The organism is Burkholderia pseudomultivorans (assembly GCF_001718415.1).
Lineage (GTDB): Bacteria > Pseudomonadota > Gammaproteobacteria > Burkholderiales > Burkholderiaceae > Burkholderia > Burkholderia pseudomultivorans_A.
This window is the reverse complement of record NZ_CP013377.1, coordinates 230687-286124: the sequence shown is the minus strand read 5'-3', so window position 1 is coordinate 286124 and position 55438 is coordinate 230687. Positions and strand designations below refer to the sequence as shown.

The 55438-nt window shown below is 69.0% G+C and carries 58 protein-coding genes (1 of these 58 only partly in view); 31 read left to right on the top strand and 27 right to left on the bottom strand.

Annotation, left to right across the window (positions count from 1 at the left end; translation table 11 throughout):
- Positions 1-76 carry the final stretch of a LysR family transcriptional regulator gene (locus WS57_RS01255; RefSeq protein ID WP_059519245.1) on the top strand. The gene continues 845 nt to the left of window position 1, outside the view, so only the last 76 of its 921 coding nucleotides appear in the window; its start codon lies off the left edge, out of view; the stop codon is at positions 74-76.
- Between the two features lie 11 nt (positions 77-87).
- Here the strand turns inward: WS57_RS01255 and WS57_RS01250 are convergent, their stop codons facing one another.
- Entirely contained in the window at positions 88-1410 is a 1323-nt protein-coding gene (locus tag WS57_RS01250) for an MFS transporter (protein WP_060334133.1), read from the bottom strand.
- A gap of 59 nt (positions 1411-1469) precedes the next feature.
- Positions 1470-2657, bottom strand: a complete 1188-nt coding sequence (locus WS57_RS01245) for a M20 aminoacylase family protein (protein WP_059605488.1) — start codon at positions 2655-2657, stop codon at positions 1470-1472.
- 219 nt (positions 2658-2876) lie between these two features.
- Between WS57_RS01245 and WS57_RS01240 the strand changes: the two genes are divergently transcribed.
- From WS57_RS01240 to zwf, 4 genes are all read left to right on the top strand, one after another.
- Entirely contained in the window at positions 2877-3515 is a 639-nt protein-coding gene (locus tag WS57_RS01240; protein ID WP_069243637.1) for a TetR/AcrR family transcriptional regulator, read from the top strand.
- Positions 3516-3559: 44 nt separating this feature from the next.
- Positions 3560-4543 (top strand): MDR family oxidoreductase, encoded by a 984-nt coding sequence (locus tag WS57_RS01235; RefSeq protein ID WP_069243636.1) that lies wholly within the window; start codon positions 3560-3562, stop codon positions 4541-4543.
- Between the two features lie 97 nt (positions 4544-4640).
- Entirely contained in the window at positions 4641-5219 is a 579-nt protein-coding gene (locus WS57_RS01230; RefSeq protein WP_059519234.1) for a peroxidase-related enzyme, read from the top strand.
- Between the two features lie 390 nt (positions 5220-5609).
- On the top strand, positions 5610-7085 hold the full coding sequence (gene zwf, locus WS57_RS01225) for a glucose-6-phosphate dehydrogenase (protein ID WP_059519232.1): 1476 nt from the start codon (positions 5610-5612) through the stop codon (positions 7083-7085).
- 80 nt (positions 7086-7165) lie between these two features.
- On the opposite strand, the gene WS57_RS01220 is transcribed toward zwf, so the two are convergent.
- The gene (locus tag WS57_RS01220) at positions 7166-8101 is read right to left on the bottom strand and encodes a LysR family transcriptional regulator (protein ID WP_040130915.1); all 936 of its coding nucleotides are present in this window, start codon (positions 8099-8101) and stop codon (positions 7166-7168) included.
- Positions 8102-8242: 141 nt separating this feature from the next.
- On the opposite strand from WS57_RS01220, the gene dkgB reads away from it, so the two are divergent.
- The 4 genes from dkgB (at position 8243) to WS57_RS01200 (ending at position 12841) form a co-directional block, all read left to right on the top strand.
- On the top strand, positions 8243-9049 hold the full coding sequence (dkgB, locus tag WS57_RS01215) for a 2,5-didehydrogluconate reductase DkgB (RefSeq protein WP_009690853.1): 807 nt from the start codon (positions 8243-8245) through the stop codon (positions 9047-9049).
- A gap of 69 nt (positions 9050-9118) precedes the next feature.
- Positions 9119-10234: an alkene reductase gene (locus WS57_RS01210; RefSeq protein WP_059519228.1), complete on the top strand. Its 1116-nt coding sequence runs from the start codon at positions 9119-9121 to the stop codon at positions 10232-10234.
- A 147-nt stretch (positions 10235-10381) separates the two neighbouring features.
- Complete coding sequence (locus WS57_RS01205) at positions 10382-10900, top strand: DUF3455 domain-containing protein (protein ID WP_059519226.1); 519 nt, start codon at positions 10382-10384, stop codon at positions 10898-10900.
- Positions 10901-11452: 552 nt separating this feature from the next.
- Complete coding sequence (locus WS57_RS01200; protein WP_009690856.1) at positions 11453-12841, top strand: NCS2 family permease; 1389 nt, start codon at positions 11453-11455, stop codon at positions 12839-12841.
- Here the strand turns inward: WS57_RS01200 and WS57_RS36735 are convergent.
- Positions 12817-13152 (bottom strand): hypothetical protein, encoded by a 336-nt coding sequence (locus tag WS57_RS36735; protein ID WP_155755098.1) that lies wholly within the window; start codon positions 13150-13152, stop codon positions 12817-12819. The genes WS57_RS01200 and WS57_RS36735 overlap by 25 nt on opposite strands.
- Here WS57_RS36735 and WS57_RS01195 point away from each other — a divergent pair.
- The 3 genes from WS57_RS01195 (at position 13142) to WS57_RS01185 (ending at position 16434) form a co-directional block, all read left to right on the top strand.
- On the top strand, positions 13142-14062 hold the full coding sequence (locus tag WS57_RS01195) for a LysR substrate-binding domain-containing protein (protein ID WP_009690857.1): 921 nt from the start codon (positions 13142-13144) through the stop codon (positions 14060-14062). The genes WS57_RS36735 and WS57_RS01195 overlap by 11 nt on opposite strands.
- A 227-nt stretch (positions 14063-14289) precedes the next feature.
- Entirely contained in the window at positions 14290-15072 is a 783-nt protein-coding gene (locus WS57_RS01190) for an ABC transporter substrate-binding protein (RefSeq protein WP_009690858.1), read from the top strand.
- 246 nt (positions 15073-15318) lie between these two features.
- The gene (locus tag WS57_RS01185) at positions 15319-16434 is read left to right on the top strand and encodes a succinylglutamate desuccinylase/aspartoacylase family protein (RefSeq protein WP_009690859.1); all 1116 of its coding nucleotides are present in this window, start codon (positions 15319-15321) and stop codon (positions 16432-16434) included.
- A 163-nt stretch (positions 16435-16597) separates the two neighbouring features.
- Here the strand turns inward: WS57_RS01185 and WS57_RS01180 are convergent, their stop codons facing one another.
- Complete coding sequence (locus WS57_RS01180; RefSeq protein WP_040130901.1) at positions 16598-17401, bottom strand: MetQ/NlpA family ABC transporter substrate-binding protein; 804 nt, start codon at positions 17399-17401, stop codon at positions 16598-16600.
- Between the two features lie 306 nt (positions 17402-17707).
- On the opposite strand from WS57_RS01180, the gene WS57_RS01175 reads away from it, so the two are divergent.
- The 9 genes from WS57_RS01175 (at position 17708) to WS57_RS01135 (ending at position 26732) form a co-directional block, all read left to right on the top strand.
- A complete protein-coding gene (locus WS57_RS01175; protein WP_009693324.1) occupies positions 17708-18871 on the top strand; it encodes a porin in 1164 nt (387 codons plus the stop codon).
- Between the two features lie 210 nt (positions 18872-19081).
- Complete coding sequence (locus tag WS57_RS01170) at positions 19082-19342, top strand: DUF2866 domain-containing protein (protein WP_040132008.1); 261 nt, start codon at positions 19082-19084, stop codon at positions 19340-19342.
- A 124-nt stretch (positions 19343-19466) separates the two neighbouring features.
- Complete coding sequence (locus tag WS57_RS01165) at positions 19467-19850, top strand: DUF6232 family protein (protein WP_040130900.1); 384 nt, start codon at positions 19467-19469, stop codon at positions 19848-19850.
- A gap of 81 nt (positions 19851-19931) precedes the next feature.
- The gene (locus WS57_RS01160) at positions 19932-20159 is read left to right on the top strand and encodes a hypothetical protein (protein WP_059519221.1); all 228 of its coding nucleotides are present in this window, start codon (positions 19932-19934) and stop codon (positions 20157-20159) included.
- A 241-nt stretch (positions 20160-20400) separates the two neighbouring features.
- On the top strand, positions 20401-22668 hold the full coding sequence (locus WS57_RS01155) for a TonB-dependent hemoglobin/transferrin/lactoferrin family receptor (RefSeq protein ID WP_059519219.1): 2268 nt from the start codon (positions 20401-20403) through the stop codon (positions 22666-22668).
- A gap of 49 nt (positions 22669-22717) precedes the next feature.
- The gene (locus WS57_RS01150) at positions 22718-23809 is read left to right on the top strand and encodes a hemin-degrading factor (RefSeq protein WP_059519217.1); all 1092 of its coding nucleotides are present in this window, start codon (positions 22718-22720) and stop codon (positions 23807-23809) included.
- The gene (locus WS57_RS01145) at positions 23806-24714 is read left to right on the top strand and encodes a heme/hemin ABC transporter substrate-binding protein (RefSeq protein WP_069243635.1); all 909 of its coding nucleotides are present in this window, start codon (positions 23806-23808) and stop codon (positions 24712-24714) included. Before WS57_RS01150 ends, WS57_RS01145 begins: the two co-directional genes overlap by 4 nt.
- Positions 24715-24729: 15 nt before the next feature.
- Positions 24730-25818, top strand: coding sequence for a FecCD family ABC transporter permease (locus WS57_RS01140; RefSeq protein WP_059604992.1), 1089 nt, complete (start codon positions 24730-24732; stop codon positions 25816-25818).
- A gap of 74 nt (positions 25819-25892) precedes the next feature.
- A complete protein-coding gene (locus WS57_RS01135; RefSeq protein WP_059604989.1) occupies positions 25893-26732 on the top strand; it encodes a heme ABC transporter ATP-binding protein in 840 nt (279 codons plus the stop codon).
- Between the two features lie 67 nt (positions 26733-26799).
- On the opposite strand, the gene WS57_RS01130 is transcribed toward WS57_RS01135, so the two are convergent.
- The 3 genes from WS57_RS01130 to WS57_RS01120 form a co-directional block, all read right to left on the bottom strand.
- Positions 26800-27411 carry a trimeric intracellular cation channel family protein gene (locus tag WS57_RS01130; protein ID WP_069243634.1) on the bottom strand — a complete coding sequence of 204 codons (612 nt, stop codon included), beginning with the start codon at positions 27409-27411 and terminating at the stop codon, positions 26800-26802.
- Between the two features lie 8 nt (positions 27412-27419).
- Positions 27420-29537, bottom strand: coding sequence for a penicillin-binding protein 1A (locus tag WS57_RS01125; RefSeq protein ID WP_069243633.1), 2118 nt, complete (start codon positions 29535-29537; stop codon positions 27420-27422).
- A 207-nt stretch (positions 29538-29744) separates the two neighbouring features.
- The gene (locus WS57_RS01120; protein WP_069243632.1) at positions 29745-31181 is read right to left on the bottom strand and encodes an aldehyde dehydrogenase family protein; all 1437 of its coding nucleotides are present in this window, start codon (positions 31179-31181) and stop codon (positions 29745-29747) included.
- A 118-nt stretch (positions 31182-31299) separates the two neighbouring features.
- On the opposite strand from WS57_RS01120, the gene WS57_RS01115 reads away from it, so the two are divergent.
- The gene (locus WS57_RS01115) at positions 31300-32226 is read left to right on the top strand and encodes a LysR family transcriptional regulator (RefSeq protein WP_059519206.1); all 927 of its coding nucleotides are present in this window, start codon (positions 31300-31302) and stop codon (positions 32224-32226) included.
- A gap of 139 nt (positions 32227-32365) precedes the next feature.
- Here the strand turns inward: WS57_RS01115 and WS57_RS01110 are convergent, their stop codons facing one another.
- The 5 genes from WS57_RS01110 to WS57_RS01095 form a co-directional block, all read right to left on the bottom strand.
- Entirely contained in the window at positions 32366-33202 is an 837-nt protein-coding gene (locus WS57_RS01110) for a bifunctional allantoicase/(S)-ureidoglycine aminohydrolase (protein WP_009693238.1), read from the bottom strand.
- Between the two features lie 853 nt (positions 33203-34055).
- Positions 34056-34487 carry a hypothetical protein gene (locus WS57_RS01105; protein ID WP_040130890.1) on the bottom strand — a complete coding sequence of 144 codons (432 nt, stop codon included), beginning with the start codon at positions 34485-34487 and terminating at the stop codon, positions 34056-34058.
- A 369-nt stretch (positions 34488-34856) separates the two neighbouring features.
- Positions 34857-35516, bottom strand: a complete 660-nt coding sequence (locus tag WS57_RS01100; protein ID WP_069243631.1) for a methyltransferase family protein — start codon at positions 35514-35516, stop codon at positions 34857-34859.
- An 83-nt stretch (positions 35517-35599) separates the two neighbouring features.
- Entirely contained in the window at positions 35600-35764 is a 165-nt protein-coding gene (locus tag WS57_RS37515) for a hypothetical protein (RefSeq protein ID WP_167361712.1), read from the bottom strand.
- Positions 35765-36013: 249 nt separating this feature from the next.
- Positions 36014-36433 (bottom strand): HIT family protein, encoded by a 420-nt coding sequence (locus WS57_RS01095; RefSeq protein ID WP_059604975.1) that lies wholly within the window; start codon positions 36431-36433, stop codon positions 36014-36016.
- Positions 36434-36612: 179 nt separating this feature from the next.
- Between WS57_RS01095 and WS57_RS01090 the strand changes: the two genes are divergently transcribed.
- Positions 36613-38028, top strand: a complete 1416-nt coding sequence (locus WS57_RS01090; protein ID WP_069243630.1) for a serine hydrolase domain-containing protein — start codon at positions 36613-36615, stop codon at positions 38026-38028.
- Positions 38029-38129: 101 nt separating this feature from the next.
- Here WS57_RS01090 and WS57_RS01085 read toward each other — a convergent pair whose 3' ends face one another.
- The 7 genes from WS57_RS01085 to WS57_RS36730 all read right to left on the bottom strand — a co-directional run bounded on the left by WS57_RS01085 (position 38130) and on the right by WS57_RS36730 (position 43529).
- Positions 38130-38753: a glutathione S-transferase family protein gene (locus WS57_RS01085; RefSeq protein WP_009687284.1), complete on the bottom strand. Its 624-nt coding sequence runs from the start codon at positions 38751-38753 to the stop codon at positions 38130-38132.
- A gap of 125 nt (positions 38754-38878) precedes the next feature.
- Positions 38879-40327 (bottom strand): TIGR01777 family oxidoreductase, encoded by a 1449-nt coding sequence (locus WS57_RS01080; RefSeq protein WP_009687285.1) that lies wholly within the window; start codon positions 40325-40327, stop codon positions 38879-38881.
- Positions 40324-40860, bottom strand: a complete 537-nt coding sequence (locus WS57_RS01075) for a hypothetical protein (RefSeq protein ID WP_081337570.1) — start codon at positions 40858-40860, stop codon at positions 40324-40326. The genes WS57_RS01080 and WS57_RS01075 overlap by 4 nt, the downstream gene beginning before the upstream one ends.
- A 54-nt stretch (positions 40861-40914) precedes the next feature.
- The gene (locus WS57_RS01070; protein ID WP_009687287.1) at positions 40915-41385 is read right to left on the bottom strand and encodes a DUF2269 family protein; all 471 of its coding nucleotides are present in this window, start codon (positions 41383-41385) and stop codon (positions 40915-40917) included.
- A complete protein-coding gene (locus tag WS57_RS01065; protein ID WP_059604966.1) occupies positions 41382-42641 on the bottom strand; it encodes an SDR family oxidoreductase in 1260 nt (419 codons plus the stop codon). Before WS57_RS01065 ends, WS57_RS01070 begins: the two co-directional genes overlap by 4 nt.
- Positions 42642-42772: 131 nt before the next feature.
- Positions 42773-43306: a GbsR/MarR family transcriptional regulator gene (locus tag WS57_RS01060; protein WP_009694556.1), complete on the bottom strand. Its 534-nt coding sequence runs from the start codon at positions 43304-43306 to the stop codon at positions 42773-42775.
- Between the two features lie 19 nt (positions 43307-43325).
- Positions 43326-43529 carry a hypothetical protein gene (locus WS57_RS36730; RefSeq protein WP_155774247.1) on the bottom strand — a complete coding sequence of 68 codons (204 nt, stop codon included), beginning with the start codon at positions 43527-43529 and terminating at the stop codon, positions 43326-43328.
- On the opposite strand from WS57_RS36730, the gene fabV reads away from it, so the two are divergent.
- Positions 43522-44724 carry an enoyl-ACP reductase FabV gene (gene fabV / locus WS57_RS01055; protein ID WP_059482117.1) on the top strand — a complete coding sequence of 401 codons (1203 nt, stop codon included), beginning with the start codon at positions 43522-43524 and terminating at the stop codon, positions 44722-44724. The genes WS57_RS36730 and fabV overlap by 8 nt on opposite strands.
- Positions 44725-44814: 90 nt before the next feature.
- On the opposite strand, the gene WS57_RS01050 is transcribed toward fabV, so the two are convergent.
- Positions 44815-45519 (bottom strand): SDR family oxidoreductase, encoded by a 705-nt coding sequence (locus WS57_RS01050; RefSeq protein ID WP_069243628.1) that lies wholly within the window; start codon positions 45517-45519, stop codon positions 44815-44817.
- A gap of 335 nt (positions 45520-45854) precedes the next feature.
- Here WS57_RS01050 and WS57_RS01045 point away from each other — a divergent pair, with 335 nt between their 5' ends.
- Positions 45855-46439, top strand: coding sequence for a TetR/AcrR family transcriptional regulator (locus WS57_RS01045; protein WP_059604961.1), 585 nt, complete (start codon positions 45855-45857; stop codon positions 46437-46439).
- Positions 46440-46468: 29 nt separating this feature from the next.
- On the opposite strand, the gene WS57_RS01040 is transcribed toward WS57_RS01045, so the two are convergent.
- Positions 46469-47047 (bottom strand): hypothetical protein, encoded by a 579-nt coding sequence (locus WS57_RS01040; protein WP_059604958.1) that lies wholly within the window; start codon positions 47045-47047, stop codon positions 46469-46471.
- 65 nt (positions 47048-47112) lie between these two features.
- Entirely contained in the window at positions 47113-47643 is a 531-nt protein-coding gene (locus tag WS57_RS01035) for a GNAT family N-acetyltransferase (protein WP_059519188.1), read from the bottom strand.
- Between the two features lie 211 nt (positions 47644-47854).
- On the opposite strand from WS57_RS01035, the gene WS57_RS01030 reads away from it, so the two are divergent.
- From WS57_RS01030 to WS57_RS01015, 4 genes are all read left to right on the top strand, one after another.
- Entirely contained in the window at positions 47855-48223 is a 369-nt protein-coding gene (locus WS57_RS01030; protein WP_009694957.1) for an ArsR/SmtB family transcription factor, read from the top strand.
- The gene (locus WS57_RS01025) at positions 48195-48680 is read left to right on the top strand and encodes an SRPBCC family protein (RefSeq protein WP_009694958.1); all 486 of its coding nucleotides are present in this window, start codon (positions 48195-48197) and stop codon (positions 48678-48680) included. The genes WS57_RS01030 and WS57_RS01025 overlap by 29 nt, the downstream gene beginning before the upstream one ends.
- A gap of 122 nt (positions 48681-48802) precedes the next feature.
- A complete protein-coding gene (locus WS57_RS01020; RefSeq protein ID WP_069244321.1) occupies positions 48803-49321 on the top strand; it encodes an SRPBCC family protein in 519 nt (172 codons plus the stop codon).
- Between the two features lie 198 nt (positions 49322-49519).
- Positions 49520-50158: a 2-hydroxychromene-2-carboxylate isomerase gene (locus WS57_RS01015; RefSeq protein WP_059605016.1), complete on the top strand. Its 639-nt coding sequence runs from the start codon at positions 49520-49522 to the stop codon at positions 50156-50158.
- Between the two features lie 74 nt (positions 50159-50232).
- Here WS57_RS01015 and WS57_RS36725 read toward each other — a convergent pair whose 3' ends face one another.
- On the bottom strand, positions 50233-50637 hold the full coding sequence (locus WS57_RS36725) for a hypothetical protein (RefSeq protein ID WP_167361711.1): 405 nt from the start codon (positions 50635-50637) through the stop codon (positions 50233-50235).
- Here WS57_RS36725 and WS57_RS01010 point away from each other — a divergent pair.
- A complete protein-coding gene (locus tag WS57_RS01010) occupies positions 50600-51292 on the top strand; it encodes a phosphatase PAP2 family protein (protein WP_069243627.1) in 693 nt (230 codons plus the stop codon). The genes WS57_RS36725 and WS57_RS01010 overlap by 38 nt on opposite strands.
- Before the next feature lie 100 nt (positions 51293-51392).
- On the opposite strand, the gene WS57_RS01005 is transcribed toward WS57_RS01010, so the two are convergent.
- Together WS57_RS01005 and WS57_RS01000 are read right to left on the bottom strand one after the other, a co-directional pair.
- Positions 51393-52052 carry a glutathione S-transferase family protein gene (locus WS57_RS01005; RefSeq protein WP_060334249.1) on the bottom strand — a complete coding sequence of 220 codons (660 nt, stop codon included), beginning with the start codon at positions 52050-52052 and terminating at the stop codon, positions 51393-51395.
- Between the two features lie 119 nt (positions 52053-52171).
- Entirely contained in the window at positions 52172-53242 is a 1071-nt protein-coding gene (locus WS57_RS01000) for a rhodanese-like domain-containing protein (protein ID WP_009694963.1), read from the bottom strand.
- A 187-nt stretch (positions 53243-53429) separates the two neighbouring features.
- Here WS57_RS01000 and WS57_RS00995 point away from each other — a divergent pair, with 187 nt between their 5' ends.
- A complete protein-coding gene (locus WS57_RS00995; protein WP_230945604.1) occupies positions 53430-54332 on the top strand; it encodes an HTH-type transcriptional regulator ArgP in 903 nt (300 codons plus the stop codon).
- 85 nt (positions 54333-54417) lie between these two features.
- On the opposite strand, the gene ltaE is transcribed toward WS57_RS00995, so the two are convergent.
- Positions 54418-55431, bottom strand: a complete 1014-nt coding sequence (gene ltaE / locus WS57_RS00990) for a low-specificity L-threonine aldolase (RefSeq protein WP_069243626.1) — start codon at positions 55429-55431, stop codon at positions 54418-54420.
- Positions 55432-55438: the final 7 nt, after the last annotated feature.

The following is a 55438-nucleotide window of genomic DNA, read 5'->3' as shown; positions in this document are numbered from 1 at the left end:
CGTGCCGCTCACGCCGGCCGCGCAGGAACTCGCGACGATGCTCGCGTCGTATCTGCGGATGGTGCGCGGCAGGTAGGCCGCGCCCCGTCAGTCCATCCTGTCGCCGGCCGTCTCGCGCAGCATCGCGACCGCGATCAGCGACAGGATCACGCACGCGGCCACATAGCCGGCCGGCGCGAGCTTGCTGCCGGTCGCCCGCACGAGCCAGGTCGCGACGAGCTGCGCGGTGCCGCCGAAGATCGTCACCGCGAGCGCATACGCGATCGAGATGCCGGTCGCGCGCACATGGCGCGGCAGCGACTCGCACATCAGCGCCATTTCCGATGCGGAGCCAAGCGAATAGAACAGCAGCATCAGCGCAGTCAGCGGCAGGATCGCCGACAGCGACGGATGATGGTTCATCAGCCAGAACGCGGGGAACAGCAGCACGACCAGCACGCCGCGCCCGATGAAGATCGGCAGGCGACGACTGCCGATCCGGTCCGACAGCCAGCCGAACAGCGGGCACGTGACCAGCATCACGCAGCCTGACGCGACGCCGACGAACATCGACAGCTTCATCGGCAGGCCGAGCGTGTGGATCGCGTAGGTCGGCATGTAGAACGTCAGGATATAGGTCGACACCGTGCCGCCCATCACCGTGAGCATCAGCAGCAGCACCGTGCGCGCGTGCCGCGAGAACAGCTCGTGCAGCACGCCGCGCTCGATCCCGTGATGGCTGTCGCCGGGCGCATCATCGGCCAGGCGCCGGCGCAGGTACATGCCGACCGGCGCGATCAGCACGCCCGCGAAGAACGGCAGCCGCCAGCCCCAGCTTTCGAGCGCATCGCGGGTCAGCGTGTTCGACAGCAGCGCCGCGAAACCCGAGCCCATCAGCGCCGCGCCGCCCTGCGTCGCGAGCTGCCAGCTCGCGCGGAACGCGCGCCGCGACCCGCCGCCGTGCTCGATCAGCGTCGACGTCGCCGCGCCGAATTCGCCGCCCTGCGAGAAGCCCTGCATCAGCCGCGCGCAGACGACGATCAGCGGCGCCGCCACGCCGATCTGCGCATAGGTCGGCGCGATCGCGATCAGCCCCGTGCCGAGCGCCATCAGCATGATCGTCAGGTTCAGCGCGGCCTTGCGGCCCTTGCGGTCCGCATACACGCCGAGCACGACACTGCCGAGCGGCCGCGTGAAGAAGCCCGCCGCGAACGTCGCGACCGACAGCAGCAGCGACGTGGTCGGATCGCTCGACGGGAAGAACAGCCGGCCGATCAGCACCGCGAAAAAGCCGTATACGGTGAAATCGAAGAATTCCAGCCAGTTGCCGATCACGGCCGCCGCGATCGCGCCGCGCCGCGTGACGGCCGGCGCGCCGCTCGCAGCGGGCGCGGCCGGCGCCGGGTGCAGCGCGAGATGGTCTTTCTGCATCGTTCCCTCTCCTGTCGATGCGGCCGCAAGCGCCGGCCGCCAGCATGCCTTCGCCGCGGTCACTGCCCCAGGTAGCGCTCCACGAGGCGCGTCCAGAACGCCGCGCCGATCGGCAGGTTGCGATCGTTGAAGTCGTACTTCGGGTTGTGCACCATGCAGCCGTCCTCGCCTTCGCCGTTGCCGAGCCGCACGAACGAGCCGGGCCGCTGCTGCAGCATGAACGCGAAATCCTCGCTGCCCATCAGCAGATCGGCCTGCTCGACGACGTGCGCATCGCCGACCAGTTCGCGCGCGACCTGTGCGGCGAAATCCGTTTCGGCATCCGTATTGACGACGACCGGATAGCCTTCGATGTATTCGACCTGCGCGGTCGCGCCGTAGCTCGCCGCCTGCGTCTCGGCCAGCGCGACGATCCGGCGCTTCAGCAGCGCGCGCACCTCGGGGCTGAACGAACGCACGCTGAGTTCGAGACGCGCGCCGTTCGGAATCACGTTGTTCGCGGTGCCCGCATGCATCGAGCCGACCGTCACGACCGCCGGCTGCGCGGGATCGACGTTGCGCGCGACGATCGTCTGCAGCGCCATCACGATGCTCGCCGCGACGACGACCGGATCGACGGTCAGGTGCGGCCGCGCCGCGTGGCCGCCGACGCCTTCGATAGTGATGATCGCCTTGTCGCCGGCCGACATGAACGGGCCGCGCCGCATCAGGAACACGCCCGGCGCCGCGCCCGGATGGTTGTGCATGCCGAACACCGCATCACACGGGAAGCGCTCGAACAGGCCGTCGTCGATCATCTTCTTCGCGCCGCTGTCGACGCCGTGCTCTTCCGCCGGCTGGAAATACAGGTGCACGGTGCCGGAGAAGTTGCGCGTCTTCGCGAGATGCTGCGCGGCGCCGAGCAGCATCGTCGTGTGGCCGTCGTGACCGCATGCGTGCATCTTGCCGTGCGTGCCGCTCGCATACGGCAGGCCGGTCGCCTCGACGATCGGCAGCGCATCCATGTCGGCGCGGATGCCGATGCTGCGCGGGCCGTCGCCGACGCGCAGCGTGCCGACCACGCCCGTCCGGCCGACCCCGCGCGTCACCTGCCAGCCCCATTGCTCGAGCTTGTCGGCGACGAGCGCGGCCGTCTCGTGTTCCTCGTAGGCCAGTTCGGGGTGGTGGTGGATATGGTGGCGGATCTCGCGCAGTCCGCCGGCGGCGGGCATCAGATCCTCGATTTCGGTGAATCGGGCGTTGGTCATCAACGGGCTCCAGCTGATTGTCAGCGCATGCGCCCGGGCGCATGCGGGAAAGCGAGCCACTATATCGAGCCGATATCGATTCAATAAGATGCGGAATTTTTCACCGCGATAAAGCTTTTTAATCAGGGTTTTTACCGGTCCCGGCTGCCCGATCGAGGCCGCCGACGCACAGCGCAGCGCGGTGGTTGATTTTCGAGACGAACGGTCTATTATTCGCGCATGGACCTTCGAACCGACCCGCCCCGCCGTCGCGGCAGGCCTCCCAGGAAGCACGAGGACCTTGTCGCCACGCGCGACATGCTTCTGCGCACGGGCCTCGCGGTGCTGACCGAAAAAGGCTTCTCGGCCACCGGGCTCGACGAAATCCTCGGGCGCGCCGGCGTGCCCAAGGGCTCGTTCTATCACTACTTCGACAGCAAGGAGGTGTTCGGCCTCGAACTGATCGACCGCTACGCCGAGTTTTTCGCGCGCAAGCTGGACCGTCATTTCGGCAACACGGCGCTGTCGCCGCTGCAGCGCGTGCGCGCGTTCGTCGACGATGCGCGCGACGGGATGGCCCGCTACGACTATCGGCGCGGCTGCCTGATCGGCAACCTCGGCCAGGAAATGGGCGCACTGCCCGAGAGTTTCCGCGCGCGGCTGCGCGCGACGTTCGAAGACTGGCAGCGCCGCCTCACCGCTTGCCTCGTCGCCGCGCAACAGGCCGGCGAGCTGGCCGACTCGGCCGTCCCGGCCGAACTGGCGGCGTTCTTCTGGATCGGCTGGGAAGGCGCGGTGCTGCGCGCGAAGCTGGAGCGCAGCGATATGCCGCTCGCGTTGTTCGCGCAGTTTTTCCTCGATGGACTGCCCGGCCGCTGAGTTTTTTGCCAATAACCAGACGATCGGTCTGGAAAGGAGAACCCATGTTCCACGGCATCGTGATCGACAAGGACGAAACCGGCCAGCACGCGCGGCTGCAAACGCTGGACGACGCGCAGTTGCCCGCCGGCAACGTGACGGTGCGGGTGCAGTACTCGACGCTGAACTACAAGGACGGCCTCGCGATCACCGGCAAGGCGCCGGTGGTCCGCAAGTTTCCGATGGTGCCGGGCATCGATTTCGTCGGCGAAGTCGAGGACAGCACGCACCCGGACTACCGTCCCGGCGACCGGGTCGTGCTCAACGGCTGGGGCGTCGGCGAAACGCACTGGGGCGGCCTCGCGCAGAAGGCGCGCGTCGACGGCGACTGGCTGGTGCCGCTGCCGTCCGCGTTCTCGCCGCAACAGGCGATGGCCATCGGCACCGCAGGCTACACCGCGATGCTGTGCGTGATGGGGCTGGAACGCCATGGCGTGCGCCCCGGCGACGGCGAGATCGTGGTGACGGGCGCGGCCGGCGGCGTGGGCAGCGTCGCGATCGCCGTCCTCGCGCGGCTCGGCTACCGCGTCGTCGCGGTGACCGGCCGTCCGGACGATGCCGACTACCTGACGCAGCTCGGTGCGGCGGAGATCCTCGATCGATCGCAGTTCAGCGCGCCCGGCAAGCCGCTCGGCAAGGAACGCTGGGCCGGCGCGGTCGACGTCGCGGGCAGCCACGTGCTCGCGAACGTCTGCGCGAGCACGCGATACCGCGGCGTCGTGACGGCCTGCGGCCTCGCGGCCGGCATGGACTTCCCCGCGACGGTCGCGCCGTTCATCCTGCGCGGCGTCACGCTGGTCGGGATCGACAGCGTCATGTGCCCGCGCGAAGACCGGCTGGCCGCATGGGGACGGCTCGCCTCCGATCTCGACGTCGATAAACTGGGCGCCATCGGCCATCAGGCGGCCCTGGGCGATGCCGTCGCGCTGGCCGACGAACTGATGAGCGGCAAGGTGCGCGGCCGCATCGTCGTGGACGTCAACGCGTAAGCGCCGGTACAACGGCAATCCGTCGTCCACGTTGCTTTCATCCGGCCCGGCGGCTCGTGCGTCGGGACCGTCCACGCCATTTCATCGAGGAGACCCCATGACCGCTGCAGACACCGCCCCCATCAGCCGCTTCCCCGTGCCGACGCTCGAGGAACTGCCCGAGGACATTCGCGCGCGCATCGCCGCCGTGCAGGAAAAGTCGGGCTTCATCCCGAACGTGTTCCTGACGCTCGCGCATCGCCCGGACGAGTTTCGCGCGTTCATGGCGTACCACGACGCGCTGATGGACAAGCCGGGCAACCTCAGCAAGGCGGAACGGGAAATGATCGTCGTCGCCACCAGCAGCGTGAACCAGTGCCAGTACTGCGTGATCGCGCACGGCGCGATCCTGCGCGTGCGCGCGAAGAACCCGCTGATCGCCGACCAGATCGCCAGCAACTACCGCAAGGCCGACATCACCGCCCGGCAGAAGGCGATGCTGGACTTCGCGATGAAGGTGTCGCAGGCCGCGCAGCAAGTCGGCGAAGCGGACTTCGACACGCTCAAGTCGCACGGCTTCAGCGAAGAAGACGTATGGGACATCGCGGCGATCTCGGCATTCTTCGGCATGTCCAACCGGATCGCGAACGTGACGAACATGCGGCCCAACGCGGAGTTCTACGCGATGGGACGTTGAGCGCGCGGGCGGCGCGGGCATGCGGAAGAAACGCGACGCTCGCGCTCGCCCGGGCGGCCGAAGCCGCCGGTATCCGGTCCGTTCGGTCCGCTCGGCCCGTTTAGCGCGGACCGCGAAACAGCCGGGCCGGCCCTCCTGCCGGGGCGCGCAAGCCGGCCGCGGCATCCCGGCAGCCGGCTCTGGCAGCATCGCGCAACACCCGCCGCGCATCCCGATCGTGCGGCAACAGGCTTCGGCGATGCCGCTTCCGTTACACGTTGAAAGGGCGAACGCGTACACGATCCATCAAAAGCGTGCACTATTAGCGTTTTCACGTACCGGTGCGCGGCCTGTCGGCGCCCGGTGCTTCGACGTTCGTTCCACGCTCACCGTTTCAGACGCGACCCATCCATGACGAATCAGCCTACCCAGACCGAGGCCGACCGGCCTGTCGACATGATCATCTTCGGCGGCGGCGGCGACCTGGCCGCCCGCAAGCTGCTGCCCGCGCTGTACATGGCGCATCTGCACCAGAACCTGCCGCCCGACACACGCATCATCGCCGTCGGCCGCCGCGACTGGGGCATCGACGGTTATCGCAAGTTCATGGACGAGCAGTCGCGCCCGTTCATCGACGAGAAGGCGTTCGACGCCGCGGCATGGAGCCGCTTCCTCGACCTGTTCAAGTACGTGCTGATCGACGTGAACGTGCCGGACGACTACCAGCGGCTCGCCGAAGCCGCGCGCGGCGACGCGATCCGCGTGTTCTACCTGTCGACGTCGCCGGAACTGTTCACGACCATCTGCGACAACCTGTCGGCCGCGCACCTCGTCGACGCGCGCTCGCGCGTCGTGCTCGAAAAGCCGCTGGGCCACGATCTGGCGTCCGCGAAGGCGATCAACGACGCGGTCGGCAGGCACTTCGAGGAATCGCAGATCTACCGGATCGACCACTACCTCGGCAAGGAAACCGTGCAGAACCTGATGGTGCTGCGCTTCGGCAACCCGATCTTCGGGCCGCTGTGGCAGGCGCCGAGCATCCGCAGCGTGCAGATCACGGTCGCGGAGACGGTCGGCGTCGGCAGCCGCGCAGGCTTCTACGACCACACCGGCGCGCTGCGCGACATGGTGCAGAACCACCTGCTGCAACTGCTGTGCATCGTCGCGATGGAGCCGCCCGTGTCGCTCGATCCGGACGCCGTGCGCGACGAGAAACTGAAGGTGCTGCGCTCGCTGCGGCCGATGGCGGTGGCCGACGTCGCACGCGACACGGTGCGCGGCCAGTACACGGCCGGCGCGGTCGACGGCCAGCCGGTCAAGGGCTATCTCGAGGAGGACAACGTGCCGGCCGACAGCCGCGCGGAAACCTTCGTCGCGCTGCGTGCACACATCAACAACTGGCGCTGGGCGAACGTGCCGTTCTTCCTGCGCACCGGCAAGCGGCTGCAGCGCCGCCAGTCGGAAATCGTGATCGAGTTCGCGGACATGCCGTTCTCGATCATCCCGACCGGCCCGCGCCACTACAGCAACCGTCTCGTGATCCAGCTCCAGCCGGAAGAATCGATTCAGCTGCAGATGCTCGCGAAGGAGCCGGGCAGCGGGATGAACATGGTGCCCGTGAGCCTGAACCTCGACCTGCAGCAGGCGATTCCGGAGCGGCGCGCGGAAGCGTACGAGCGGCTGCTGATCGACGTGATCCGCGGCCGTCTCACGCACTTCATGCGCCGCGACGAACTGGAAGCCGCATGGTCGTGGGTCGAGCCGATCCTCGACGGCTGGAAGCAGCTCGGCGATCGGCCGCGTCTCTACACGGCCGGCACGTTCGGCCCGGCCGCGTCGTCCGCGCTGCTCGCGCGCGACAACATGTCGTGGTCCGAGGAAGCGTGACGGGCGCGCATCGCCCGATGTGACCGCCGCGCAGCGCCGGCGCCGACGCACGGTGCGCCGGCGGCGCGCGGGGCCGGCCGCTACAGCGTCCCCATCCACACCGCCTTGCGCCGCGTCGGCGCATCGGCGCCGCTGCCGAGCGCATCGATCAGGTAGTCGACGAACGACGCGATCCGCGACGAAATCGCCGTGTTCCGGTAATACACCGCATGAATCGGCTGCTGCACGTCGAGCGTCTGGCGCGCGAGCACCGGCACGAGCCGGCCCGCGTCGCGATCCTGCGCGGTCATGAAATCCGACAGGCACACGATGCCTACCCCTTCCAGCGCGAGCTGCCTGAGCGTCTCGCCGCTCGACGAGCGCACGTCGGGCTCGATGCGGTGCGGCTCGTCATCGGCGCCGAGCAGCGGCCACACGTTCAGCGACTCCGGCTGCGTGAAGCCGAGCAGCGTGTGCCGGTCGAGATCCTCGACCTTGCGCGGCTGACCGTGCGCGTCGAGATACGCCGGGCTCGCCAGGATCCGCACCCGGCTGCTGCCGATGCGCCGGCTGTGCAGCGTCGAATCCTTCAGCCGGCCGATCCGGATCGCGACGTCGGTGCGCCGCTCCAGCAGATCGATGATCCCTTCGTTGCTGTTCAGCTCCAGCTCGACCTTCGGAAACCGTTCGCGATAGCCGCGCACGAGCGGCACGATCACGTGCAGCATGAACGGCGTCGCGGCGTCGACGCGCAGCCGCCCCGACGGCATGTCGCGGCGCGCGAGCATCTGCTCCTCCGCGGTCTCGACCGACGCGATGATCGCGCGCGCGTCCTGCAGGAACGCGCGGCCCTCCTCGGTCAGTTCGAGCCGGCGCGTGGTCCGGCGCAGCAGCGTGGTCTTCAGCTTTTCCTCGAGCCGCGCGAGCGTGCGGCTCGTCGCCGACACGGTGAGGTCGAGCTGCTGCGCGGCAGCGGTGATCGAACCGGAGTCGACCACGGCGGCAAAGGCCTGGAGTTCGTCGAGCGTAATCTTCATTGTTGATCTGAAATCAAGACTATTTGGTTTATAGGCGAGTTTTTCAGCAAAAGTAAAGCGCCTACACTGCGCATCGATATCCGTTTCCGCCGCCGGCCTCACCGGGCGGATCGAAACCGCGCCATTTTCCAGGAGCACACGATGAGCAAGATTCCCGCATTCGGCCTCGGCACCTTCCGCCTGAAGGGCCAGGTCGTGATCGACTCGGTCCGCAACGGCCTCGAACTCGGCTACCGCGCGATCGACACCGCGCAGATCTACGGCAACGAAGCCGAGGTCGGCGCCGCGATCGCCGCGTCGGGCGTGCCGCGCGACGAGCTGTTCGTCACGACGAAGATCTGGGTCGACAACCATGCGCCCGACAAGCTCGTGCCGAGCCTCGAGGAAAGCCTTCGCAAGCTGCGCACCGACTACGTCGACCTGACGCTGATCCACTGGCCGGCGCCCGAGCATGGCGTCGCGCCGGAAACCTTCATGACCGCGCTCGCCGATGCACGGGCGAAGGGGCTGACGCGCCGGATCGGCATCTCGAACTTCAACATCGAACTGACGAAGCGGGCGATCGCCGCGGTCGGCAAGGATGCGATCGCGACGAACCAGATCGAGTTGAGCCCGTACCTGCAGAACCGCAAGCTGGTCGAGTTCCTGAACGGCGCAGGCATCCACGTGACGTCGTACATGACGCTCGCGTACGGCAAGGTGCTCGGCGATCCGGTGATCGGCGCGATCGCGCAGCGTCACGACGCGACGCCCGCGCAGGTCGCGCTCGCGTGGGCGCTGCAGCTCGGCTACTCGGTGATCCCGTCGTCGACGAAGCGCGAACACCTCGCGAGCAACCTGCTCGCGCAGACGCTGCGCCTGACCGACGACGACATGGCGCAGATCGCCGCGCTCGAGCGCAACGGCCGGGAAGTCGATCCGGTCGGCCTCGCGCCGGCGTGGGACTGACGGGCCGGCCGCCATCCGACATTCACCCAGCCGCGGCCAGCCGGCCGCGGCGCCGACAGGACATTTCCGATGACCCACGACCCGCTTTTCCAACCGCTGCGACTCGGCGCGCTGACGCTGCCGAACCGCATCGTGATGCCGCCGATGACGCGTTCGCGCGCAAGCCAGCCCGGCGACGAAGCCAACGACCTGATGGCCGCCTATTACGCACAGCGCGCGAGCGCCGGCCTGATCGTCAGCGAAGGCACCTACATCGCGCCGCTCGGCAAGGGCTACGCATGGACGCCCGGCATCCACACGCCTGCGCAGGTCGACGGCTGGCGCAAGGTGACGGACGCGGTCCACGCCGCGCACGGCCGCATCTTCGCGCAGCTCTGGCACGTCGGCCGGCTCAGCCATACGAGCCTGCTCGGCGGCCGGCAACCCGTGTCGTCGTCGCCGATCCAGGCAAAGGGCGTCAACGTGTTCGTCGCCGGTGCGGACGGCAGCACGCCCGGCTTCGTGCAGGCGTCCGCGCCGCGCGCGCTGTCGGTCGACGAGATCCGCGAGATCGTCGATCAATACCGCGCCGCCGCGCGCAACGCGATCGCGGCCGGCTTCGACGGCGTCGAGCTGCACGGCGCGAACGGCTATCTCGTGAACCAGTTCATCGACTCGAACGCGAACACGCGCACCGACGCGTACGGCGGCTCGCTCGACAACCGGCTGCGCTTCCTGCGTGAAGTGGCGCAGGCGCTGATCGAGGGCGTCGGCGACGCTTCGCGCGTCGGTATCCGCCTCGCGCCGCTGACCACGCTGAACGGCTGCGTCGACGACGACCCGCAAACGACCTATCTCGCCGCCGCGACACTGCTCGGCGAACTCGGCGTGGGCTACCTGCACATCGCGGAAGCCGACTGGGACGACGCACCGCTGATGCCGGTCGAATTCAAGCAGCAACTGCGCGCCGCCTACTCCGGCGTGCTGATCTACGCCGGCGCCTACACCGCGGCGCGCGCCCGCGACGCGATCGCCGCCGGCTGGGCCGACCTCGTCGCGTTCGGCCGCCCGTTCGTCGCGAATCCCGATTTGCCCGAGCGCCTGCGCAGCGGCGCACCGCTTGCGCCGCACGACCGCAACACGCTGTTCGGCGGCGGCGCGCGGGGCTTGACCGACTATCCGACGCTCGTGCAGTCTGCAGCCTGAGCACGCCGCAGGCGCCCGCCGTGCGGCCGGCGATCGCGGCGGCTATCGTCGCGATCGTCATTTCCGAATTGCGGTGTGGCCGGCCGAGGTCTAGCGTTTACGGCACGCCCCGATGCCCGTTCCTCGCCCCTCGAAAGGATCCGCACCATGCCCACCCATTCCCCGCAACGAAACACGCTGCCGGCCGCCGTGGCCTGCCTCGCGCTGGCGGTCTGCTCCGTATCCGCGCAGGCCGACGAAGCGGCCAGCCTCGCGCCGCCGCAATCGGCCGCGCCCGTGCTGTCGACGACCGCCACCGGCGTGCAGATCTACACGTGCGAGTACGATGCCGGACACCGGCTCACGTGGGTGTTTCAGCGCCCGGAGGCGTCGCTCTATGATGCCGGCGGCACACTCGTCGTGCGGCACGGCGCGGGACCGTCGTGGGAAGCGCTCGACGGCAGCCGCATCACCGGCAGGAAGCTCGCGGAGGCGCCGGGCGCACGCGCGGGCAGCATCCCGCAACTGCTGCTCGCGGCGACGCCGGCCGCGACGGGCACGCTCGCCGGCGTGCGCTTCGTGCAACGGCTCGATACCGCGGGCGGCATGCCGCCGGAAGCGAGCTGTTCGACCGAGCATGCGGTCGGCCGCTTTCCCTATTTCGCGCGATACGTTTTTCTGAAGTGACGTGCGGCGGTGCGTCGTTGACAGCGCAACGCCGCGATGGAGAGCTTTATTTATACCCGAGGCACGGCAACAACCTCATCCACACGCAGGTTGCAAACAACGGATAATCTCCCTCCGCACCGCCCCCGCCAGCCACACTGAAAGACAATCGTAATGCCCGCCACCCGCCTTCCATCCCGCGCCGCCGCCGACGCCACATTCAAATAGTCGCCTTAACGGATTCGAACTAGGCGTATACACGCGTGTCGTCGCGACAGAGCCCCGTTGCACGCAGATATAAGCGCTGCGACATGCGCTGCATGCTTTTCGCCCAATGGGACGTGATGCGGCGTTCGCCTAACCTTCGCTACGGCAAAGCACACACGTGACGGGGTCGACCGCACAGCACGTCGTACGACGCGACACCCTCGCCGTCGCCTCGACTCGCGTTCCGCGGCGCGCATCACGCGTCCTTCGTCCCCACGACGATGCCGACAATCCAACTAGATACGAGACAACCCTGACGATGGCTCGCAACGGGCCATTTCAGCACGCTGATAAAGGAGCAAGCTCATGAGCGATACCCCGGTGCAGCCGACGATCGACGTCGGCTCGGAAGAAACGGACTACGGCACCAAGGGAGTCCTCGATCGCTATTTCGACATCTCGTCGCGCGGCAGCACGCAGCGCCGTGAGATCGTCGCCGGCGTCACGACATTTCTCGCGATGGTCTATTCCGTGTTCGTCGTGCCCGGCATGTTCGGCAAGGCGGGCTTCGACACGAGCGCCGTGTTCGTCGCGGTCTGCCTGACGACCGCATTCGGTTCGCTGCTGATGGGCCTGTGGGCGAAGCTGCCGATCGCGATCGGCTGCGCGATCTCGCTGACCGCGTTCACCGCGTTCGGCCTCGTGCTCGGCAAGGGGCTGTCGCCGACCGTCGCGCTCGGCGCGGTGTTCCTGATGGGCCTCGTGTTCACGGGCATCTCGGTCACCGGCGTGCGCTCGTGGATCCTGCGCAACCTGCCCGCCGGCGTCGCGCACGGCACCGGGATCGGCATCGGCCTGTTCCTGCTGCTGATCGCGTCGAACGACGTCGGCCTCGTGATCAAGAACCCGGGCGCCGGCCTGCCGGTATCGCTCGGCCAGATCACCGCGTTCCCGGTCATCATGTCGGTCGTCGGCCTCGCCGCGATCTTCGGCCTCGAAAAGCGTCGCGTGCCGGGCGGCATCCTGCTGGTCGTGATCGCGATCTCGGCGATCGGCCTCGCGTTCGACCCGGCGGTCAAATACCGCGGCATCTTTGCGCTGCCGTCGCTGAGCGCACCGGGCCACGCATCGCTGATCGGCGCAATGGACATCAAGGGCGCGCTGTCGATGACCGTGCTGCCGAGCGTGCTCGCGCTCGTGATGACGGCCGTGTTCGACGCGACCGGCACGATCCGCGCGGTCGCGGGACAGGCCGGCCAGCTCGACGAGAACGGTCGCATCATCAACGGCGGCCGCGCGCTGACTGCCGATTCGGTCAGCTCGATCTTCTCCGGCTTCCTCGGCGGCGCACCGGCAGCGGCCTATATCGAATCGAGCGTCGGCGTGGCCGCCGGCGCGAAGACGGGCCTCGCGGCAGCCGTGGTCGGCCTGCTGTTCCTCGTCGTGATGTTCTTCTCGCCGCTCGCGGGCCTCGTGCCGTCGTATGCGACGGCCCCCGCGCTGATGTATGTCGGCCTGCTGATGCTCGGCAGCGTGAGCAAGCTGCACATGGACGACATGGTCGACGCGATGTCGGGCCTCGTGTGCGCGGTGTTCATCGTGCTGACCGCGAACATCGTGACGGGCATCATGCTCGGCTTCTCGACGCTCGTGATCGGCCGCGTCGCCAGCGGCGAGTTCCGCAAGCTGAACGTCGGCACCGTGCTGATCGCCGCCGTGCTCGTCGTGTTCTATCTCGGCGGCTGGGCGATCTGACCGCGCATCATGCGCGACGTCGCCTGCAGAAGGACGGCGCGCATCGGGACGACATCGTCTCCTCCACCATCGTCGTTGATGGTCTCCAGGCCTGGGAACGCGAGTTTCCAGGCTTTTTTTGTCGGTGCGCCGGCGCGGCCGGCACCCGCATCAATTTCGCGATCCTCATCAATGACCGTGCACCGTGCACGCCGGGACGATCGTCCCGCGATTTTTGTTCCGCGCAGCACCGCCCGGCGCAACGCGCTACCCTGTCGCTCTTCGCGCCGCCCCGGCCTGCCGCTGCTCCGAACCCGATCGATGACCCGCATCCGCAACCACCTGAACCTCGCACAACTCCAGGCGTTCGTCTCCGCCGCGCATCACCGGAGCCTGCGCGCCGCCGCGCGCGAACTCGGCGTCACGCAGCCCGCGATCACGCATACGATCCGCGAGCTGGAAACGGCGCTGAACGCCGAATTGCTGGTCCGCAGCGTGCGCGGCGTCGAGCTGACCGCGTGCGGCCACGCGCTGCTGCCGCGCGCCGAGCAGCTGCTCGGCGACATGCGCCGCACGGTCGAAGCCGTCGAGCACGTGAAGGGCGAGATGTCGGGGCACGTCGCGGTCGGCACGATCCCGTCGATCGCGCTGAGCGCGCTGCCGCACGCGGTCACGGCGTTTCGCCGCTCGATGCCGAACGTCAGCCTGCATCTGGAGGAAATCGCGGTGCCGGACGCGCTCGCGCAGCTCCGCAACGGCACGCTCGACATCGCTGCAATGCACCACGTCCCGGCGCTCGACCGCGAGTTCACGCAGTCGCCGCTGCTGTCGACCGAATTCACGATCGCGATGCGCGAAGGCCATCCGCTCGCGCATGCGCGCCGGTTAGAGGAATTGCTCGACGCCGAATGGATCGTCACCGTCGGCGCCGAGCAGTTTCCGCACAGCGTGATGACCGCGATGTTCGAGGCGCGCGGGCTGCCGCTGCCGAAGCGGCTGCTGCGCACGCCGATGTCGTTCGCGGTGACGCTCGGGCTCGTCGCGCGCTCGGACGCGATCGCGTGCTTCACGCGCCCGCTCGCGGCAATGGTCGCGCCGCTCGGCATCCGCACGGCCGAACTCGACGAAAGCATGCCGCGCTTCGACCTGTCGATCATCGCGCGGCGCGACCTGCTGCCGACGCCGGCCGTCTCGCAATTCGTCGCCTGCCTGCAGCGCGCGGTCAACGAAACGCTCGGCTGAATCGTTGCTCCGTCTGGAACGGTTGCATGCACCCATGCGTGCACCGTCGGGCCCGGTATCGGGGCATGTCCTAGGCGCCCTGCCGGTATTTTGTCTTGATAATCTCCGCACGTCGCGCGCCCCCATCGGGCGGGCGAAACGGACAGTCCGACGCGAAGCCGTGCCGGACCGAACGCTTACGGCGCGGCACAACCGCGCATCCATCGAACAAAACGAGGAGTCACCGAGTGAAAAAGATTCTTGCGGCTGTGACCGTGGCCCTGCTCGCCGTATCGGCCGGCAGCGCATACGCGAAGGACTGGACGACCGTGCGGTTCGGCGTCGACGCGAGCTACCCGCCTTTCGAATCGAAAGGCGCCGACGGCAAGGTGGTCGGTTTCGACGTCGATCTCGGCAATGAAATCTGCCGCCGCATGAACGCAAAGTGCGTGTGGATCGAAAACGACTTCGACGGGATGATCCCGGCGCTGAAGGCCCGCAAGTTCGACGGCGTGCTGTCGTCGATGTCGATGACGCCGGCGCGTCAGGAGCAGATCGCGTTCTCGTCGAAGCTGTTCAACACGCCGACGCGCCTCGTCACGAAGAAGGGCGCCGGCCTGATGCCGACGGCCGAATCGCTGAAGGGCAAGTCGGTCGGCGTCGAGCAGGGCACGATCCAGGAAACCTATGCGAAGACGTACTGGGCGTCGAAGGGCGTGAACGTCGTGCCTTACCAGAACCAGGACCAGGTCTATGCCGACCTGATCTCGGGCCGTCTGGACGGCGCGCTGCAGGACGCGGTGCAGGCCGAGATCGGCTTCCTGAAGACGCCGCGCGGCGCGAACTTCGCGTTCGCCGGCAAGGACCTCGACGATCCGAAGACGCTCGGCGAAGGCGCGGGCATCGGCCTGCGCAAGGAAGACACCGACCTGAAGGCGAAGATCGACAGCGCGATCGCCGGCATGCGCAAGGACGGCACGTACGACAAGATCGCGAAGAAGTACTTCGATTTCGACGTCTACGGCAAGTAAGCGCGCGATACGCATCCGCACGAACGGGCGCCGCAAGGCGCCCGTTTTTTTCGTTTACGCGCGACGAAACCCGCGGAAAACCCGCAGGCGCAGCGCTGCCGCAGCGTTATTTTTTTCGCGGCAACCCGATGATCCTCAAAGGAAATCGGCGTGTTCCGGAACCGGTTTGATGGGTTCGACGCAGGCAACGTACAATCGATCTTCCACGCACACCGGATCATTCGCGGCTGCGCCGCGCTCCCTCTCATGCAAACGCAGACCCATCCGCTGATTTCCCCCGCCGTCGGCACCGAACGCCAGATCACGAGCTTCCACTACGGCCCGCGCGGCGGCAAGAAGGTCTACATCCAGTCGTCGCTGCATGCGGACGAACTGCCCGGCATGCTGGTCGCCGTGTTGCTGCGCCGCAAGATCGCCGCGCTCGAGGCGGCCGGCAAGCTGCGCGGCGAGATCGTCGTCGTGCCGGTGCCGAACCCGATCGGCCTGTCGCAGCACGTGTTCGGCGATCACCTCGGCCGTTTCGAGCTCGGCTCGATGCAGAACTTCAACCGCAACTTCCACGATCTCGCGGCGCTCGTGCTGCCGCGCATCGAAGGGCGGCTCACGGCCGACGCGCAGCACAACCTCGTCGCGGTGCGCACCGCGATGCGCGAGGCGCTCGACGAGCAGCTGCCGCGCACCGAACTCGCGTCGCAGCGTCTCGCGCTGCAGAAGCTCTCGTACGACGCCGACATCGTGCTCGACCTGCACTGCGACAGCGACGCGGTGATGCACCTGTACACGAATCCCGACCTGTGGGCGGACGTCGAGCCGCTGGCGCGCTATCTCGACGCGCAGGCGTCGCTGCTCGCGCTGAATTCGGTCGGCAATCCGTTCGACGAGATCCACAGCTTCTGCTGGTCGGACCTGCGCAGCCGTTTCGGCGATCGCTTCCCGATCCCGAACGGCTCGATTTCCGTCACGGTCGAGCTGCGCAGCGAACGCGAAGTGTCGTACGAGCTCGCGGAAAAGGACGCGCAGGCGATCATCGAATACCTGACCGAACGCGGCATGATCGACGGCACGCCGGCGCCGCTGCCGCCGCTCGCGCATCCGGCCACGCCGCTCGCCGGCACCGATCCGCTCGTCGCGCCGGTGTCGGGCGTGCTGGTGTTCCGCACGCCGGTCGGCGCGTGGATCGAGGCCGGGCAGGAAGTGGCCGATATCGTCGATCCGCTCAGCGATCGCGTGATCACGCTGAAGAGCAGCGTGTCGGGCGTGCTGTACGCGCGCCAGGTCGTGCGCTTCGCGACGGCCGGCATGGAAGTCGCGCGCATCGCCGGCGCGACGCCGATCCGCACGGGCTCGCTGCTGTCGGCCTGAGCGGCCGGTCTGGCGCGGGCGGCCGGCTGTCGTTCCGGCCAGCCTGCGGCGCGCTCACGTCGCGCCGCCCGCCCACCGCACGCCAATAAAAATCGCCCGCTTGCGCGGGCGATTTTATTTTCCTTGCAGCCTGCGTCGCCAGCCGCGCTCGCGCGGCGGCCGCTCAGAAGGCCGGCACGATCGCACCGCCGAACTTCTGCTCGATGAACTTGCGCACGTCGTCCGATTCATAGGCCGCGACGAGCTTCTTCACCCACGGCTTGTCCTTGTCCTGCGCGCGCACCGCGATCAGGTTCGCGTAAGGCCCGCGCAGATCCTCGATCGCGATCGCGTCCTTCACCGGCGTGAGCCCCGCCTTCACCGCGTAGTCGGTATTGATCGACGCGGCGTCGAGATCGGGCAGTGCGCGCGGCAGCTGCGCGGCGTCGAGCTCGACGATCCGGATCTTCTTCGGATTCTCCGCGACGTCGAGCGGCGTCGCGTTCACGCCGTTCGTGCCGGCGCCCGCCTTCAGCTTGATCACGCCGTATTTCTGCAGCAACAGCAGCGCGCGGTTGCCGTTGGACGGGTCGTTCTGGATCCCGACCTTCGCGCCGACCGGCAAGTCCTTGAGCGACTTGATCTTTTTCGAATAGAAGCCCATCGGCGCCGTGTAGGTCAGCCCGACGTTGACGATCTTGTAGCCGCGCTGCTTGATCTGGCTGTCGAGAAACGGCTGGTGCTGGAAACCGTTCGCGTCGAGGTCGCCCGCGTCGAGCGCCGCGTTCGGCTGCACGTAGTCGTTGAACTCGATGACCTTGATCGCAAGGCCCTCGCGCGCGGCGACCTTCGTCACCTCGGTCCAGATCTGCGCGTCGGGGCCGCTCATCGTGCCGATCTTCAGCGTCGGATCGGCGTGTGCGCCGGGTGCCGCGAAGGCGAGCACCGCGCCGAGCGCGGCAAGGCTGGTCAAGATCGAGCGTCGCATGGTGTCCTCTGTCCCGTATCGTTGTGGAAGCGCGCATCGTGGCACGGGGCGGAAACGGCACCAACCAAGCTTATTTCATGTGCATATTCCACGGCCAGATCAAACGACAGGCGAATTCGGTATAACCCCCGATGGCGCAACCGGGCATCATTCAGTGTCGCATCGGCACCACACATTCGTCATATGACAGAGGCTGTCACATTCATTACGTGGCCCGCCGATAAAGTTGCGGCCGGTCCGTGAAAGCGCCCGCAGAGAGCGCCGGAACCGCAACTGGACACGCCATTCATTCGCTCGGAGAATCCTTTGAACAAGAAACTGTTGACCATCGCCATCCTGGCAGCCACCGCCGGCACGGCTCACGCACAAAGCAGCGTCACCCTGTACGGCGTCATCGATGCCGGTATCAGCTACGTGAACCACAGCAAGAACGCAACCGGCGGCAGCAGCAAGCTGTTCAAGTACGACGACGGCGTCGCCCAGGGCAGCCGTTGGGGCCTGCGCGGCACCGAAGACCTCGGTGGCGGCCTGAAGGCGATCTTCGTGCTCGAAAACGGCTTCAACAGCGGCACGGGCGCACTCGGCCAGGGCAACTCGATCTTCGGTCGCCAGGCCTACGTCGGCCTGTCGCAGAGCCAGTACGGCACGGTCACCTTCGGCCGCCAGTACTCGTTCTCGACCGACATCCTCGGGTCGAACTACTCGACCGGCGGCAACACGGTCGCGGGCAACTACGCGTACCACGTGAACGACGTCGACCAGCTGACGTCGAGCCGCATCAGCAACGCCGTGAAGTTCCAGAGCGCGAACTACTCCGGCTTCACGTTCGGCGCGATGTACGGCTTCTCGAACTCGACCGACTTCGCAGGCGCGCCGGCGACGACGACCGGCACCACGACGACGGCAGGCTCGTCGCGCGCATACAGCTTCGGCCTGAACTACGCGAACGGCCCGTTCGCCCTGGGCGCGGCCTACACGGACATCCGCTTCCCGAGCCAGGCTTCGCCGACGGCGTTCTCGACGACGATCGCGAACATCAGCACGGGCAACATCCGCGACCTGCGCTCGTATGGCGTCGGCGGCCGCTACGTGTGGGGCCCGGCAACCGCATGGCTGCTGTGGACGCGCACGCAGTTCACCCCGGTCGCGGCTGGCGCGTCGGGCACGTTCTACAACGCGTATGAAGGCGGCCTGAAGTACGCGATCACGCCGGCCCTGTCGGCGGCAGCGGGCTACACGTACACGAACGCGACGCAAAGCGGCAACTCGGCGCACTGGAACCAGGGCAACTTCGCACTCGACTACGCGCTCAGCAAGCGCACGGACGTGTACGGCCTCGTCGTCCTGCAGAAGGCGTCGGGCAACAACGTGCAGGCGCAGATCGGCTCGAGCACGAGCTACTTCAATACGTCGGGCACCGGTTCGACGAACCAGATCGCCGCTCGCGTCGGCATCCGCCACAAGTTCTAAAGCATTCGCTTAACACGCGGATCACGACGGCAAGAAGCGCCCCGCTCCACGCGGGGCGCTTTTTTATGGGCTTTTAAGTTTCGCTTAATTCTGGGCTGAGACGATGCACTCACCCCCCCTGTTGGCCGCCTGAGCACCGGCGGCTTTTTTTTTGAGAACCCGACGGCACCGCCATCGGTTGCCCATAACAAGACAGGATCGGAAGCCATGATGATCGAAGATACCGTTTTCAGCCATCTGCATACGATTCTGACCCGCGAGCACTCGCTGCCCGTGCAGAGTTGCCGCGTGTCCGTCGAAATGCAGCGCCCGTGGGGGCGTCCGTACCGGCTCGTCGAATGGACGATGCACCTCGACGCGCCCGCGCGACGGCAGATCGTGCCGGCCGAATCGACCGACGAGGAAATCGCCGAGGTCGTCGCGTCGCACGTGCCGGGCCGGCTGTACGGCGACGGCCGGCTGCAGTTCTGACCGCGCTGTCCGAGTTTCCCCGTCCCGCAACGGGGCCGGCCCGCACGCCGCGTGCGGCACTCGGTCCCGTTTGATCCCTCCCCGAAGTCTGCTACGCTGCGCGTTTTCGTCCACGCAACACACGATGGAAAACGCTTTCAACGAACGCGGCGTGATGCTCACGCGCAACGGCCTGTCGGTCGCCGGCCAGGTCTTTCCGCTGCGCGACATCCGCCGCGTCGACGTCGTCAAGATCCCGAAAAACCGTATCGTGCCGTCGCTGATCTCGCTGATCGGCGCGGGCACCGCCGTCGCGGGCGGCATCGGCGCGTCGAGCGCGGCGCTCGTCGCCGGCGTGATGCTGGTCGTCGTCGGCTATCTCGCCTGGACGACGCAGGACGTCACCTACCGGCTGATGGTCGAGATGCCCGACGGCCAGCGCGAAGCGCTGTCGAGCGTCGACGCCGAGTTCGTCGAACGCGTCGCGCAGGTCGTGCGCGATGCGCAGGCCGCGACTGCCGCCGGCTGACGCCGCTTCGCCTGCATCGCACGCACCGACCGCCTAGTATGGAGAGAGCGGCCCGCCGCCGCATCGCCCGAGGAGGTCGGCATGAACGCTCAATCGCTGTCCGGCATGCTCCGCGCACAGGAGCTGCTGCTCGTCTCGATGATCCGCGCGCTGTCCCCCGATGCCCGCCGCGCACTCGTCGATCTCTACGCCGAGCAACTCGCGTTTGCTGAACAGGCCGGTCTCGAACGCCGCAGCGATCGCGACACGCACGACGCGTTCGTGTCCCACGCCCGCAATCTGCTGATCCGCATCGAATCGCTGGCCTAGCGCAGCGCCGCCACGCCTTTTCCCGAATTTGCGCGCGCGACTGGCGAGCGCCGCGCATGCAGGCGCTCGGCCGCCCGCTGCGCAGCATGTCGCTTGTATCGATAATAATTCTCATTTACACTGGCAAAGTTATCAGTTGCCTTTCAATTCGCCGTGCGCCGCATGCCGCGCGCACGGGCCAGCCAGGTGAACGCGTCGCCCAGCCAGCCTTCGGGCTTGTTTCAACCATGGGAGACCACCTGTGCATTGCTATTCGCTGGCGCGGCGGCCGATCTGTGCCGCGCTGTTCGGCGCGTTCGGACTGTCCGCCGCCACGGCTCACGCCGATTCGTCGCCTTCGTCGCCGTCGGGCGCCACGCCCGCCTCCACCTCGATCGTCGCGCGCGCCGATGCCGCGCTGCTCGACCCCGTCACCGTCACGGCGACCCGCACCGCCACGTCCGCGAGCCGCACGGCCGCGTCGGTGTCGGTGATCACCGACGACGATCTCGAGGAACAGCAGGCCACCAACATCAAGGACGCGCTGCGCTACGAGCCCGGCGTCACCGTACGCCGCACCGCGTACCGGCCCGGCAGCGCCGCGCTCGGCGGCGGCCGCGACGGCGATTCGAGCATCAACATCCGCGGCCTCGAAGGCAATCGCGTGCTGCTGATGCAGGACGGCATCCGCCTGCCGAGCGCGTTCTCGTTCGGCCCGCTCGAAGCCGGCCGCGGCGATTACGCGGATCTCGACATGCTGAAGCGCATCGAGATCCTGCGCGGCCCGGCCTCGGCGCTTTACGGCAGCGACGGCCTGACCGGCGCGGTGAACTTCATCACCAAGGATCCGAAGGACCTGCTGTCGATCTACGGCAAGCCCGTGTACTTCTCGTTCCGGCCGAGCTACGACTCGACCGACCGCAGCATCGGCGCGACCGTATCGGCCGCAGGCGGCAACGATCGCGTGCAGGGAATGATCATCGCCGACGGCCGGCGCGGCCACGAAGTCGACACGCGCGGCGACAACAACTCGGCGAGCACGCTGCGCACGACCTCGAATCCGCAGGACGTCTATTCCGAATCGCTGCTCGGCAAGCTCGTGCTGACGCCCACCGCGCGCGACACGATCCGGTTCACCGCCGAAACGGTGCAGCGGCGCGTCGGCACCGACGTGCTGTCCGCGATCAATCCGCCGACCACGCTCGGCCTCACCACGAGCGACCGGCTCGAACGCAACCGCTTCAGCGTCGACTACGACTTCCGCGACGACGCGTTCCGCTGGTTCCAGAAAGCGCACGTCCAGTTCTACTACCAGGAAGCGACGCAGGACCAGTACGCGTTCGAGACGCGCCGCTCGCAGCCCTCGCGCTCGCGCGACAACCAGTACCGGGAGCGCACGTTCGGCGGCTCCGCGTTCGCCGAAAGCGGCTTCTCGACAGGCCCGTTCGCGCACAAGCTGCTGTACGGCGTCGACGGCAGCCTGTCGCGCGTCACGAACCTGCGCGACGGCACCGTGCCGGGCGTCGGCGAATCGTTCCCGAACAAGGCGTTCCCCGACACCGACTACACGCTGTTCGGCGCGTTCGTCCAGGACCAGATCGGCTACGGCCGCCTGCTCGTCACGCCCGGCCTGCGCTTCGACACGTACCGGCTGAGCCCGGCCGCGAACGATCCGCTGTTTACCGGCACCGCCGTGTCGACGAGCGCGAACGAACTGTCGCCGCGCGTCGCCGTGCTGTACGAGATCACGCCCGCGCTGATTCCGTACGTGCAGTACGCGCACGGCTTCCGCGCGCCGACGCCCGACCAGGTCAACAGCAGCTTCTCGAACCCGGTGTACGGCTATACGTCGATCGGCAACCCGAACCTAAAGCCCGAGACCAGCGACACGTTCGAGGCGGGCCTGCGCGGCAAGGCCGGCACCGGCTACGGCGTCGTGCGCTACAGCGCCGCCGCGTTCACGGGCCGCTACCGCAACTTCATCGCGCGCACCACGATCTCCGGCAGCGGCCGGCCGACCGACCCGTCGGTGTTCCAGTACGTGAACTTCGCCGACGCGCGCATCCACGGCCTCGAAGGTCGCGCCGAATGGGTGATGCCCAACGGCATCACGCTGAAGACGGCGATGGCGTTCACGAGGGGCTCGACGCAGAACAACGGCGCGGCGAGCCAGCCGCTCAACACGGTCAACCCGTTCTCGGCCGTGTTCGGCGTGCGCTACGAGCCGACCGAGCGCTGGTTCGTGCAGACCGACCTGCTGTTCCAGGCCGCGAAGCGCGACAAGGACATCGACAGGTCCGACTGCTCGAACAAGGCCTGCTTCGCGCCGCCGTCGTCGCTCGTCGTCGACCTGCGCGGCGGCTACCGCTTCAACAAGCACGTCAGCGCGACGATCGGCATCCGCAACCTGTTCGACCGCAAGTACTGGAACTGGTCGGACGTACGCGGCATCGCCGCCGATTCGCGCGTGCTCGACGCCTATACCTCGCCCGGACGCACGGTCGCCGTCAGCATGAAGGTGGATTTCTGATGCACGCCGCCCGCGCTTCCAACCCTTTCGTCACCTGAAGGAGTCCGACATGATGCAATCCGCCCTTCCCGCCCAAGCGGCCACGCCGGCCCGCGCGGCCGCCGCGCTGCGCGACGCGTTCGTCAAGCTCAAGGCCGAGCGCCAGTTGCGCAACCGCGATGTCGCGCAGGCGCTCGGCGTCAGCGAAGGCGAAGCGCTCGCCGCGTTCGTCGGCGAACACGTGGTGCGGCTCGATGCGCGCTTTCCGCAGATGTTCGAGGAAATGCCGCGCCTCGGCCGCGTGATGGCGCTCACGCGCAACGACGCGGCCGTCCACGAGAAGGACGGCGAATACGCGCAGATGAGCCATGACGGCCCGATCGGCCTCGCGCTCGGCGACATCGACCTGCGCATCTTCTACCGGCACTGGGTGTCGGCATTCGCGGTGCGCGACGAGACGCCGCACGGCCCGCTGAAGAGCCTGCAGTTCTTCGATGCGCAGGGCCACGCGATTCACAAGGTCTATCTGCGCGCGCACAGCGATCACGCCGCATACGACGCGTTCGTCGCGCGCTGGCGCGCGGCGTCGCAGGAGCCGGGCCTCGATGTGGTGCCGGCCGCATCGAAGCAGCCCGAACGCGCGGACAGCGACATCGACGTCGCGGGGTTTCGCGCCGCCTGGGGCGCGATGACCGACACGCATCAGTTCTTCGGCATCACGCAGCGCTTCGGCGTCAGCCGCATGCAGGCGCTGCGCCTCGCCGATCCGCAATACGCGTATCCCGTCGAAACCGCGCATGCGCTGCGCCACGTGCTCGAACGGGCCGCGCAAAGCGGCCAGCCGATCATGGTGTTCGTCGGCAATGCGGGGATGATCCAGATCCATACGGGGCCGGTCGCGAACGTGCGCGAGGTCGGCGCGTGGATCAACGTGCTCGATCCGGGCTTCAACCTGCATGTGCGCGAGGACATGATCGCCGCCGCGTGGGTCGTGAAGAAGCCGACCAGCGACGGCATCGTCACGTCGCTCGAACTGTTCGACCGCCAGGGCGACCACGTCGCGCTGCTGTTCGGCGAACGCAAGCCCGGCAAGGCCGAGCGCGACGACTGGCGTGCGCTCGTCGCGACGCTGTCGCCGGCAGCGCGCGGAGACGCACGGTGAGCGCCGGTTCGTTCGATCCGCGGCGGCGCGCGGTGCTGGCCGGCGCGCTCGCCGGGGCAGTCGCGGGCGCGCTGTCCGGCCGCGCGCTCGCACAGGCCGCGCCGAAGCGCGTCGTCGTGATCGGCGGCGCGCTCGCCGAAACGGCGTTCGCACTCGGCGGCACCGACACGCGCGGCTACCGGCTGGTCGGCGCCGACACGACCTGCACCTATCCCGATGCGGCGAAGCGCCTGCCGAAGGTCGGCTACCAGCGCGCGCTGTCGGCGGAGGGACTGCTGTCGCTGCGGCCCGACCTCGTGCTCGCGTCGGCGGAAGCCGGGCCGCCGGCCGCGATCGCGCAGATCAGGCGCGCAGGCGTCACGGTGACGACCTTCGACGAACGGCACGACGTCGACTCGGTGCGCGCGAAGATCGCCGGCGTCGCCCAGGCGCTCGACGTGCGCGACGCCGGCACGGCGCTGCTGCAGCGCTTCGATCGCGACTGGCAGGCCGCGCGCGACGCGGTGGCCGCCCGCGCGCCGGGCGGCGCGCAGCCGCCGCGCGTGCTGTTCGTGCTGAACCACACCGGCACCCAGGCGCTCGTCGCCGGCCAGCGCACGGCCGCCGACGCGATGATCCGCTACGCGGGCGCGCGCAACGCGATGCAGGGCTTCGACCACTACAAGCCGCTGACGACCGAGGCGCTCGCCGCCGCCGCGCCCGACGTCGTGCTGATCTCCGACGAAGGCCTCGCGGCCGTCGGCGGCCGTGCCGCACTGCTCGACGCGCCCGGTTTCGCGGCGACGCCGGCCGGCCGCGCGCAGCGCGTGGTGTCGCTCGACGCGTTGTTCCTGCTCGGCTTCGGCCCGCGCCTGCCGCTCGCCGTCACGACCCTGCATCGACGCCTGTCGGATGCGCTCGCCTGATTCCGGATCGTCCCGATGCCCGCTCATGCTTCTCCGTTTCCCGCGTCGTCGCACGCCGGCCGCCGCGGCGCCGCGCGCCTCGGCGCGTCGCGCCGCCATGCGCCGCTCGCGCTGGTCGTGCTCGCGATCCTCGTCGGCGCGATGTCCGTCGTCGCGCTGTGCGTCGGCGCCTACCGCATTCCGCTGGCCGAAGCGTGGGCCGCGCTGAGCGGCGACCCGGCCGCACGACAGGCGCGCGCGGTACTGTTCGACATCCGCGCGCCGCGCGTCGCACTCGCGCTGCTCGTCGGCGGCGGTTTCGGCGCGGCCGGCGCCGCGATGCAGGCGCTGTTCCGCAATCCGCTCGCCGATCCGGGGCTCGTCGGCGTATCGAGCGGCGCGGCGCTCGGCGCGACGACCACGATCGTGCTCGGCCCCGCGCTGTTCGCCGCGCACGTGAACGCGGCCGCGCTGCCGATCGCCGCGTTTGCCGGCGCGCTCGCGGTCGCCGCGCTCGTCTACCGGCTCGCCGCGTCGCGCGGGCGGCTCGCGTTACCGCTGCTGCTGCTTGCCGGCATCGCGATCAACGCGCTGGCGGGCGCGGCGATCGGGCTGCTCACCTTCGTCGCCGACGATGCGCAGCTGCGCTCGCTGACGTTCTGGAGCCTCGGCAGCCTCGGCGGCGCGCAATGGTCGGCGCTGGCGGCCGTCGCGCCGTGCGTCGCGCTCGGCTGCGTGCTGCTCGCGCGCGAACGCGAGGCGCTGAACGCGCTGCAGCTTGGCGAAACCGAGGCGCTGCACCTCGGCGTGCCGGTGCAGCGCCTCAAGCGCCGCGTGCTCGTCGCGGTCGCGCTCGCGATCGGCGCGCTCGTGTCGTGCGCCGGCATCATCGGCTTCATCGGGCTCGTCGCGCCGCACTGCGTGCGCCTCGCATGCGGGCCCGACCAGCGGATCGTGCTGCCCGGCGCCGCGCTGCTCGGCGCGCTGCTGACGCTCGCCGCCGATCTTGCCGCGCGCACCGTCGCCGCGCCGGCCGAGATTCCGCTCGGCGTGCTGACCGCCCTGCTCGGCGCGCCGTTCTTTCTCGCGCTGCTGTGGAAAAGCCGCGGCGCGCTCGGCGGCTAGCGCCTGTTTCCGCTCATGCCCGGGCCTGCGCTCGCCGCTGAGCGGAGGCCGGCTCCCACCCTTGCCACACGACCATGCTGACCGTCCACCATCTCGACGTCGCGCGTCGACATCACGCGATTCTTCACGACCTGTCGCTGTCGATCGAACCGGGCCGCGTCACCGCGCTGCTCGGCCGCAACGGCGCCGGCAAGAGCACGCTGCTGAAAACCTTCGCCGGCGAGCTGACCGGCAGCGTCGCGCCGAACGGCGTGCGCGTGACGGGCGACGTCACGCTGAACGGCGAATCGCTCGCACGCATCGACGCGCCCCGGCTCGCGCGCCTGCGCGCGGTGCTGCCGCAGGCCGCGCAGCCGGCGTTTCCGTTCAGCGTCGACGAAATCGTGCTGCTCGGCCGCTATCCGCATGCGCGACGCAGCGGCGCAACGTCGCGCCGCGATCGCGACATCGCGTGGCACGCGCTCGAACGCGCGGGCGCCGACGCGCTGGTCGGCCGCGACGTGACGACCTTGTCCGGCGGCGAACTGGCGCGTGTGCAGTTCGCGCGCGTGCTCGCGCAGCTGTGGCCGGCCGACGATACCGAAGCTGCGGACGACCGCGACGCGGCGGCCCCGCGCTACCTGCTGCTCGACGAACCGACCGCCGCCCTCGATCTCGCCCACCAGCACCGGCTGCTCGATACGGTGCGCACGGTCGCGCGCGAATGGCGGCTCGGCGTGCTCGCGATCGTCCACGACCCGAACCTGGCCGCGCGTCACGCGGACACGATCGCGATGCTCGCCGACGGCACGATCGTCGCGCACGGCGCGCCGCGCGACGTGATGACGCCCGCGCATATCGCGCGCTGCTACGGATTCACGGTGAAGATGGTGGAAACCGGCGACGGTTCGCCGCCGGTCATGGTGCCGGCGTGACGCCGCATCGGGATATCGGGCGGTCGTGCGCGACGGGGGGTGAAGCGGTCCGGCGTGCGCTTCGCGCTCAACGCTCGACGTCCGCGACGCCGAAGCTGCGCATCTTCCAGCCGAAGCGCACGGCGAGCATCCGCATCGCAAACCCCGCCGCGAGCGCGCACACCGTCGCGAAACGCGCATCGACGCCGAGCTGCTGCATTCCGACATACAGCGCGCCGGTCACGAACGCGACGCTCGCATACAGCTCCTCGCGCAGGATCAGCGGCATCTCGTTGCACAGCAGGTCGCGCAGCATCCCGCCGCACACGCCCGTGATCGCGCCGGCCAGCACGACGATGATCGACGCCGCGCCGGTCGATGCACCGATGTCGCAGCCGATGATCGTGAACGCCGCGAGGCCGATCGCGTCGACGGTGACGAACAGCGTCTTCATTCTCGCGACGTGCCGCGCAGCCCACGACGCGACCGTCGCCGCGACCAGCGTGATCACCAGGTATTCGGGATGCGCGATCCAGCCGAGCGGATAGTGGCCGAGCAGCACGTCGCGCACGGTGCCGCCGCCGAGCGCCGTCACCGCGCCCACCAGCGCGAGCCCGAAGCGGTCCATCCCGCGCCGCATTCCCATCAGCGCGCCCGACATCGCTTCCGCGACGATCGCGATCAGATAAAGCGTATGCATGTCGCGCCTCAGTCCTCGGTGCGGAACAGGTCGAGCACGCGCTCGCGTTCGGCCGCATCGACCGCCGCGGGCATCGGCTCGCTCGTCTGCGCGCCGCGACGGCTGTCCGCCGCGCCGGCATCCGACGCCGCCGCGACGGACGCACCGCCGCACGCGAAACGGCTGCGGATGAACGGCGGCACATCGGCCGTGCAGGTGCCGTGCAGGTATTCGGCGTAGACGAAGTCGCCGTCGACGAGCGCGACGTCCTGCGGCGGCGTCGTGTCGATCGGCGTGCGTCCGTCGACGGCCGCTTTCATGTAGTCGAGCCAGACCGGCAACGCGAGCGTCGCGCCGGTCGCGCGGCCCATCGAGCGCGGCGTGTCGTAGCCGAGCCATGCGACCGCGACGACGCCCGACGAATAGCCGGCGAACCATACGTCCTTCGAGCCGTTCGACGTGCCGGTCTTGCCGGCCGCGTCGTCGCGGCGCAGCGCGAGCGCGCCGCGCGCGGTGCCGGCGCGCACGACGTCGCGCAGCATGCTGTCCATCACGAACGCGTTGCGCGCCGACACGACGCGCGTGCCGTCCGGCGCCGGCGCGTCGTACAGCACGCTGCCGTGCCGCTGCTTCACCGACAGGATCAGGCGCGGCTCGGTCCGCACGCCGCCGTTCGCGAATACGCCGTAGGCGCTCGCGAGTTCGAGCGGCGTCACGGCGCCCGCGCCGAGCGCGAGCGGCAGCGACGCCGGGTTGCGCGGCGCGTCGAAACCGAAACGCATCGCATGCTGCTGCACGTAGCGCGCGTCGGCCGCCTGCATCAGGCTGACCGCGACGAGGTTCTTCGAGCGCACGAGCCCGCGCCGCACCGCGATAAAGCCCTCGTAATCGTTGCCGAAATTGCGCGGGCGCCACGGCCGCGCACCGGTTTCCGCCGGCGTCAGCGTGCGCTGCGTGTCGTCGACCAGCACGCCCGGGAAATAGCCCTTCTCGAGCGCCGCCGAATAGACGAACGGCTTGAAGCTCGACCCCGGCTGGCGATACGCCTGCAGCGCATGATCGAACACGTTGCGGCTGAAATCCGCGCCGCCGACGAGTGCGAGCATGTCGCCCGTCGCGACGTCGAGCGACACCAGCGCGCCTTCGAGCCGGTCGCGCTTCGCGGGCTGCCGGCGCAGCGTGCGATCGAGCGCGGCTTCGGCCGCGTGCTGGTCGCGCATCGACACCGTCGTCGTCACGTCGAGGCCGAGCGTATAAGCGTCGTCGTGGAAACGCTCGACCATCATGCGCCGCGCGCGTTCGGCGACGTACGGCGCCGCGACGATGCCTGGCGGCGGCGTGGTCGACAGTGCGAGCGGCGCATCGACGGCCGCCCGATAGGTCGCGTCGTCGAGTTCGCCGAGCGCATGCATGCGCCCGAGTACGTAGTTGCGCCGTGCGGTCGCGCGCGCCGGGTTGACGACCGGATTGAACGCCGACGGCGCCTTCGGCAGCCCCGCGAGCACGGCCGCTTCGCCGGCGCTCAATGCGTCGAGCGGCTTGCCGAAATACACGTTCGCGGCCGCCGCAAAACCGTACGCGCGCTCGCCGAGATAGATCTCGTTCATGTACAGCTCGAGCAGCTTGTCCTTGCTGTATTCGCGTTCGAGCTTGTAGGCCATCAGGATCTCGGCGAGCTTGCGGCTCAGCACCTTGTCGCGCGTCAGGTAGAAATTGCGCGCGACCTGCATCGTGATCGTACTGCCGCCCTGCCCCGGCTGCCGCGTCACGAGGTTCGCGAACGTCGCGCGTGCGAGGCCGCCGGGATCGACGGCGCCGTGCTGGTAGAACTGCGCGTCCTCGGCCGCGAGCAGCGCCTGCCGCATCAGCGGCGGGATGCGTTCGAGCGGCACGAACTCGCGGCGCTCGACGCCGTATTCGGCGAGCAGTTCGCCGTCGCGCGCGAAGATCCGCAGCGGCAGCGCGGGCCGGTAGACCGCCAGATGCTCGACGGACGGCAACCGCGTCCAGATGCGATGGACGGTCCACGCGCCGATGCCGGCGCAGGTGAGCGTCAGGCCGAGCAGCGCCCCGGCGAGCGTGCGCCATACGCGTCGACGACGCGGCGGCGCGGGCGGCGGAGGAGGGCTAGCGGTGTGGTCGGTCATGTCGGGCTCCTTCTTCGAGGCCGCGACGGCCGGTGCGCAACACGCGCCCGTCCATCGCGGAAGGCGCGCATTGTCGAAGGGATGCCGGCAAACCGGAACCTTCTTTAGCCAAAGTTGGGCTGACTAAATTTTATTTAGGAAAGGCCGCGGCCCACGGCACGCGATGCGCCCGCCACGACGAAACGCGAACGCGCCGCACACCCGCGCTCACTCGCCCTGGCTTGCCGCCGCCCCGAGCAAGGTCTTCGGCTCCAGATAGGCGCTCATGCCCCACCGGCCCATTTCGCGGCCGAGCCCCGAATGCTTGAAGCCGCCGAACGGTGCGCGCGGCTCGTGGGCGAGCGTATTGACGAGCACGCGGCCCGCATCGATCTGCAGCGCCACGCGTTCGCACCGTTCGTGGTCCTGGCCCAGCACCACGGCGCTCAGGCCATAGCGCGTATCGTTGGCGATCGCAATCGCATCGGCATCGTCGTCGTACGGAATGATGGTCAGCACGGGGCCGAAGATCTCTTCCTGCGCGATGCGCATTCTGTTGTCGGCGCGCGAGAACAGCGTCGGCTTCACGAACCAGCCGGCCTGCACGCCTTTGGGCCGCCCTTCGCCGCCCGCGAGCAGCACCGCGCCTTCTTCCTGCCCGATGCGGATGTAGTTCTGCACCCGCTCCCATTGCCTTGCGCTGACCATCGGCCCGATATCGGTATCGGCGTGGCGCGGATCGCCGGAGACGATGCGCGACACCGCTTCCTTCGCGATGCCCTCGAACTCGTCGAGCCGACTGCGCGGAACCAGCACGCGCGTGCCCGCGATACATGCCTGGCCGCTGTTCGCGAATCCCGCCTGCAAAACGAGCGGCATGATGCGCGCGAAATCCGCATCGTCGAGCACCACCGTGGGCGACTTGCCGCCCAGCTCGAGCGTCACGCGTTTCATCGTCGCCGCGCCCGCGCGCACCAGATGCTCGCCCACCGCGGACGAGCCGGTAAACGAGAGCTTCGCGATGTCGGGGCTGCGCGACAGTGCCTCGCCGACCACGTCGCCGCGCCCGTTGACGATATTGAACACGCCCTCGGGCAAGCCGGCCGCGTGCAGCGCTTCGGCGACGATCTGCGTCTGCATCGCGCTCATCTCGCTGGGCTTGATGACGGCGGTGCAACCGGCGGCCAGCGCGGTCGCGAGCTTGTTGCAGATGAAGCCCGCGTTGCTGTTCCAGGGCGTGATCAGTGCGGCGACGCCGACCGGCGTCATGATCACGCGGGCCGTGCCGGCCTGCTCCTCGAACGCGAACGATTCGAGCGCGGCGATGGCCTGCAGGATCGCATCCGCCGGATAGGTCGCCATCCAGCGGCAGCGCACGGAAGGCGCGCCGTATTCGGTCACGATGGCCTGCATCAGGTCGTCTTCGCGCGCGACGACGGCCTCGTGCATGCGCGTGAGCGCCGCGATGCGTTCCTCCCGCGTGGTGCGCGACCAGCCGGGAAATGCGGCCTTGGCCGCGGCGATTGCGCGTTCGACATCCTGCTCGTCGCCGAGCCTGACCTGGCCGATCGCCTGCTCGGTGCTCGGGTTGTGCAGGTCGAACCACGCCCGGCCGTGCGGTGTCACGAATGCGCCGTCGATGTAGATGTGTTCGATGCGTTCCATGCTGCGGACTCCTTTGCGCGTATCCGAAAAACTGTCGTGGCATGCAGTCTAGGATTACGTTACCGTTCTGATAAGCCGCCTTATTGCTGATGAATCATCCTGAAAATCGGGACAATCAATGCATCGCACCGGTATGACCGAACTGGAAGTGGTCCTCGCCCTCGCGCGCCGCAGCAGCTTTCGCGGCGCGGCGCTGGAGCTGGGCATGTCCACCACGGCGGTAAGCAGCGCCGTAGCCGGACTGGAAGCGCGCCTGACGGTACGCCTGTTCAACCGCTCGACGCGCAGCGTGTCGCTGACCGACGCGGGCCGACGCTATGTGACGCGCATCGCGCCCGCGCTGGATGAAATCCGCAGCGCCGGCGAGGAAGCCGGCACCGGCTCGGACACGCCGAGCGGCACGCTGCGCGTGAACGCGCCGCAAGGCGCGGCGTTCCTGCTGATGGAGCCGCTGTTTTACCGATACGCGCAGCGCTACCCGGACGTGCGCATCGACATCGTCAGCGAGTCGCGGATGATCGACGTCGTCGCCGAAGGATTCGACGCCGGCATCCGGCTGGCCGAGTCGGTGCCGCAGGACATGATCGCCGTGCCGCTGTCGCGCGATATCCGCATGCTGGTGGTGGCGACGCCCGACTACCTGAAGGCCCACGGCACGCCGCGGCATCCGCGCGATCTGCTGGCGCACCGCAGCATCGGCATGCGCATGTCGCACGGCGGCATCTATCACTGGGAGCTCGAGCGCAAGGGCGAGAAGCTGCGCATGGATCTGCCGGTGCGGCTCGCGCTCAACGAAATGGCCGCGATCAAGCAGGCGGTGCTGCTCGGGCTCGGCATCGGCTTCATTTCGGAGTGGTTCATCGACGACGAGCTGAAGCGCGGCGCGCTGGTGCCCGTGCTGGCGCCGTGGTGCCCGTCGTTCGGCGGGCTGAGGCTCTATTACTCGGGGCACCGCTTCGTGCCGGCGCGCTTGCGCGCGCTCATCGACCTCGTCCACGAACTGCGCCTGAGCGAGGTATCGTGGCCCGGCAGCCGGGCCGGATGATGCGGGACCGGGCGTCGCGTTCCGGCGAGCGCATGGCCGCGATCGCCAAAGCGCCCGATCGGCGAAACGGATACCGCACAAAGAAAAAACCCGCCGGCATACACCGGCGGGCTTTCGAATCCAGCTGCGTGCGACGCGCTCAGCGTGCCGGATTCAGCGTCAGGTTCATGTGGCGGTTCACATCCTTGTACAGCAGGTAGCGGAAACGGCCGGGGCCGCCCGAGTAGCAGGCCTGCGGGCAGAACGCGCGCAGCCACATGAAGTCACCCGCCTCGACCTCGACCCAGTCCTGGTTCAGGCGATAGACGGCCTTGCCTTCGAGCACGTACAGGCCGTGCTCCATCACGTGCGTTTCGGCGAACGGAATCACGCCGCCCGGCTCGAACGTCACGATGTTCACGTGCATGTCGTGACGCATGTCGCTCATGTCGACGAAACGCGTCGTCACCCACGCGCCGTTGGTGCCCGGCATCGGAATCGGCTCGACGTCCTGTTCGTTCGTCACGAATGCTTCCGGCAGCGGAATGCCGTCGACGGCCTGGTAGTGCTTGCGGATCCAGTGGAAACGCACGGCGGCATCGCTGACGTTGTGCAGCGTCCAGTCCGCGCCCGGCGGAATGAACGCGTAGCCGCCCGGCTTCAGCACGTGCTTGCCGCCCTGCAGCGTCAGCTCGGCCTCGCCTTCGACGACGAACAGCACGGCTTCGGCGTTCTTGTCCTGCTCCGGCTTGTCGCTGCCGCCGCCCGGGTTCACTTCGACGATGTACTGCGAGAACGTCTCGGCGAAGCCCGACAGCGGACGCGCGATCACCCACAGGCGCGTGTTGGTCCAGAACGGCAGCCAGCTCGTGACGATGTCGCGCATCACCCCCTTCGGAATGACCGCGTACGCCTCGGTGAACATCGCGCGATCGGTCAGCAGATCGGTCTGCGGCGGGTGGCCGCCGTGCGGCGCGTAATACGTTGTCTTCGACATAATGCTTCCAGGCAATGGGTTGGTCCGGCCCGGCGGCAAACGGCATCGGGGCGGCACGCGCGCGGGGGGCGCACGCGGCGGCGGGATATCGTTGCCGGGGACGTTTGAAGGCGCTTGCGCCTTCGTTCGGTCGGCCAGGTTTCGCGACGGGCCCGTCCGCTTCGCCGGGCCGTGCGGCCCTTGCTTGACGGGCCGCACGCCGGGTCGCGACGCTCGGGGTCATGCGGCGAGGCGCGGGGACGGCACGGTTCGATTCCGTACGCGGGCAGCATCGACGATAGCGAAGTCGATCGCGATCGACCAATTAAATGTTGCGATGGATTGCATTCGATTTCCCACTACTTGCCGCCGACGATCGCATGGTCCGAAAGCGGGAACGGCATGCGTGCGAACCGGGCAGATCGCGCAGTCGATGCGGGGCGACGGCGACGTGCGCGACGCGCTGGCTCGCGGTCATGCCGAGGACGCGACGGCGCGCGCGATACATCTGGTTACGCAGGTTGCAGATGCGCGTGCGTGGACGGGAAGAGAGTCGTCATTCCCGCGCGCGGACAGCCGTCGGCTCGGGATCCTGCAACACGTCGCACGGAACGCCGAAGACGGTTCGCCAGCCATGCCGGATCATGCGTGGCAGCGCGTGTCGTTCGGAAAACGGGGGAATCGGTCGGGAGGGGAAGATGCCGGGCCGTCGATCAGGCATACGGCGAACACTGCTGAAACCGGAAGAGGCTGCCGGTCCTGTCGGACCGGCGATCGCGGCCCGGCTGATGGCGCCGGGCCGGGTCACGCGTCGGACGCGATCCGCTTGGGCGCGCCGGCGTGCCGGTCGCACGCCGCGCTGCACCCGCTGCGATCAGTCCCAGTCGCGGTGATGGCGATGCTTGCGATGGCGATAGCCGCGATCGCCGTCGCGCGATGCGCTGCGCGACATGTTGCCGCCGAGCGCCGCGCCTGCGCCGCCGCCCAGGGCCGCGCCGATCAGGCCGCCCGAGCGGCCGCCCATCGCGTTGCCGGCTGCGGTGCCCGCGCCGCCGCCCAGGGCGCCGCCGATGATCGCGCCGGTGCGCTCGCGACGGTTCGACGTCACGGCGCCGCCTGCGCCGCCGCCGATCGCGCCGCCGATCACCGAGCCGGTGCTGCCGCCGACCGCGCCGCCCACGGCTGCGCCGGCTACCCCGCCGAGCGCGCCGCCAAGCGCATTGTTCAAATCGCTAGCTGCTGCCGGCAGCGAAGTCGCGCCGACGAAAGCGGCGACGACGAGAGTGGGGGCGATCTTCTTCCACATGCCCGTATTCTTCCTGGTTGGTTATCGAAGGAGCGCTCGGTACGGTGATTTGAACCGATCGACGCCGATTCGGGCATTGTGCCGAACCCCGGACCAATTCATTTCAATGAGCTTGCGGCGAAGAATAGCACCGCTCCCGCGGTCTTGACCCCGGGATTCTGGTAACAAGTTGTTTACGGAAAAGGCGGGTATACACCGAGCCGGACATACCGGCTGAAACCCGCGTCGGCACGGGCTTCAATACGGGTTCCGTCCCTCCGAAGCGGGAAGCCGGCCTGGCACGGTGTCGCGCGGTCGCGACACCGGAGGCCGCGCATGCCGCACGCGACGACGCCGGCGCTCGTCCGTTGCCGGACGGCAGTGGAACGCTCAGTACAGGCCGGGAACCAGTCGCCAGGTCCGCGCGCAATAGGCCTCGTATTCGCCGCCGAAATGAGCGCGCAGCAGCGCCTCCTCGGCACGGATGCGCGCGACGAGCGGCACCAGCATCAGCGCGACCAGCAGCACGCCGACGCCCGAGCGGAACGCAAACGCCCAGCCGACCGAATTGACGAGCAGGCCGAGATAGCTCGGATTGCGGATGCGGCGGTAGATGCCGTCCGTCACCAGCGCATGGCCGGGCTGGATCGCGACGAGCCCGCTGAAGCGCTTGCCGAGCACGAACACCGGCCAGATGCGCAGCGCGCCGCCCGCGACATACAGCACCACGCCGATCCATCGCAGCGTATCGCCGTCGAACGTCCAGAAATCGAGCCGGTCGGTCAGCGCGGGCAGGTACGCGAGCAGCAATCCGAGCAGCGCGAATGCCGCGAGCACCCAGCGGTTGTCGCGGCTTTCGCGCTCGCCGGCGCTCAGGTTGCCTTCGGTGAACATCGCGACGACGGCCATCGCCAGCGTCGCGACGACGATGACGACCAGCGGCGGATGGGAGAAGAAGGCCGCGAACCCGCCGATGCCGAGCACGGCGAGCCCGAGGTAGACGAGCGTGGACACGCTCGACAGGATCGCCATCTTGGGCGTGAGGGTCATGGCTGCCTCGCCGGGATGCGTTTTCCTGTGAAGTATAGGAACCCGGCGGACGATGCGGAGGCGGCGCGTCGCGCGCCGGACGCTCAGCGAATCCGGAAGTTGCCGCCGATGCCGACGCTGATCGGCGGTGCGTAATAGGCCGGCGCATAGCCGTAGTAGGCCGGCGCGGGCGCATACCCGAAAGGCGGTGCGACATAGCAGCCGGACAGGCCGCCGATCAGGGCAAGCGTGAGGAGAAGTCTGGTCATGGCTCGGATCCCGGCGCTGAACACGAAAGACGAAGGGCATCTCGCGAAGGCCGCGCCGCCGCGGTGCGCGGCGGCCGGACGAAGCGGCGATCCGCCTTCCCGTCGCTCGATGAAGCAATGCGCCGAGTCTAGCGCGCGGCTTTCCGGGCCGCGTTTCGTGCGCGGTTACACGTATTACCTCGCATGACCGCTGAAACAGATGGCAGCGGCGTGGCAGCCGACCGGCGCGGCCCCGCCGCCGTGCAAGCCTTACACGAAATGCGCGCGGATACGCTGCGCGATCGATTCGAGCGTCGCCGCATCGGCCATGTCGCGCGCATGCATCCGCAGTTCGACGCCTTCCGAGCGCGGAATCACGTGGAAGTGCACGTGCGCGACCGTCTGGCCCGCCGCCGCGCCGTTGAACTGGCCGATGAACATGCCGTCCGGTTCGAGCGCCGCGCGCACCGCCGCCGCGACGCGCTGCGTCATGCGGATGCTCGCCGCGGCCGCATCGCCGGACAGGTCGAAGATCTGTGCCGCGGGCTCCTTCGGGATCACGAGCACGTGGCCGTCGGCCTGCGGCATCAGGTCCATGATCGCGACCGTCGCGTCGTCTTCGGCGACCTTCACGCATGGCAGTTCGCCGCGCAGGATTTTTGCGAACGGGTTGTTGTTGTCGTAGGACATGGCTTTTTTCCGGTATCGGTTTGGCTGGGAGATCGATGTCGGACGATTATCGGCCGATGCGCGGCCCGATTTCAACTCGCCGGCGCCGCGCGTCACACAGCCGCGATTGCCACCCGTCGCCCGAACCTGCGACACTGCCGGATCGTTGCCGGCCGGCACGCCATCGAGGACGCTCGCGCATGACGATCCCCGTCAAACCGTTGATTCGACGCGGCCTTGCGGTCGCGCTCGTCGCCGCGCTCGGCTATGCCGGCTACATGCTGTCGCGGCTCGCCCCGATCGCCACCGGCTATGCGGCCAAGGCGCTGTGTTCCGGCGTGTTCGTATCGGGCCGGCCGGCCGCCTCGGTGATCGACATCGACATCATGGCCGGCGTGCATCCGCTGCTGAAGCTGGTGCGGCCGTCGATCGATGCCGAACATCATCGCGCCCGCGCCACCTTCGCCGGCTTCGCCGAACGCGACGCCGAATTCCGCCCCGGCCTCGGCTGCACGCTCGTGCTCGGGCCGTCGCCCGGTGCGCTGCCGGCCGCGCTGCCGCCGCTCCCCGATCCGCCGCCCGACGATCCGCCGCCGGCCCGCTCCGGGCCGCCTGCCGCGCCGCCTGCCGGCGTCGACGCGCGCAAGCTGCGGACGGCGCTCGACCGCGCATTCGACGAGCCCGATCCGGCGCGACCGCGCCGCACGCGCGCGGTCGTCGTGATGTGGCGCGGCCAGGTGATCGCCGAGCGCTATGCGCCCGGCTTCACCGCCGACACGCCGCTGCCCGGCTGGTCGATGACGAAGAGCGTGACGGCCGCGCTGATCGGCACACTCGTCGCGCAGCACCGGCTGTCGCCGGACGCGTCGGCGCTGCTGCCCGAATGGCGCGGCCGCGGCGACCCGCGCGCGGCCATCACGCTCGACGAACTGCTGCGGATGACGAGCGGCCTGCACTTCAACGAGGACTACGACGACCCGCTGTCCGATGTCGCCGTGATGCTGTTCACGCAAGCCGATACCGCGCGCTTCGCGGCGGCCATGCCGCTCGTCGCGCCGCCCGGCACGCAGTGGTACTACTCGAGCGGCACGACCGAGATCGTCGCGCGCGTGATGCGCGACGCGCTGGGCGGCGGGGAAGACGCCCTATCGTTCCCGCGGCGCGCGCTGTTCGCGCCGCTCGGGATGCGCAGCGCCGTGTTCGAGCCCGATGCGGCCGGCACGCTGGCCGGCGCGTCGTTCATGTATGCGAGCGCGCGCGACTGGGCGCGCTTCGGGCAACTTCTGCTGCAGGACGGCGTATGGAACGGACAGCGGCGGCTGCCGGAGGGCTGGGTGCGCTACATGGCGAGCGCGACGCCGCTGTCGCCGCGGCAGGAATTCGGCGCGCATCTGTGGGTCAAGGTGCCGGAACCGTTCAACGATCGCGATCCGCATGCGCGCGCGATGCCGGCCGACGCGTTTCATGCGGTCGGTCACGAAGGACAGTTCGTCAGCGTGGTGCCGAGCCGGCAGCTGGTGGTCGTGCGGCTCGGGCTGTCGCGTCCCGAATCCGCGTGGAATCACGAGGCGTTTCTCGCGCGCGTGCTCGACGCACTGCCGCCGGCCGGCGGATAACGGGTATCGGGGTATCGCGCAGGCGCGCGGCGCGGGCGCGACCGGCCCAGGTATCGACTGCCTCCCGCCCCTGCGCCCGGCCGCCGATGCCGCGCGCGCCGTCAGGGGTTCGCGCTGCCGCCGTAAGTCTTGAATCCTTCGCGCGTCGCGAGCCGCTCGACATAGCGGGTCACGGCCGGGAAGTCCGGGTGCTCGAACGGCGTGCCGAACCAGCGGTTCACCGACAGGCCGATCGGAATATCGGCCAGCGTGAACCGATCGCCGGCCACGAACGCACCGGTCGCCTCGAGCTGCGCGTTCAGCACGCGCATGTGCTTCGTCCAGTTCGCGATCGACTGCGCGATCGCGGCCGGATCCTGATGCTCCGGCGCTTTGCGGACAAGGCCGAGAAACGCGGGCGGCCATGCGCGATTCAGGTCCGATCCCTGCCAGTCGATCCATTGATCGACCCGCGCGCGGGCCTGCGGCTCGACCGGATAAAGCGACGCGTCGCCATAGCGGTTCGCGAGATAGCGGAGGATCGTGTTCGATTCCCAGAGCACGAAATCGCCGTCCTTGATGACCGGCACGAGGCCGTTCGGATTCAGCGCGAGATAGGCCGGATCGTCGGTCGAGCGGAAGCCCGAGCCCCAGTCCTCGCGTTCGAACGGCAGGTTCAGCTCGGCGCACAGCCACAGCACCTTGCGTACGTTGATGGACGGGATCTTGCCGAGTATCTGCAGCATGCGGGCTCCTTGTGAGGTCGGGATGCGGAGCGTCCGCGACGCGCGAGCGCCGCGGACGCCTTACCGTCGGAGTTATACACGACCTCGTCGAAAACCACAGCCCCTCGACGGCCCGCGACCGCGCCCTACCGCCCGGTCAGGTCGCGCAGCGCGTGCTCGGCGGTCGGGAACCGGAACACGAAGCCGTACTGCTGCAGCCGCGCGGGCATCACGCGCTGCCCGTCGAGCAACAGTTCGGCCATTTCGCCCATCGCGCAGCGCAGCGGCGCGGCCGGCAGATGCAGCCATGCGGGGCGGCGCAGCACCTTCGCGACGAGCTGCACGAATTCGCGCTGGCTCAGCGCCGCCGGCGCAACCGCGTTGTAGACGCCCTGCATGTGCGGATCCGACATCGCGCGCGCGACGATCCGCAGCACGTCGTCGCGGTGAATCCAGCTCATCACCTGCGCACCGTCGCCGAGACGGCCGCCGACGCCGACATAGTGCGGCAGCAGCATCGCCCGCAACGCGCCGCCGGGGCCGAACACGATGCCGAGCCGCAGCACGACCGTGCGCACGCCGTGACGCGCCAGCGGCTGCGCGGCCGCCTCCCATTGCCGGCACAGCTCGGACATGAATCCGCTGCCGGCGCGGCCGTTTTCGTCGATCCGCTCATCGGGCGCGCGCACGCCGTAGTAGCCGATCGCGGACGCCTGTATCCACGTGCGCGGCTTGACTTCGGCGGTCTCGACCCATTGCATCAGCGCGCGCGTGACGCCGGCGCGGCTGGCGAGCAGCAGCGCCTGCCGGCGCTTGCTCCAGCGCGCGCCGAGCACCGGTGCGCCGGCCAGATTGACGACCGTATCGAACCGCTCGTGCGGATGCAGCTGCGCGGCCGACGTCACGCCGCGCACGCGCCCGTGGAACTGGTATGCCGCGCGCAGCGGATCGCGCGTCAGCAGCGTGATCGTGTGACCGGCGTCGAGCAGGCGGTTGACGAGCGCTTCGCCGATGAAACCCGTGCCGCCGGTAACCAGCACGTTGCCGGGCGACAGTCCGTCGAACGGATTGGCGACCGGCGCGCGCGGCGCGCTCCGGCAGGCGGCGATGCCGTCGCGGATGCCCGACGCGGTCACGCCGATCGCGAATACGGTCAGCAGCGCGCCGCGCCATCCGGCATCGACGACATGCAGCGCGGTCGGCGCCTGCGCCCAGTCGGCGAGCTGCATCGCATACAGGCCGATCAGCGCGCCGCCGTTGACGGCCAGCAGCGTATGCAGCACGCGCTCGGTCGCCGGCAGCTTGCGGCTGCGGTCCTCGACGACGAAATCCCACAGCGTCAGTAGCACTTCGACGCTCAGCACGGCCGCGATGGCCGCCACCCATGCGCCGTGAAACGCGAGCTGCGCGAACGCCGCGAACACGAGACCGTAGAGCACCGACCGCACCGCGTGGATCGCGAGTTCCAGCCGCGCATGCGGCCGGTGCGGCAGGTCCTGCGTGAGCTCGTGATGATAGAGCGTGTCGAACGCGCCCATCGCGCCCTGCACGATCAGCAGGTCGATGGCCCACTCGAAGGCAGGCAAGGTGTTCATGCGGCGTCCCTCCTCCACAGCCAGACGAGCGGCGGCACCAGCGCGGCCAGTGCCGCCACGTCCGCCGCGATATTGATCCCGATACCGGCGCGCCACGACATCAGCAGGTCCTGCGGCGCCCAGACCAGCAGGCCGGCGAGCAGCCATCCCCATACGGCCGGCCGGCGCAGCCGGTTGCCGAGATGCACGAGCGCCAGCATCCAGATCGACATGCATTGCAGCGTCGCGCCGAGCAGCGATATCCACCAGAGCTGCTGAAGGCGCGCCGGGATCGGCGCAGCGGTTGCCCAGAAGTGTCGTTCGATGCCGACGTGATAGCCGTCGAGCAGCGGCGAAGCGGCGATCCACGGCAGCGCCGCACCGACGAGCAGGTGCGCGATCGCCGCCCCGACCATCCAGGTCACCGCGACGCGGCGCGCGCGGTCGTGTTCGTGGATCCGGCGCTGCGTGTCCGAGGCGCCGAGACGCCGCATTCCCGCCACGCATAACGGGCACCGGCCGTCGAAATACAGCACCAGTTGATCAGCCTTCATGCTTTGCACTCCTTTTTTATTTCGGCAACCGCGATCCGATGCGTCGGCCACCCGTCACATCGGCTTGAGCACCATCAGGAAATAGACGCCCAGCATCGCGAAGAACGCCGGATAGCCGAGCCGCTCCCAGCGCTTCGCATAGCGCCAGTACCGCTCCGGCAGCGCGGCGTCGCCGTTCGCGTGCGCGAGCTTCGCCATCGCGGCCAGCTCGATCTGCAGCCACACGACCGGCAGCCAGCATGCGCCCGCGATCGTGTACAGCACGAGCGACGCGGCGAGCCACGGCGCATGCCAGGGCCAGCCGGCCGTATGCGCGAGCCACAGCCCGGACGCGGGCTGGAAGATCACGGCCGGGGTCGTAAACCACCAGTCGGCGCGCACCACGAGGCGCGACACGGCCGCGATCGCCGGCACCGAGCGCGTGCGGTTCGCGAAGAACAGGTAGAACGCGGTACCGAACCCGGTGCCGACCAGCAGCACCGACGAGAGAATGTGCAGCGTCTTGACGACGAGATAGGTATTCACGAGCGTTCCTCTTCGGCAAGCAGGATCAACAGGATGGCGAGAATCGGCACGTTCTTGAGCACCGGTCCGAACGGCTCGGCCAGCAGGCCGGGCATCGTGACCGCGATGACGGCCGAATACGCGACGATCAGCGCGCCCTGCGCGAGCCACAGGCGGCGCGACGGCGCGGCGACGGTCGCAACACCGAACGCGAAATCCAGCGCGCACGCCGCATAGAGCGCGACCTGCGCGGGCAGCCCGGTCAGGTGCGCGAGCGCGAGCCGCGCGAGGCTGTCGTTCAGCGGATGGACGAATGCGCTGACGATGGCCGTCCAGATCCATACGATCGCGAGCGCGCCCCGCAGCAGCGGCCTGCGCCACATCGCCAGCGCGTCGCGCCGCAGCGCGGCCGCGTCCGTGCCGGCGAAGGTGCGGATCCCGCGCGGCGGCCGCCCGAGCAGCGCGGCCGTGGCGGCCGGATCGCCGGTGTTGCCGGCCCGCAGCATCGTCCACGTGTCGCGCGTCAGCATCGCGCCCGGCATCAGCCCCGACAGCGCGGCTGCCGCACCGACCAGCGCGCCGGGCAGCGTCACGCGCAGCGCCGGCGGCAGCCCCATCGCGGCGCGATAGGCGCCCAGCATCTCGCGATACTCGACTTCGTCGCCGCCGACCACGTCGACGATCGCATGGCCGCGCGCCGGCGCATCGACGAGCCGCGCGACGCATTCGGCGAGATCGTCGAGATGCACGGGACGCAGCAACTGGCGGCCGCCGGCCGGCAGCCCGTGCACCGGCAGGCTCGCGAGCATCCGGAACCACCGCGCCGATGCGCCGTCCGTGCCGTACACGAGTGCGGGACGCACGATCCGCGTATCGAGCGGCAGCGTGCGCAGGAAGCGATCGGCCGCGAGCTTGCTCGCGAAATAGCGCGAGTCGCCGCGCTCGACGCCGAGCGCCGAGATCTGGATCACGCGCCGCACGCCTGCGCGAACGCAGGCCGCGAACAATGCACAGGGCGCCGCGCGATGCACGGTGTCGAGCGTCGCGCCGCGCCGGTCGCCGAGAATGCCGACCGCATTGACGACCACCTCGACGCCATGCCGCGCCAGCCGGTCGAGCCACGGCTCGACGTCGACGTCCTTCGCGAAATCGATCGCGATGTCGCGCGGGCCGGCCGCTTCGCGCACACCGCGCAGCACGCGATGACCACGCGCTTCGAGCTGCGCGCACAGCGCCCGCCCGATAAAGCCGTTCGCGCCGCAAACGAGCACGTTCATGGCGCACGCTCCGCTGCGGGGAACCGCGAGACCGGCGGGACGGACCTGTTCATTTTCATCCTCTATTTACAGTTATTTCTGTACGGACAGAAATATTCGCCGCAAAAAAAGCGGGCTGCCGCCCGCACGGGTTACTTCGACGGCTTGCGCCTGACCGTCTGGCTGATCTTCGCGCCGATGCCGAGCGCCTTCATCAGCGTATCGGGCTTGAGCCGCAGCATCTCGTCCGACCAGGTCGTCAGCGTCTCGACGAACTGGAGCGTGTCGCGAATCCGCTGCTCGGTCTCGCGGCTCTCGTCGGCAATCTCCGGGCTCGTCAGGCAATCGCGCAGCACCGTGAGCGTCGGCTCGATCTCGCGCTGGCGCCGCCCTTCGACGATCAGCTTGAACAGTTCCCAGATGTCGGTCGACGTCTCGAAATGATCGCGGCGGTCGCCCAGCACATGCACGACCTTCGCGAGCCGCCATGCCTGCAGCTCCTTCAGGCTCGTGCTGACGTTGGAGCGCGCGACGTTCAGCGTCTCGGCGATCTCGTCGGCCGCAACCGGCCGGCCGGCGAGATAGAGCAGCGCGTGAATCTGCGACACGGTGCGGTTCACGCCCCACCGCGAGCCCATCTCGCCCCAGTGAAGAATGAATCGTTCGGCAATCGGTGTGAGTTCCATGTCGCGAAATTTAGGCTTTTCAGTTATTTCTGTCAAGAGAGAAATAACCGGAGTTGCTGCCCGATGCGCGCCCGCACTGGTCCGACCCCGGCTGTCCCGACGCGCGGGCACGCGGCGCGCGCCGCCATGCCCGCCAGCGATCCGCCGCTTCCTTTACAATGCGCGGGAATTTTTCCGTTTTCAGGCCGTTGCCGCCTTTCAGACAAGAGGTTTCCATGATCATCAAACCGCGCGTGCGTGGCTTTATCTGCGTGACGACTCATCCCGTCGGCTGCGAAGCCAACGTCAAGGAACAGATCGACTACGTGACTTCGCACGGCCCGATCGCCAATGGTCCGAAGAAGGTGCTCGTGATCGGCGCGTCGACCGGCTACGGCCTCGCCGCCCGGATCTCGGCCGCATTCGGTGCGGGCGCGGACACGCTCGGCGTGTTCTTCGAGCGCGCCGGCAGCGACACCAAGCCCGGCACGGCCGGCTGGTACAACAGCGCCGCGTTCGAGAAGTTCGCGGCGGAAAAGGGCCTCTACGCGCGCAGCATCAACGGCGACGCGTTCTCCGACAAGGTCAAGCAGGTCACGATCGACACCATCAAGCAGGATCTCGGCAAGGTCGACCTCGTCGTCTACAGCCTCGCCGCGCCGCGCCGCACGCATCCGAAGACCGGCGAAACCATCAGCTCGACGCTGAAGCCGATCGGCAAGTCGGTCAGCTTCCGCGGCATCGACACCGACAAGGAAGTGATCCGCGAAACCGTGCTCGAGGCCGCGACGCAGGAAGAGATCGACGGCACCGTCGCGGTGATGGGCGGCGAGGACTGGCAGATGTGGATCGACGCGCTCGACGCGGCCGGCGTGCTGGCCGACGGCGCGAAGACGACCGCGTTCACGTATCTCGGCGAGCAGATCACGCACGACATCTACTGGAACGGCTCGATCGGCGAAGCGAAGAAGGATCTCGACCGGAAGGTGCTGTCGATCCGCGACAAGCTGGCCGCGCACGGCGGCGACGCACGCGTGTCGGTGCTGAAGGCCGTCGTCACGCAGGCGAGCTCGGCGATCCCGATGATGCCGCTCTACCTGTCGCTGCTGTTCAAGGTGATGAAGGAAGCGGGCACGCACGAAGGCTGCATCGAGCAGGTGTACGGGCTGCTGAAGGACAGCCTGTACGGCGCGACGCCGCACGTCGACGCCGAAGGCCGCCTGCGCGCGGACTACAAGGAACTCGATCCGCAGGTGCAGGCGAAGGTCGTCGCGCTGTGGGACCAGGTCACAAACGACAACCTGTACGAGCTGACCGATTTCGCCGGCTACAAGACCGACTTCCTGCGCCTGTTCGGCTTCGAGATCGCCGGCGTCGACTACGACGCGGACGTGAACCCGGACGTGAAGATCCCGGGCCTCATCGACGTCACGGCCTGACGGCACGCCTGCCTGCCGCCCGCGCACTCGCGCGCGGCAGGCGAGCGGCGAGCGCCGGCGGGCCATCCGCCCCGCTCGCCGGTCGCGCCGTCAAAGCGGCGCGCCTTCCTGCAGATAGATCCCCGCCGACAATCCGGCCTTCACCTGCCGCGTGAACTCGTCGGTGGACACTTCCTCCGCGCCTGCCTCGATCGCGTCGTACGCCTGGCGCACGACGTCGGCCGGCGTCGCCTTCGGCACGTCCAGCCCGCGCGTCAGGTCGGTATCGATGAAACCGGCATGCAGCCCGACGACCTGCGTGTGCTGCTCGCGCAGCGAATGACGCAGGCCGTTGGTCAGCGCCCACGCCGCCGACTTCGACACGCCGTAGCCCGACAGGATCGGCCGGTTCACCCAGCTCGCGACCGACAGCACGTTCAGGATCGCGCCGCCGCCGTGGCCGGCCAGCGTGCCCGCGAACGCGCGCACCATCGCGAGCATCCCGAACACGTTGGTTTCGAAGTGATCGCGCAGCGCGACCACCGCGCCGTCGTCCGTCAGGCTGCCGAGCCGCGCGATGCCCGCGTTGTTGATCAGCAGCGTGACGTCGCGCGCCGCCTCGGCGGCCTCGGCCACCGACGCCGGATCGGTCACGTCGAGCTTCACCGGCACGACGCCCGGCAGCGTCACGCTGGCCGGATCGCGCGCGCCCGCATACACCTTGCGCGCCCCTCTTTCGAGTGCCTGCCTCGCAAATTCGCGGCCGAGCCCGCGGTTTGCGCCCGTGACGAAAACGACTGCCCCTTCGATCTTCATGGTCCTTCCTTTCGCGTGATGGATCGCCTGCGCGCCGGCTCGCCGCGCGCGTGAAATCCGGTGGAAACGAACTTGCCGATGCGTACCCGAACCGTTGCGTCGACGACGGGCCGGCGCTCGCACCGATCTGCCGCCCTGCCGACGCCCAAGACCGCGGCGATCGCCCTGCTGCCGCGCAGCCCGCTTCGCGTCGGTCGCGAAGTCGGCTACACTCGATGTCAATGTCGATCGCCATTGTCTTTGCGAGGCATTGTGCCGGCGCGACTCGGGCACGTCAATGGTGATCACCATTGTGTTTTTCAATCGACGCGATCGGCGAAATCAGGGAGGGATCGATGGGCGTTTCGAGACAGCAGGCCGCCGAAAACCGCAGCGCGATCGTCGCGGCCGCCGAGCGGCTGTTCCGCGCACGCGGCGTCGAGGCGGTGGGGCTGACGGAGTTGATGAAGGAAGCCGGCTTCACGCAGGGCGGCTTCTACAACCATTTCAAGTCGAAGGACGCGCTGGTCGCGGCGGTGCTGGAAAAGGCGATGGCGGACCGCGCGGATTCGCCGGGTGCCGGCAGCGTCGCGCAGCAGGTCGCGTCGTACCTGTCGGCCGCGCATCGCGACAACGTCGAAGCCGGCTGCCCGTTGTCCGGCTTCGCGGGCGACGCGCCGCGCCTGACCGACGCGGCGCGCGCCTGCTATGCGCAGGGCCTGGCCGCGTATCTCGACCGGCTCGCCGGAAAGGTCGCCACGGACGGCGCGACGGCGCAGCAAAGCCGCCGCGACGCGATCGCGATGTTCAGCCAGATGGTCGGCACGCTCGTGCTGTCGCGCGCGGTCGCCGGCGTCGATCCGGGATTCGCCGACGAAATCCTCGACGCGGGACGCCAGGCGCTCGTCGATTCGCCCGACGCGCCGTCCGCGCCGGCGTGATGCGCGGTGCCCGCGCACCCGGCGGCCCCTTATTCGACCGCGCGCGCGGCGTCCCACAGCGGCTGCGCGCCGAGCGTCGCATGCCACGCGTCGAAGCGTGCGCGCCACGCCTCGAACGGTTCCTTCAGCGGATGGCGCGGATCGCCGCTGAGCGAATAGGCCATCCCCTCGATCAGCCAGCGCGGCTTGGTCGCGACGGCCACGTTGCCGAGCACTTCGGCCTGGCGGTGGTGAATCAGTTCGTGCGCGACGAAGAAGGTCTGCCAGCCGCGCGGCGCGACGACCACGCCGAAATCGCCGAGCGTCAGCGCCGCCCGTTCGCCGAGGCCGAACTGATCGGCGCATGCGCGGGTCGAGCAGAACACCACGCGCGGCGCCTGCCGGAACGCGCCGACCGCCGCCGCCGCGCGCGCGGCGCCGTCGTCGTACAGGCGCTGCGCGGCGCCGAGCTTCGCAGGATCGTCGATGCAGATGTCCGCACGCGGGCAGGACACGCCGGGCAGCAGCGCGGGCGCGACGACGCGCAACGGCTTGACGAACGCATAGGCGGCGATCGGCAGCGCGACGAGCAGGCCGGCGATAGCCAGCGCGACATGGGTACGTTTCATCGGATGGTTCGGGATTCGATCGGCCAGGTGACGGTTGGCGTGCGGCGGGACCACGCACGCCGCCGCTACGCGAGTTGCTTGTGGAAGAACGTCGTCGCGCACGGCACGCCATCAGGCATCAGCGCATAGTTCGGCACGACGCCGACGCGCTGCCAGCCGGCCCGCTCGTAGAGCCGCTCGGCGTCGCTGCCGGTCACGGTATCGAGCACCAGCACGGTCTTGCCGGCCTCGCGCGCGGCCGCGTCGGCCGCGGCCATCAGCCGCGCGGCGACACCCTGGCGGCGCGCGTGCCGCGCGACCAGCATCTTCGCGATATCCGCGCGGTGCGGCTGGTTCTCCGGCTGCGCGGTCACGACCTGCACGGTGCCGACGATCCGGCCCGCCGCGTCTTCCGCGATCAGCAGGATGCGTTCGCCGTTCGCGACGCCTTCGGCCACGCGCGTCCAGAACGCGACGGCGGTCGGCCGCGCGATCGGCAGCATGAAGCTGACGGATGCGCCGCCTTCGACGCAATCGATCAGCACGTCGGCCAGCGCATCGACGCAGGCCATCGCATCGCGCGCCTCGACGCGACGCACGGTAACAGGTTCGGTCATTCGCACTCCGGTAGTCGGCAGGCGCATGCGCTCGGGAATCGGCACGGCCCGGTTCGGCAAGCAAACAGCCCGCCGGCGACGCGCGCGACACGCGCAACGGCAGCGGGCCTGCGGCAACGCACCGCTCGATCCGCGCGCGTTGCCGCCCCATCATGCTACGCGATGAAAATTCCCGCTGCACCGCGCCGTCGCACCGCCTATACTTAGCCTCATGGCTAACTTTCAACCCGGCATCAGCGACGTATTCCACGCACTCGCCGATCCGACGCGCTGCGCGATCGTCGGCGCGCTCGGTCGCGGCGAGCAGACCGTCTCCGCGCTGGCGGCGCCGTTCGACATGGCGCTGCCGTCGTTCATGAAGCATGTCGCCGTGCTCGAGCGAAGCGGCCTGGTCCGGACCCGCAAGACCGGCCGTTCGCGCACCTGCGAACTGGTCGGCAGCCGGCTGACCGAGGCCGAGCAGTGGCTCGCCGCGCAGCGCGCGCTGTGGGAAGCGCGCTCGGACCGTCTCGTCGAATTCGTCGAACGCCGTCACCAGGAGGAGCAAGCGCATGTCAGCAAGCCACGTCGAACCCGATGAAAGCCGCGACCTCGTGATCACGCGCACGCTGCGTGCGCCGCGCAGCGCGCTGTGGCGCGCATGGACCGATCCCGCACTGCTGAAGGAATGGTGGTGCCCGAAACCCTGGACGACCGAAGTTCGCGCGTTCGAGCTGCGGCCGGGCGGCGCCTTTTACACCTTCATGCGCGGCCCCGACGGCGGTACGAGCGACAACCCGGGCTGCTTTCTCGAGATCGTGCCCGAATCGCGCATCGCATTCACGTCGATGCTGACCGGCGGCTGGCGGCCGCAGGTGCCGTGGCTCGGCTTCACCGCGATCGTCACGATGGCCGACGACGACGCGGGCTGCCGCTACGAGGCGCGCGTGATGCATCCCGACGCGGCGACGCGCGATCGCCACGAAGCGCTCGGCTTTTTCGAGGGCTGGAACATCTGCATCACGCAACTGGACGACTTCGCCGCCACGCTGCGCTGAACGGCGGCGGGCGCACTGCGCCGCCATTGCATGGCGCCGCGCGCGCGCCTACGATTCGACACAGGACCGCCGCGGACGCGGGCATGCAGCCCGCGCCGCCGCGCGCTCCGGAGGAGGCGGCCATGTTGCATGCGCACTCGACCCGAATCAGCCGGCACGTCAATGCACCGCGCGAGCGCGTCTACCGCGCGCTGCTCGATCCGCACGCGGTCGAGCAATGGAAGGTGCCCGACGGCATGACGTGCCGCGTGCATGCGTACGACGCGCGCGAAGGCGGCGCGCTGCGCGTCTCGCTGACTTATGAAGCGCCTGCGGCAGGCGATCCTGCGGCGGGCGACTCTGCAGCAGGCGTCGGCAAGACCGCCTCGCACACCGACACCTATCACGGCCGCTTCGTGACGCTCGTGCCGGACGAGCGGATCGTCGAAATCGATGTATTCGAAACCGACGACCCGATGCTGCGCGGCGCAATGACGATCACGATCACGCTGTCGGACGAGGACGGCGGCACGCGCGTCGACGCCACGCATGACGGCGTGCCGCCCGGCGTACCGGCCGCCGACAACGAGACGGGCTGGCGCATGGCGCTCGCAAGGTTGGCGGCGCTGGTGGAGCGTGGCGAGGGCCGGCCGCGGTCGTAGCCCGGCCCGGAGGCCGTGCAGGTCGCTGCGCGTCGCACGACGTCCGGCGCACATGCCGCCCTGCCACCGCCGCATCCGGCCGCCGCGCGACGCGCAGCACGGGACCATGCGACACTGGCCGTCACCCGCGAGCGTCGACCGCCCCGTGATCCGGCCGACGCCCGTCTTGATCCGGACATGCACGAGGAGACCCGCCCGATGAACGCTGCGCGCACCGCAACGTGGTATTTCGATTTCGTTTCGCCGTTCGCCTACCTGCAGCAGGAACAGTTCGACCGGCTGCCGCCCGCTGCCAGCTTCGAGCCGAAACCGATCGTGCTCGGCGCGCTGCTCTCGCACTGGGGGCAGAAGGCGCCCGCGGAGATCGCCGCGAAGCGCATCTTCACCTACCGCCACGCGCAATATCGCGCGGACAAGCTCGGCATCCCGTTCCGGATGCCGCCCGCCCACCCGTTCAACCCGATCCGGCCGCTGCGCCTCGCGATCGCGATGGGCGGCTCGCTCGACGCAATCCGGCAGATCTTCCGGCACATCTGGCGCGATGGCCACGATGTCGCGTCGCCGGAAGGCTTCGCCGCGCTGTGCGACGCGGTCGGTTTTCCGGAAGGCGTGAGCGCCGTCGACGCGCAGCCGGTGAAGGACGCGCTGCGCGCGAACACCGATCAGGCGATCGCGCACGGCGTGTTCGGCGTGCCGACCTTCGAACTCGACGGCGACCTGTTCTGGGGCGAAGACGCGACCGCGATGTTCGTCGACTGCGCCACCTCGCGCGCGTGGCTCGACTCGCCCGAGGTCCGTCGCATCAGCGCGCTGCCCGAAGGCATCCGGCGCGGCTGATCGCACCGGCGCCTGCGGACGCGCGCGCAGGCCACGCGGGCGAACCCGAGCGGGGGCTTGCCCGCCTTTTCTTTTTATTTTCGAGCGGCGGCTTCGCGGCCTGGCGTGCCCGACAAGTTCGCGCGGCACGCAAACGCATCGCTCATTCGATGCAATCTCCGCATCGCGTCGTCGAACCGGCCGGTCCGGCTCGATATTTTTCGGCCTGCCGCGAACATCCCGGCGCAAAAATCCGACGATTCGCGACCGCCTTGCCGCATGCCGCCGCGCAGTCCGGCCCGATCAAATCGCCCTGTTTTATCAGGGGATTCCCGGTATTTTTTCGCATTTTCTTCGAAATAACGGGTGACATACTTGCCCCCATTGCGCTCCGGTGCGAGCGCGCTTCCTGATCCTGGCGGCCGCGCGTCATGCACGGCGCGTCCGCCGGGGTCGCAGAACATGAACAATTTCGACACCGCGATCCAGCTCTTTCTCACGCGCATCACGTTCGGTCCCCTGATGAATCACGCGATTCGCGTGATCGCCGGCCTGTACACGTTCAAGGGCTTCGTGCTCGTCCCCGTGCTGTGCTGGCTCTGGTTCCAGCCCGGCCCGTACCGCGAACGGCAACGCGAGCTGGTCGTCGCGACGCTCGCGAGCGGCCTCGTCGCACTCGCGATCGGCCGGCTGCTCGCCGCGGTGCTGCCGTTCCGCGTGCGACCGATCTACAACCCCGAGTTGCACCTGCACTTTCCGTCTGCGGGGCTGCGCGCTGCGACGCTGCAGGCCTGGAGTTCGTTCCCGAGCGATCACGCGATGCTGTGGATGGCGATCGCGACCGGCATCTTCATCATCGCGCGCCGCGTCGGCGTGCTCGCGCTGCTGTATGCGGTCGTGTTCATCTGCCTGCCGCGCGCGTATCTCGGCTTCCACTACCCGACCGACCTGCTCGCCGGCGCGGCCATCGGCGTCGCGATCACGTGGCTGCTGACGTGCGATGCCGTCCGTTCGCGCTTCGCGCCGCACGTGCTGCAGACGATCCGGCGCTTTCCCGCGCCCGCCTATACGCTCGCGTTCCTGCTGTGCTTCGAGCTGATCACGCAGTTCGACGAACTGCTGACGCTCGCGCAGTCGGCGACGCACGCGATGTGACGCGCGGGCTTCACGATGCTGCCGCTGCTGTCTTTCCGTCGACCGGGCGTGCGCTGCCGCCCGCATGCGGCGGCCTCGCGCCGCGCCACACCCGCATGCGTCAGTCGCGATCCGGCGCGCCGAGCGGAAAGAACGAACGGAACGGCCGCGCCTCGTCGACGGCGCGCGCGAACGACGGCCGCGCAAGCAGACGCTTGCGATACGCAATCACGTTCGCGAACGACGGATCGATCCGGTGGGTCCAGTCCGCGTAGAACAGGAATGGCGCGGCGCCGCAGTCGGCAAGGCTGAAGCGGTCGCCGGCCGCCCATTCGCGATCGGCCATCTTCGCGTCGAGCCAGGCATAGGATTTTTCCAGCATCGCGCGCGCGTCGGCGACACCCCGCGCGTCGCGCTCGGCCGCCGGACGCAGCGCGTCGTACACGACCTTCTGCTGCGGCGTCGCCACGTAGTTGTCGAAGAAACGATCCATCATCCGCACCTCGATCGCGTCGTTCGGATCGTCGGGCAGCAGGCGCACGGGCCCCGGATATCTGAGCCCGAGATACTCGACGATGATGGTCGCCTCGATGATCGTGCGGCCTGCGTCGACCAGCACCGGAAAGCGCTTCATCGGCCACAGCGCGGCCAGCTCCTGCATCGGTTTCGGATCGTCGTGCGGCAGCAGACGGTAATCGAACGGCGTGCCGTTCTCGTACAGCGCGGTCAGCACCTTCTGGCAGTAGGACGAAAACGGATGGGCGTAAAGCGTCGGCATCATTGCGCGGCCTCTCTGGGATTCGGGCGCCGTGTCGCGGCGCCGCATGGTCGGATACCGTGACGACGAACGGCAGCCGGCCGATTCGACATGCGTGCGGATATTTTCCGGTCATGCCGGCGCTACGCCGTGCCGTCCATCGCGAGCCGCCCTTCCGCGCGCCAGCGCAGCATCCCGCCGCCGAGATTCGCGACCGCATCGAAACCGGCCTTGCGCAGCAGCACGGTCGCCTGCGCGGAACGCCCGCCGGCCCGGCACACGGTCACGACCGGCCGGTCGCGTGCGAGCTCGCCGGCGCGCGCGGCCAGCTCGCCGAGCGGAATCGACGTCGCGCCGGGCAGGTGGCCGAGCGGGCCCGTGAACTCGTCGGGCTCGCGCACGTCGACGACCTGCACCGCCGGCAGATGATCCTCGAGCCACTGCGGGTCGATTTCCCAGAAGCCGGCGAACGTATAGACGAGCGGCGCCCAGTCGGCCTCCGCCTGCGCGTCGGGCGCACTCGCGGCGACCCCGCACTGCAGGTTCGCGGGCACCGCGACGTCGATCTGTCGCGGATGCGGAAGGCCGAGGTTGTGCATGTAGCCGGCGAAATCGTCTTCGCTGAGATCGCCGCCGAGGCGCGGATTGAAGCGCCGCTCCTCGCCGACGCTCGTCGCCGTCAGCCCGCGATAGTCGTGCGCGGGATACAGCAGGCAGGCGGCCGGCAGCGTGAACAGCCGGCCGTGCACCGCGCGATACAACGCGCGCGGATCGCCCTGCTGGAAATCGGTGCGCCCCGTGCCGCGGATCAACAGGCAGTCGCCGGTGAAGGCCATCGATTCGTCGTCGAGCACGAGGCTGATGCAGCCGTTCGTATGGCCCGGCGTCGCGCGCACGGTCAGGTAGCGCGCGCCGAATGCGCAGCGATCGCCGTCGCGCAGATAGCGATCGGCGCCCTGCGCGCCGCTCGCCGCCGAGATCGCGATCGCGCTGCCGGTGCGCTGCTTCAGCAGCCACGCGCCCGTCACGTGATCGGCGTGCACGTGCGTGTCGACGGTTGCGACGAGCCGCAAGCCCAGTTCGTCGAGCAGCGCCGAGTCGCGGCGCACCTGTTCGAAGACCGGGTCGATCAGCAGCGCCTCGCGCGATGCGTGGTCGGCGAGCAGGTAGGTGTAGGTAGACGATTGCGGGTCGAAGAGTTGCCGGAAGATCATCGTGAGGGCGCTCCGTCGCCGGTTCGTGTCGACTTATAGCGTAGGCCAAAATGCGCGCCGCCGACGCACGGCGTGCGGTGGATTCCGGGGCGGCGGGACGATACGCCGCGACCGGCCGCTCGCGTACGCTGACTTACACTACGCCCTGTTCACGTCTTGCGTTCACAGGAATTCCGTCGACATGTCGATGACGATCGATCCGAAGCAGGCCGCCGCGCTTCTGGCCGTCGCCGACACCGGCAGCTTCGAGCAGGCCGCCGTGCGGCTGCACGTGACCGCATCCGCGGTCACGCAGCGCGTGCGCGCGCTGGAGGCGAGCCTCGGCACGCCGCTCGTGCTGCGCACGCGGCCGTGCCGGCCGACGGTGGCCGGGCAGCGCGTGCTGCAGCACCTGCGCCGCGTCGCGCTGCTGCAGGCCGACCTGCAAAGCATGCTCGCAACCGAGCGCGAATCGCCGATCTCCGTCACGATCGCGCTCAACTCCGACAGCCTCGGCACCTGGTTCCTGCCCGCGCTGACCTCGGTGCTGGCGGGCGAGCGCATCCTGTTCGAGCTGATCGTCGAGGATCAGGACCACACGTTCGCGCTACTCGAGAGCGGGATGGCGATCGGCTGCGTGACGACCGAGCCGAAGCCGATGCGCGGCTGCGTCGCGACGCCGCTCGGCACGATGCGCTACCGGCTGCTCGCGGCCGCCGCGTTCGCGGTGCGCTGGTTTCCGCGCGGGCTGAACCGCGCGAGCGCGCGGCGCGCACCGGTGGTCGCGTATTCGCGGCGCGACACGCTGCAGTCGTCGTTCCTGGAAGAAAAATTCGGGCTGCCGGACGGCGCCTATCCCTGCCACTACGTGCCGGGCACGCACGCGCACTTCGCGGCGGTGCGGCACGGGCTCGGCTATGCGATGGTGCCCGAGCCGCTGATCGGCGGCGCGCCGCTCGACGCGCAGGGGCTCGTCGATCTCGCACCGGCACATCCGACCGACGTCGCGCTGTACTGGCACGCGTGGACCGTGCAGTCGCCGACGATGGCGTCGCTGTCCACGCGCGTCGTCGAAGCCGCGCGCCGGCTGCTCGAGCCGCTGCCGAAATGAATCGGCGGGCGACCGGCGCCGCGCCGGCCGCACTATCCCGCGCGGCGTGCGGGCCGCGCTTGCCGCCGCCCGCGACGCGAGGACTTCAGCCGCGCCGCTGCGCGAAATACGCGCCGACCGCCTCGATAAAGGTGTCGATGTCCGCGCGCGACACGTCGCAGTGCGTGACGAAGCGCGACGCGTACAGCATCTGCGTGAGCATCCCGCGTGCCTTGAGCCACGCTTCGAGCGGCGCGCAATCGGCTTCGGGGAATTGCGCGAACACCATGTTCGTCGCGTGCGACAGCACCTTCACGGGCTCGATGCGAGCGAGGCCCGCGGCAAGATGCGCGGCGTTCGCATGGTCGTCGGCGAGCCGCTCGACGTTGTGGTCGAGCGCGTACAGGCACGCCGCCGCGAGAATGCCCGACTGGCGCATCCCGCCGCCGAGCACCTTGCGCCAGCGCTGCGCGCGCTCGATCAGCGGGCGGCTGCCGACCAGCACCGAGCCGACCGGCGCGCCGAGCCCCTTCGAGAAGCAGATCGACACGGTGTCGAACGGCGCGCACAGCTCGGCGATCGAGCGGCCCGACGCGACCGCCGCGTTGCACACGCGCGCGCCGTCGAGATGCGCGGCCAGCCCGCGGCTGCGCGCGAACGCGACGGCTTCGTGCACATAGCCTTCCGGCAGCACCTGGCCGCCGATCGTGTTCTCCAGCGCGAGCAGGCGCGTGCGCGCGAAATGATTGTCGTTCGGCTTGATCGCGGCGGCGATCTTCGCGATCGGCAGCGTGCCGTCCGGCGCGTTCTCGATCGGTTGCGGCTGGATGCTGCCGAGCACGGCCGCGCCGCCGCCTTCGTACTTGTAGGTGTGCGCAAGCTGGCCGACGATGTATTCGTCGCCGCGCTCGCAGTGCGCCATCAGCGCGGCCAGATTGCTCTGCGTGCCGCTCGGGAAGAACAGGCCGGCTTCCTTGCCCGCGCGCTCGGCCGTGGCGCTCTGCAGGCGCAGCACGGTCGGGTCGTCGCCCCATACGTCGTCGCCGACTTCGGCGGCTGTCATCGCGGCCAGCATCGCCTGGCTCGGACGCGTCACGGTATCGCTGCGTAAATCGATCATTGCTTTG

Excerpts from the sequence above, each read along its gene's own strand:
- WS57_RS01250 (WP_060334133.1), bottom strand. The coding sequence starts at position 1,410 with ATGCAGAAAGACCATCTCGCGCTGCACCCGGCGCCGGCCGCGCCCGCT.
- WS57_RS01245 (WP_059605488.1), bottom strand. The coding sequence starts at position 2,657 with ATGACCAACGCCCGATTCACCGAAATCGAGGATCTGATGCCCGCCGCC.
- WS57_RS01240 (WP_069243637.1), top strand. The coding sequence starts at position 2,877 with ATGGACCTTCGAACCGACCCGCCCCGCCGTCGCGGCAGGCCTCCCAGG.
- WS57_RS01235 (WP_069243636.1), top strand. The coding sequence starts at position 3,560 with ATGTTCCACGGCATCGTGATCGACAAGGACGAAACCGGCCAGCACGCG.
- WS57_RS01230 (WP_059519234.1), top strand. The coding sequence starts at position 4,641 with ATGACCGCTGCAGACACCGCCCCCATCAGCCGCTTCCCCGTGCCGACG.
- zwf (WP_059519232.1), top strand. The coding sequence starts at position 5,610 with ATGACGAATCAGCCTACCCAGACCGAGGCCGACCGGCCTGTCGACATG.
- WS57_RS01220 (WP_040130915.1), bottom strand. The coding sequence starts at position 8,101 with ATGAAGATTACGCTCGACGAACTCCAGGCCTTTGCCGCCGTGGTCGAC.
- dkgB (WP_009690853.1), top strand. The coding sequence starts at position 8,243 with ATGAGCAAGATTCCCGCATTCGGCCTCGGCACCTTCCGCCTGAAGGGC.
- WS57_RS01210 (WP_059519228.1), top strand. The coding sequence starts at position 9,119 with ATGACCCACGACCCGCTTTTCCAACCGCTGCGACTCGGCGCGCTGACG.
- WS57_RS01205 (WP_059519226.1), top strand. The coding sequence starts at position 10,382 with ATGCCCACCCATTCCCCGCAACGAAACACGCTGCCGGCCGCCGTGGCC.
- WS57_RS01200 (WP_009690856.1), top strand. The coding sequence starts at position 11,453 with ATGAGCGATACCCCGGTGCAGCCGACGATCGACGTCGGCTCGGAAGAA.
- WS57_RS01195 (WP_009690857.1), top strand. The coding sequence starts at position 13,142 with ATGACCCGCATCCGCAACCACCTGAACCTCGCACAACTCCAGGCGTTC.
- WS57_RS36735 (WP_155755098.1), bottom strand. The coding sequence starts at position 13,152 with ATGCGGGTCATCGATCGGGTTCGGAGCAGCGGCAGGCCGGGGCGGCGC.
- WS57_RS01185 (WP_009690859.1), top strand. The coding sequence starts at position 15,319 with ATGCAAACGCAGACCCATCCGCTGATTTCCCCCGCCGTCGGCACCGAA.
- WS57_RS01180 (WP_040130901.1), bottom strand. The coding sequence starts at position 17,401 with ATGCGACGCTCGATCTTGACCAGCCTTGCCGCGCTCGGCGCGGTGCTC.
- WS57_RS01170 (WP_040132008.1), top strand. The coding sequence starts at position 19,082 with ATGATCGAAGATACCGTTTTCAGCCATCTGCATACGATTCTGACCCGC.
- WS57_RS01165 (WP_040130900.1), top strand. The coding sequence starts at position 19,467 with ATGGAAAACGCTTTCAACGAACGCGGCGTGATGCTCACGCGCAACGGC.
- WS57_RS01160 (WP_059519221.1), top strand. The coding sequence starts at position 19,932 with ATGAACGCTCAATCGCTGTCCGGCATGCTCCGCGCACAGGAGCTGCTG.
- WS57_RS01150 (WP_059519217.1), top strand. The coding sequence starts at position 22,718 with ATGATGCAATCCGCCCTTCCCGCCCAAGCGGCCACGCCGGCCCGCGCG.
- WS57_RS01140 (WP_059604992.1), top strand. The coding sequence starts at position 24,730 with ATGCCCGCTCATGCTTCTCCGTTTCCCGCGTCGTCGCACGCCGGCCGC.
- WS57_RS01135 (WP_059604989.1), top strand. The coding sequence starts at position 25,893 with ATGCTGACCGTCCACCATCTCGACGTCGCGCGTCGACATCACGCGATT.
- WS57_RS01130 (WP_069243634.1), bottom strand. The coding sequence starts at position 27,411 with ATGCATACGCTTTATCTGATCGCGATCGTCGCGGAAGCGATGTCGGGC.
- WS57_RS01125 (WP_069243633.1), bottom strand. The coding sequence starts at position 29,537 with ATGACCGACCACACCGCTAGCCCTCCTCCGCCGCCCGCGCCGCCGCGT.
- WS57_RS01120 (WP_069243632.1), bottom strand. The coding sequence starts at position 31,181 with ATGGAACGCATCGAACACATCTACATCGACGGCGCATTCGTGACACCG.
- WS57_RS01115 (WP_059519206.1), top strand. The coding sequence starts at position 31,300 with ATGCATCGCACCGGTATGACCGAACTGGAAGTGGTCCTCGCCCTCGCG.
- WS57_RS01110 (WP_009693238.1), bottom strand. The coding sequence starts at position 33,202 with ATGTCGAAGACAACGTATTACGCGCCGCACGGCGGCCACCCGCCGCAG.
- WS57_RS01105 (WP_040130890.1), bottom strand. The coding sequence starts at position 34,487 with ATGTGGAAGAAGATCGCCCCCACTCTCGTCGTCGCCGCTTTCGTCGGC.
- WS57_RS01100 (WP_069243631.1), bottom strand. The coding sequence starts at position 35,516 with ATGACCCTCACGCCCAAGATGGCGATCCTGTCGAGCGTGTCCACGCTC.
- WS57_RS37515 (WP_167361712.1), bottom strand. The coding sequence starts at position 35,764 with ATGACCAGACTTCTCCTCACGCTTGCCCTGATCGGCGGCCTGTCCGGC.
- WS57_RS01095 (WP_059604975.1), bottom strand. The coding sequence starts at position 36,433 with ATGTCCTACGACAACAACAACCCGTTCGCAAAAATCCTGCGCGGCGAA.
- WS57_RS01090 (WP_069243630.1), top strand. The coding sequence starts at position 36,613 with ATGACGATCCCCGTCAAACCGTTGATTCGACGCGGCCTTGCGGTCGCG.
- WS57_RS01085 (WP_009687284.1), bottom strand. The coding sequence starts at position 38,753 with ATGCTGCAGATACTCGGCAAGATCCCGTCCATCAACGTACGCAAGGTG.
- WS57_RS01080 (WP_009687285.1), bottom strand. The coding sequence starts at position 40,327 with ATGAACACCTTGCCTGCCTTCGAGTGGGCCATCGACCTGCTGATCGTG.
- WS57_RS01075 (WP_081337570.1), bottom strand. The coding sequence starts at position 40,860 with ATGAAGGCTGATCAACTGGTGCTGTATTTCGACGGCCGGTGCCCGTTA.
- WS57_RS01065 (WP_059604966.1), bottom strand. The coding sequence starts at position 42,641 with ATGAACGTGCTCGTTTGCGGCGCGAACGGCTTTATCGGGCGGGCGCTG.
- WS57_RS01060 (WP_009694556.1), bottom strand. The coding sequence starts at position 43,306 with ATGGAACTCACACCGATTGCCGAACGATTCATTCTTCACTGGGGCGAG.
- fabV (WP_059482117.1), top strand. The coding sequence starts at position 43,522 with ATGATCATCAAACCGCGCGTGCGTGGCTTTATCTGCGTGACGACTCAT.
- WS57_RS36730 (WP_155774247.1), bottom strand. The coding sequence starts at position 43,529 with ATGATCATGGAAACCTCTTGTCTGAAAGGCGGCAACGGCCTGAAAACG.
- WS57_RS01050 (WP_069243628.1), bottom strand. The coding sequence starts at position 45,519 with ATGAAGATCGAAGGGGCAGTCGTTTTCGTCACGGGCGCAAACCGCGGG.
- WS57_RS01045 (WP_059604961.1), top strand. The coding sequence starts at position 45,855 with ATGGGCGTTTCGAGACAGCAGGCCGCCGAAAACCGCAGCGCGATCGTC.
- WS57_RS01040 (WP_059604958.1), bottom strand. The coding sequence starts at position 47,047 with ATGAAACGTACCCATGTCGCGCTGGCTATCGCCGGCCTGCTCGTCGCG.
- WS57_RS01035 (WP_059519188.1), bottom strand. The coding sequence starts at position 47,643 with ATGACCGAACCTGTTACCGTGCGTCGCGTCGAGGCGCGCGATGCGATG.
- WS57_RS01030 (WP_009694957.1), top strand. The coding sequence starts at position 47,855 with ATGGCTAACTTTCAACCCGGCATCAGCGACGTATTCCACGCACTCGCC.
- WS57_RS01025 (WP_009694958.1), top strand. The coding sequence starts at position 48,195 with ATGTCAGCAAGCCACGTCGAACCCGATGAAAGCCGCGACCTCGTGATC.
- WS57_RS01020 (WP_069244321.1), top strand. The coding sequence starts at position 48,803 with ATGTTGCATGCGCACTCGACCCGAATCAGCCGGCACGTCAATGCACCG.
- WS57_RS01015 (WP_059605016.1), top strand. The coding sequence starts at position 49,520 with ATGAACGCTGCGCGCACCGCAACGTGGTATTTCGATTTCGTTTCGCCG.
- WS57_RS01010 (WP_069243627.1), top strand. The coding sequence starts at position 50,600 with ATGAACAATTTCGACACCGCGATCCAGCTCTTTCTCACGCGCATCACG.
- WS57_RS01005 (WP_060334249.1), bottom strand. The coding sequence starts at position 52,052 with ATGATGCCGACGCTTTACGCCCATCCGTTTTCGTCCTACTGCCAGAAG.
- WS57_RS01000 (WP_009694963.1), bottom strand. The coding sequence starts at position 53,242 with ATGATCTTCCGGCAACTCTTCGACCCGCAATCGTCTACCTACACCTAC.
- WS57_RS00995 (WP_230945604.1), top strand. The coding sequence starts at position 53,430 with ATGACGATCGATCCGAAGCAGGCCGCCGCGCTTCTGGCCGTCGCCGAC.
- ltaE (WP_069243626.1), bottom strand. The coding sequence starts at position 55,431 with ATGATCGATTTACGCAGCGATACCGTGACGCGTCCGAGCCAGGCGATG.